At 51.0% G+C, this 57,671-nt stretch carries 45 protein-coding genes and 2 riboswitches (1 of these 47 cut by a window edge); of the genes, 32 read left to right on the top strand and 13 right to left on the bottom strand.

From position 1 onward, the window contains the following. The first annotated feature begins 105 nt into the window (after positions 1-105). The 7 genes from NST08_RS17130 (at position 106) to NST08_RS17100 (ending at position 10,367) form a co-directional block, all read left to right on the top strand. The gene (locus NST08_RS17130; protein WP_341342638.1) at positions 106-1,824 is read left to right on the top strand and encodes a hypothetical protein; all 1,719 of its coding nucleotides are present in this window, start codon (positions 106-108) and stop codon (positions 1,822-1,824) included. Between the two features lie 17 nt (positions 1,825-1,841). Beyond that, positions 1,842-3,104, top strand: a complete 1,263-nt coding sequence (locus NST08_RS17125) for a DegT/DnrJ/EryC1/StrS family aminotransferase (RefSeq protein WP_341342047.1) — start codon at positions 1,842-1,844, stop codon at positions 3,102-3,104. Next, on the top strand, positions 3,091-4,992 hold the full coding sequence (locus tag NST08_RS17120) for a hypothetical protein (protein ID WP_341342046.1): 1,902 nt from the start codon (positions 3,091-3,093) through the stop codon (positions 4,990-4,992). The genes NST08_RS17125 and NST08_RS17120 overlap by 14 nt, the downstream gene beginning before the upstream one ends. Positions 4,993-4,998: 6 nt before the next feature. After that, positions 4,999-6,054 carry an alpha/beta hydrolase family protein gene (locus tag NST08_RS17115; protein ID WP_341342045.1) on the top strand — a complete coding sequence of 352 codons (1,056 nt, stop codon included), beginning with the start codon at positions 4,999-5,001 and terminating at the stop codon, positions 6,052-6,054. A 90-nt stretch (positions 6,055-6,144) separates the two neighbouring features. Further along, a complete protein-coding gene (locus NST08_RS17110) occupies positions 6,145-7,584 on the top strand; it encodes an extracellular solute-binding protein (RefSeq protein WP_341342044.1) in 1,440 nt (479 codons plus the stop codon). Between the two features lie 465 nt (positions 7,585-8,049). After that, a complete protein-coding gene (locus NST08_RS17105) occupies positions 8,050-9,450 on the top strand; it encodes a protoporphyrinogen oxidase (RefSeq protein ID WP_341342043.1) in 1,401 nt (466 codons plus the stop codon). Between the two features lie 344 nt (positions 9,451-9,794). Further along, a complete protein-coding gene (locus NST08_RS17100) occupies positions 9,795-10,367 on the top strand; it encodes a DUF1697 domain-containing protein (RefSeq protein ID WP_341033155.1) in 573 nt (190 codons plus the stop codon). Between the two features lie 373 nt (positions 10,368-10,740). On the opposite strand, the gene NST08_RS17095 is transcribed toward NST08_RS17100, so the two are convergent. Beyond that, positions 10,741-11,907, bottom strand: a complete 1,167-nt coding sequence (locus tag NST08_RS17095) for a hypothetical protein (RefSeq protein ID WP_144868818.1) — start codon at positions 11,905-11,907, stop codon at positions 10,741-10,743. Positions 11,908-12,484: 577 nt separating this feature from the next. Here NST08_RS17095 and NST08_RS17090 point away from each other — a divergent pair. Then, a complete protein-coding gene (locus tag NST08_RS17090) occupies positions 12,485-16,405 on the top strand; it encodes a fibronectin type III domain-containing protein (RefSeq protein WP_341342042.1) in 3,921 nt (1,306 codons plus the stop codon). Positions 16,406-16,685: 280 nt separating this feature from the next. Here the strand turns inward: NST08_RS17090 and NST08_RS17085 are convergent, their stop codons facing one another. Beyond that, entirely contained in the window at positions 16,686-17,915 is a 1,230-nt protein-coding gene (locus NST08_RS17085; RefSeq protein ID WP_341342041.1) for an aminopeptidase, read from the bottom strand. Between the two features lie 180 nt (positions 17,916-18,095). Here NST08_RS17085 and NST08_RS17080 point away from each other — a divergent pair, with 180 nt between their 5' ends. Then, on the top strand, positions 18,096-19,697 hold the full coding sequence (locus NST08_RS17080) for an MDR family MFS transporter (RefSeq protein WP_341342040.1): 1,602 nt from the start codon (positions 18,096-18,098) through the stop codon (positions 19,695-19,697). A gap of 145 nt (positions 19,698-19,842) precedes the next feature. Here NST08_RS17080 and NST08_RS17075 read toward each other — a convergent pair whose 3' ends face one another. The 3 genes from NST08_RS17075 to NST08_RS17065 form a co-directional block, all read right to left on the bottom strand. Further along, the gene (locus NST08_RS17075) at positions 19,843-20,664 is read right to left on the bottom strand and encodes a carbohydrate ABC transporter permease (protein WP_040738704.1); all 822 of its coding nucleotides are present in this window, start codon (positions 20,662-20,664) and stop codon (positions 19,843-19,845) included. A gap of 17 nt (positions 20,665-20,681) precedes the next feature. After that, the gene (locus NST08_RS17070) at positions 20,682-21,644 is read right to left on the bottom strand and encodes a carbohydrate ABC transporter permease (protein ID WP_251537564.1); all 963 of its coding nucleotides are present in this window, start codon (positions 21,642-21,644) and stop codon (positions 20,682-20,684) included. Positions 21,645-21,723: 79 nt separating this feature from the next. After that, on the bottom strand, positions 21,724-22,980 hold the full coding sequence (locus NST08_RS17065) for an extracellular solute-binding protein (RefSeq protein ID WP_028407151.1): 1,257 nt from the start codon (positions 22,978-22,980) through the stop codon (positions 21,724-21,726). Positions 22,981-23,360: 380 nt separating this feature from the next. On the opposite strand from NST08_RS17065, the gene NST08_RS17060 reads away from it, so the two are divergent. After that, the gene (locus NST08_RS17060) at positions 23,361-24,092 is read left to right on the top strand and encodes a metallophosphoesterase family protein (RefSeq protein ID WP_007130276.1); all 732 of its coding nucleotides are present in this window, start codon (positions 23,361-23,363) and stop codon (positions 24,090-24,092) included. A gap of 89 nt (positions 24,093-24,181) precedes the next feature. Here NST08_RS17060 and NST08_RS17055 read toward each other — a convergent pair whose 3' ends face one another. Continuing rightward, positions 24,182-24,361, bottom strand: a complete 180-nt coding sequence (locus tag NST08_RS17055) for a hypothetical protein (RefSeq protein ID WP_341342039.1) — start codon at positions 24,359-24,361, stop codon at positions 24,182-24,184. A 318-nt stretch (positions 24,362-24,679) separates the two neighbouring features. Here NST08_RS17055 and pxpB point away from each other — a divergent pair, with 318 nt between their 5' ends. From pxpB to NST08_RS17030, 5 genes are all read left to right on the top strand, one after another. Next, positions 24,680-25,384: a 5-oxoprolinase subunit PxpB gene (gene pxpB / locus NST08_RS17050; RefSeq protein ID WP_210095205.1), complete on the top strand. Its 705-nt coding sequence runs from the start codon at positions 24,680-24,682 to the stop codon at positions 25,382-25,384. Between the two features lie 13 nt (positions 25,385-25,397). Next, positions 25,398-26,402, top strand: coding sequence for a 5-oxoprolinase subunit C family protein (locus NST08_RS17045; protein ID WP_341342038.1), 1,005 nt, complete (start codon positions 25,398-25,400; stop codon positions 26,400-26,402). Continuing rightward, a complete protein-coding gene (locus NST08_RS17040) occupies positions 26,399-27,157 on the top strand; it encodes a LamB/YcsF family protein (RefSeq protein WP_007130272.1) in 759 nt (252 codons plus the stop codon). The genes NST08_RS17045 and NST08_RS17040 overlap by 4 nt, the downstream gene beginning before the upstream one ends. Before the next feature lie 107 nt (positions 27,158-27,264). Next, on the top strand, positions 27,265-27,897 hold the full coding sequence (gene pcp, locus NST08_RS17035; RefSeq protein ID WP_341342037.1) for a pyroglutamyl-peptidase I: 633 nt from the start codon (positions 27,265-27,267) through the stop codon (positions 27,895-27,897). Positions 27,898-28,004: 107 nt separating this feature from the next. Continuing rightward, positions 28,005-28,367 (top strand): NIPSNAP family protein, encoded by a 363-nt coding sequence (locus NST08_RS17030; RefSeq protein WP_341342036.1) that lies wholly within the window; start codon positions 28,005-28,007, stop codon positions 28,365-28,367. Between the two features lie 196 nt (positions 28,368-28,563). Here NST08_RS17030 and NST08_RS17025 read toward each other — a convergent pair whose 3' ends face one another. Continuing rightward, positions 28,564-28,965, bottom strand: coding sequence for an Imm7 family immunity protein (locus NST08_RS17025; protein ID WP_028407147.1), 402 nt, complete (start codon positions 28,963-28,965; stop codon positions 28,564-28,566). Positions 28,966-29,226: 261 nt separating this feature from the next. Continuing rightward, positions 29,227-30,366 (bottom strand): phosphodiester glycosidase family protein, encoded by a 1,140-nt coding sequence (locus NST08_RS17020; RefSeq protein ID WP_007130268.1) that lies wholly within the window; start codon positions 30,364-30,366, stop codon positions 29,227-29,229. 246 nt (positions 30,367-30,612) lie between these two features. Between NST08_RS17020 and NST08_RS17015 the strand changes: the two genes are divergently transcribed. Genes NST08_RS17015 through NST08_RS17005 form a run of 3 tightly spaced genes read left to right on the top strand, consistent with a single transcriptional unit; the run spans position 30,613 to position 32,551 of the window. Continuing rightward, positions 30,613-30,981: a GntR family transcriptional regulator gene (locus tag NST08_RS17015; RefSeq protein ID WP_028407145.1), complete on the top strand. Its 369-nt coding sequence runs from the start codon at positions 30,613-30,615 to the stop codon at positions 30,979-30,981. After that, the gene (locus tag NST08_RS17010) at positions 30,981-31,868 is read left to right on the top strand and encodes an ABC transporter ATP-binding protein (protein ID WP_341033161.1); all 888 of its coding nucleotides are present in this window, start codon (positions 30,981-30,983) and stop codon (positions 31,866-31,868) included. The genes NST08_RS17015 and NST08_RS17010 overlap by 1 nt, the downstream gene beginning before the upstream one ends. After that, on the top strand, positions 31,868-32,551 hold the full coding sequence (locus NST08_RS17005; RefSeq protein ID WP_007130265.1) for a hypothetical protein: 684 nt from the start codon (positions 31,868-31,870) through the stop codon (positions 32,549-32,551). Before NST08_RS17010 ends, NST08_RS17005 begins: the two co-directional genes overlap by 1 nt. A gap of 207 nt (positions 32,552-32,758) precedes the next feature. On the opposite strand, the gene NST08_RS17000 is transcribed toward NST08_RS17005, so the two are convergent. After that, complete coding sequence (locus NST08_RS17000) at positions 32,759-34,084, bottom strand: voltage-gated chloride channel family protein (RefSeq protein WP_007130264.1); 1,326 nt, start codon at positions 34,082-34,084, stop codon at positions 32,759-32,761. A 76-nt stretch (positions 34,085-34,160) separates the two neighbouring features. After that, positions 34,161-34,222: riboswitch (Fluoride riboswitch) on the bottom strand. 227 nt (positions 34,223-34,449) lie between these two features. Here NST08_RS17000 and NST08_RS16995 point away from each other — a divergent pair. The 4 genes from NST08_RS16995 to NST08_RS16980 all read left to right on the top strand — a co-directional run bounded on the left by NST08_RS16995 (position 34,450) and on the right by NST08_RS16980 (position 39,565). Next, complete coding sequence (locus NST08_RS16995; protein ID WP_341035024.1) at positions 34,450-35,505, top strand: FecCD family ABC transporter permease; 1,056 nt, start codon at positions 34,450-34,452, stop codon at positions 35,503-35,505. Further along, complete coding sequence (locus NST08_RS16990; RefSeq protein ID WP_341033162.1) at positions 35,506-36,540, top strand: FecCD family ABC transporter permease; 1,035 nt, start codon at positions 35,506-35,508, stop codon at positions 36,538-36,540. Between the two features lie 155 nt (positions 36,541-36,695). Continuing rightward, positions 36,696-37,697 carry an ABC transporter substrate-binding protein gene (locus tag NST08_RS16985; RefSeq protein ID WP_341033163.1) on the top strand — a complete coding sequence of 334 codons (1,002 nt, stop codon included), beginning with the start codon at positions 36,696-36,698 and terminating at the stop codon, positions 37,695-37,697. A gap of 401 nt (positions 37,698-38,098) precedes the next feature. Continuing rightward, positions 38,099-39,565, top strand: a complete 1,467-nt coding sequence (locus NST08_RS16980; RefSeq protein ID WP_341033164.1) for a chitinase — start codon at positions 38,099-38,101, stop codon at positions 39,563-39,565. Between the two features lie 271 nt (positions 39,566-39,836). Here the strand turns inward: NST08_RS16980 and NST08_RS16975 are convergent, their stop codons facing one another. Continuing rightward, a complete protein-coding gene (locus tag NST08_RS16975) occupies positions 39,837-40,196 on the bottom strand; it encodes a DUF3221 domain-containing protein (RefSeq protein WP_341033165.1) in 360 nt (119 codons plus the stop codon). A gap of 121 nt (positions 40,197-40,317) precedes the next feature. Continuing rightward, on the bottom strand, positions 40,318-40,728 hold the full coding sequence (locus NST08_RS16970) for a winged helix-turn-helix transcriptional regulator (protein WP_007130258.1): 411 nt from the start codon (positions 40,726-40,728) through the stop codon (positions 40,318-40,320). Positions 40,729-40,917: 189 nt separating this feature from the next. Between NST08_RS16970 and NST08_RS16965 the strand changes: the two genes are divergently transcribed. The 3 genes from NST08_RS16965 (at position 40,918) to NST08_RS16955 (ending at position 43,999) form a co-directional block, all read left to right on the top strand. After that, complete coding sequence (locus tag NST08_RS16965; protein WP_007130257.1) at positions 40,918-42,132, top strand: MFS transporter; 1,215 nt, start codon at positions 40,918-40,920, stop codon at positions 42,130-42,132. Between the two features lie 106 nt (positions 42,133-42,238). Beyond that, a complete protein-coding gene (locus tag NST08_RS16960; RefSeq protein WP_007130256.1) occupies positions 42,239-43,084 on the top strand; it encodes an aldo/keto reductase in 846 nt (281 codons plus the stop codon). A gap of 120 nt (positions 43,085-43,204) precedes the next feature. Beyond that, positions 43,205-43,999, top strand: a complete 795-nt coding sequence (locus NST08_RS16955) for an SDR family NAD(P)-dependent oxidoreductase (protein WP_007130255.1) — start codon at positions 43,205-43,207, stop codon at positions 43,997-43,999. 27 nt (positions 44,000-44,026) lie between these two features. Here the strand turns inward: NST08_RS16955 and NST08_RS16950 are convergent, their stop codons facing one another. Next, entirely contained in the window at positions 44,027-44,887 is an 861-nt protein-coding gene (locus NST08_RS16950; protein ID WP_007130254.1) for a helix-turn-helix transcriptional regulator, read from the bottom strand. A 190-nt stretch (positions 44,888-45,077) separates the two neighbouring features. Here NST08_RS16950 and NST08_RS16945 point away from each other — a divergent pair, with 190 nt between their 5' ends. The 7 genes from NST08_RS16945 (at position 45,078) to NST08_RS16915 (ending at position 56,670) form a co-directional block, all read left to right on the top strand. Continuing rightward, a complete protein-coding gene (locus NST08_RS16945) occupies positions 45,078-46,958 on the top strand; it encodes a beta-L-arabinofuranosidase domain-containing protein (RefSeq protein ID WP_007130253.1) in 1,881 nt (626 codons plus the stop codon). A 251-nt stretch (positions 46,959-47,209) separates the two neighbouring features. Further along, the gene (locus NST08_RS16940; protein WP_341342035.1) at positions 47,210-48,064 is read left to right on the top strand and encodes an aminoglycoside phosphotransferase family protein; all 855 of its coding nucleotides are present in this window, start codon (positions 47,210-47,212) and stop codon (positions 48,062-48,064) included. 464 nt (positions 48,065-48,528) lie between these two features. Further along, the gene (locus NST08_RS16935; RefSeq protein WP_007130251.1) at positions 48,529-49,536 is read left to right on the top strand and encodes a LacI family DNA-binding transcriptional regulator; all 1,008 of its coding nucleotides are present in this window, start codon (positions 48,529-48,531) and stop codon (positions 49,534-49,536) included. Positions 49,537-49,560: 24 nt separating this feature from the next. After that, entirely contained in the window at positions 49,561-51,228 is a 1,668-nt protein-coding gene (locus NST08_RS16930) for a ribulokinase (protein ID WP_341342034.1), read from the top strand. Between the two features lie 25 nt (positions 51,229-51,253). After that, positions 51,254-53,299 (top strand): hypothetical protein, encoded by a 2,046-nt coding sequence (locus tag NST08_RS16925; protein ID WP_341342033.1) that lies wholly within the window; start codon positions 51,254-51,256, stop codon positions 53,297-53,299. Positions 53,300-54,007: 708 nt separating this feature from the next. Next, positions 54,008-54,102: riboswitch (cyclic di-GMP riboswitch) on the top strand. Between the two features lie 209 nt (positions 54,103-54,311). Further along, complete coding sequence (locus NST08_RS16920) at positions 54,312-56,471, top strand: non-ribosomal peptide synthetase (protein WP_341342032.1); 2,160 nt, start codon at positions 54,312-54,314, stop codon at positions 56,469-56,471. A gap of 13 nt (positions 56,472-56,484) precedes the next feature. Then, on the top strand, positions 56,485-56,670 hold the full coding sequence (locus tag NST08_RS16915) for a hypothetical protein (protein WP_040739976.1): 186 nt from the start codon (positions 56,485-56,487) through the stop codon (positions 56,668-56,670). A gap of 128 nt (positions 56,671-56,798) precedes the next feature. Here the strand turns inward: NST08_RS16915 and NST08_RS16910 are convergent, their stop codons facing one another. Beyond that, positions 56,799-57,671 carry the 3' portion of a carbohydrate ABC transporter permease gene (locus tag NST08_RS16910; protein WP_210094938.1) on the bottom strand. Its footprint extends 18 nt past the window's final position, so only the last 873 of its 891 coding nucleotides appear in the window; its start codon lies off the right edge, out of view; the stop codon is at positions 56,799-56,801.

Raw genomic sequence — 57,671 nt, 5'->3', positions numbered from 1 at the left:
GAGTTTGTCCCTGCAGAATACGTCTGTCCTCACGCGAAGAAGGCTGGCGAGAGCAGACGTATTCAATCGCCAGGGCGGCTGAGAAGGGAGTAGGCAGCATTGAGCATGCAGGCAGTAAAAATCGGGCTGTGGTGTAACCGTAATGCAGCAAAATATCATTGGAAGCATGGTCAAAATATATTTCAGCTCTATATCGAAGAAATTCTGTCACATGCCGGCATACCGTATCGGTTATTCCATCAAGCCGAGCAATTGAGCGCATACCGCCCTGATATTATCGTGAACGTGCTTGCTGGCGAGCAAGAAGAGGATTTGGACCGTCTGCTGAAGTGGGCGGAAGAGGGAGCCGTCGTGATCGCCTACGGGGGCTTGAACCGTTTGGCTTCGAGGATGGGGTGCGTCGAAGTCAGCTGCCGCGAAGCGGTGTATGCGGAGGTCGAAGGGATGGAAGCGGTCCTTCAAGGAAAGCTCCTGCGGGCACTATGCAGCCAGCCTTGGAAGCCGTTAGCCGGGCATGAGCAGACTGCATCGCCTCTTGCAGAAGCTCAAGGAAAACTCCGCTTGGGGAAAGCCGGGAGCGAGCTGGGTGCAGCCTGTTTGGCCTTTCGGGTCGGTACCGGCAAGCTCATTCGCTGGAATGTGGATATCCCGAGCACGATCGTTTATCTTCAGCAAGGAAGAGGGCCTGTGTATCAAGACGGCATTCCTGCCGAGGATGGAACCGGGGGCATAGACGAGGGAATCTTGAAGGCGGATGACGGCATGGAAGTCGACTGGAAGGAGGATCGGGTCAAGACCGATTCGAATATTCCTTACTTTCCGATTCCTTATGGAGACCTATGGCGCGAGGTGATCGTTCACGAGCTGATGAGGGAAGCAGCGGGTCTCGGGCTCACCCTGCCGTTTCTAGATTATTGGCCGCGCGGGATCGAGCAGGTTGCGATGATCTCCCATGACAGCGACTTCAATTCCGAAGAGGCTGCAAGAACGACGCTGGAGCTTTTGAGGGAATGCGGCGTCCGTTCCACTTGGTGCATGATCGAACCCGGATATTCCAGGGAAATGTACGACATGATCGCCGTTGCTGGGCATGAGCTGGCATTTCACTTCAATGCCCTTGAAGCGGAGGGCGGCATATGGTCCCAGGAGGAATTCTCCCGTCAGCTTCAGCATTTGCGACAGGCAAGCGGAGCGGATATCGTATCGAATAAGAACCATTACACCCGCTTTGAGGGCTGGGGAGAATTGTTCCGTTGGTGCGAGGCCGAGGGGATTCAGGCCGATCAAACCCGGGGTCCTAGCAAAAAAGGAAATGTCGGCTTTCCGTTCGGCACGGCGCAGCCGTACTATCCGATCGCATGGGCGGATGAACGCAACCGGCTGTATGATGTGCTGCAAATCGGATTTTTGACGCAGGACTTGGAGCATCCAATGCTTCCGGACATGTCGGTTATTGAGCCGTTCCTTCAAGCTGTCAAGGGCGTGCGCGGCGTTGCGCACTTTCTGTTTCACCAGCAGCATATTCATCGCATCGAGGGTGTGCGGGAAGCCTTTCGGGCGGTTGTCGGTCAAGCGAAGAGCCTGGGATACACGTTCTGGACCTGTGCCGAAATAACAAGCTGGGAGCAAGCCAGACGGAACGCGAGATTTTCCGTGGATGCAAGCGGAGCCTTGGAGGCCGGCAATCTGCCGGAAGGAGCGGTCATCCGATATTACCGACATTCATATGCGGATGTAGAAGAAGATTCGAAGCGCGATCGCTATGGGCTCCCTTGCCCGGAATGGAGCGGAATGATCAAGGGCGCTGCCGAGCGGACGCGGTAAAAGGAGGGATGGACAGCATGGAACCACTGGCGCTGGACGGGGGGCCGAAAACCAAATCTACGCCGTTTGCCTCGGGCAAGCGGTTCGGTGCGGAGGAAGCAGAGCAGCTGCTTGAGGCTCTTGAGCAAAATACGTTATTTTATCATTTCGGCCAAAAGGTCAAACAGTTTCTGGCGGATTTCAATCAATTGTATGGAGTCAAGTACAGCGTTGCGACTTCATCCGGAACGGCGGCACTGCATGTTGCGCTTGGAGCGGCCGGCATCTCGGTAGGCGATGAAGTGATCACAAGCCCGATCACGGATCAAGGCAGCTTGATCGGCATCCTGTATCAGAACGCGATCCCGGTGTTTGCCGATTTGGAGCCGCACACCTACAATCTGGATCCGAAATCGGTGGAGTCGCGGATCACGCCGAGGACGAAGGCGATCCTTGTCGTTCATCTAGCGGGCAATCCGTGCGATATGGACCCGATCATGGAGATTGCCGAGCGATACGGTCTGAAGGTGATTGAAGACTGCGCCCAAGCCTATTTGACAAAATATAAAGGACGGCTAACGGGAACCATCGGCGATTACGGCTGTTTCAGCACCAATGACTTCAAGCATATTTCAACCGGCGATGGAGGCATTGTGGTTGTAAATTCAGGGAATGAAGCGGATTATGAGACCACGCATGCCTTTGCGGACAAGAACTATCGCCGACTCGGCACTCAGCTTGACCGGGGAACGAAGTACATTGCACCGAATTACCGGATGACCGAGCTTCAAGGGGCTGTCGGGATCGCCCAAGTCCGCAAGCTTCCGTGGATTTGCGAAAGGCGGAAGGTGATTGGAGACCGCTTGAATCAAATGCTGGCCACCGCGCCGGGAATACGTATTCCCGAGGTTCGGCCGGATGACGAATGCACGTATTGGTTTTATATGTTTCGACTGGAGCTGAACGAGCTGTCTTGCACGAGAGAGCAATTTTGCAAGGCGCTGGAAGCGGAAGGCATTCCGAACCGGGCAGGCTATATTCCGCAGGTGTGCTATATGCAGCCGCTCTTTCAGAATCGGCAAGCTTATCTGGGGAGCAGCTTCCCGTTTAATCTAACGGAAACTTCCTATGAACAGGGCCTGTGCCCCGTTGCGGAGAGCATTCTGGGGACAGCGGTGCAAATTCCGATCAGCGAGTTTTATTCGGATGAGGATATCCGCGACATCGGGATGGGCGTCTTAAAGGTCGCGAGCGCATACAGCACGCAGAGTAAGGGGCGGGTCAGCCATGTTGAAGAGTAGTGAGCATTCGGATACGAAGCCCTTTGAGTCCCTAGGCTATCCGGTCCGTGCCGACGAAACACGGTCGGCGGCGGTATGCCGAAACGAAAACGGGGAAGAGCGCGTCGTCATTGCCGCAAGAGGTTATTTGCTCATCGTGGATCCGGATAACGGCAGCTGCCGCCAGCTGCCGTTTCCGGATTTGTGCCGGGAGTATCCTTTTGCGGCAATAAGCACGAGGAGCGGCTTGTTTTGTACGGGAGCCGGAATGTGCTTGTATGTGCTTGACCCCTTCAAATCTGAATACATAGCCCGGTTTGAAGCGCCGTCAGGTGAGGAACACGCGGGTTTTGCATTCGCGGAAGATGAGCGCGGGACGGTCTACGCCACGACGTATCCGGGCAGCTATTTGCTGGGCATGGATGCTGCAATGCAAGAATGCCGGGTCATTGCCCGGCTTGATTCCGACCGGACATATGCGATGACGCTGGCTGCCGGAAGCGATGGATGGATCTATGCGGGACTGGGCACATCCTCTCCAGCGGTTGCCGCCGTTCATGCGGACAGCGGCGAAGTGAAGACGATTACGGTGAACGGGAACGCGGCCCCGGGCAGTGCACAGGTACACCGGGGGCAAGACGGAAGGGTGTATGCCCGGATTCCGAATTCTTCACATCCGTCGGCTGCCGCCGCAGAGAATTGGTACATCATCGAGGACGGCCAAGAACGTCCAATTCCTAAAGCTTCGGTATCTCCTTCGCTGTATCGCGGGGAAGGTTACCGAAAGGTGCATCAGGACCTGAGAAATGGCCGGAGCCTGCTGTCCTGGGAGCTGTCTGAGATGCGAATCTCCATTCAGCACGCGGATGGCACGCGATCGGAGATCCCGCTGCATCATGAAGGCAATGCCGCGGAGCTGTCGCCGATCTTCGCCGGGCCGGATGGCAATCTGTACGGCACCTCCAATCATCCGCTGCATTTCTATCGATTTGAACCGGGCCGCCGCCGAATCATGAACTTTGGCCCGGACATGATTCAAAAGGGGGGCGGAGGCAATATTGCCGCTTACGCTTCCCAAGGCTCCAAAATCATCGGAGCCGCTTATGCCGGCGGGCTGATCCATGTAATAGACACGTCCCGCGATTGGGAGGGGGTTAGACAGCCAGCTTCACCAGGAACCGATATGGTTTCGCCAGGCTTGAGAAATCCTAGACTGATCTATGCTGACAACCGAGTTCATCGTCCGCGCTGCGCGGTTTCCTTGAACGATGGCATTCACGTCTTGTACGGCGGGTTTCCTGGTTATGGAGCGGTCGGCGGGGGTCTGGGCATCGTGAACGTGGAGGAAGAAAGCGTCACGATGCTGGGGCATGAGCAAGTGATCCCCGAGCAGAGCACGGTGTCGCTAACGGTACTCCCTCGAGGGGGCGTCATCGGGGGGACCAGCATCGAGACACCGGGCGGGGGGCAGACCTCGGCCAAGGAAGCGGTCCTGTATGCCTGGGACTGGGCGTCCCGTTCCGTTACCGGAACCTGGGTGCCGATAGCCGGCGCCCGAGAAATTTCGGGATTGTGCTCCGGTCAGGGAGGAGATGTGTACGGGATCACCTCGGACAGTATCTTGTTCCGTTTCGATGTTAAGCAAGGTAAGGTTGTAAGCCTGTATGATCTATCCCCGTGGGGGTCCGTCGTCCGAAACGGCATGATGGAGTCTTCCCGCAACGGCATGCCGATTGTTATAGGACTGCTTAGCCGCACCCTATTCATGATTACGGCCGGATCCGACGAGCCTGTTCGGATTGCGGCTTTGCCCGAGCCGGCAACCTGTGGGCTTGCCCATATCAGAAACGATATTTATTACGGCGCAGGAGCCGAGCTGTGGCGATTCCATTGGAAGGAGGAGGTGTAAGCCCCCATGAATGAGATACAGCGATTATCAAATAAAGGGCTTCATGAGGTAAGCCAGGTCGCTCCACTGCTGGACGGCGCAGCGACGAGATCGGATTGGGAGGTTAAGCGGAAGCAAATTCAGTCCGTCTGGATGCGCACGCTCGGCGATGCGCCGCTTGAGAATATGTATGATAGCGAAGTGTTAGGTGAGGGCGCATATACGGTACTAAGCGAGAAGGAAGAAGAGGATCATTATTGTCAGTATATCCGGTATGAAACCAAGGACCGGGATCTGGTGCATGCGTACCTTCTGCTACCCCGCAGCGTGACCGCTTCCGCCCCGCGGCCGGCTGTGCTGGCGCTGCATCCGACGACCGAAGTCGGGAAGTCGGATGTTGCCCTTGCGTCGGGAAGGGACAATCGCAGGTACGGATTGGAGCTTGCGTCTCGAGGCTATATCGTGCTAGCTCCCGATTCCATAACATTCGGCGAGAGAATCTACGAGGGCGAAGGACCTTTTCAAACGGCTCCGTTCTATAAACGGTTTCCATCGTGGTCGGTTGTCGGCAAAATGCTGGCCGATCATATCCGGGGCGTGGATGTGCTCGCATCCATGAAGCTTGTTCGTCCCGACCGGATCGGTGTTATTGGCCATTCCCTCGGCGGATATAACGGCTGGTTTCTGGCAGGCATGGATTCGCGGATCCGGGCGGTTGCCTCCAGCTGCGGCTTCTCCATGTTTCAAGGAGATCCGGAACCGAACCGATGGGGGCAGCGGGATTGGTTCTCGCATTTTGCCGGCCTCACCGAGGTGATGAAGCAAGGGGACCCGCCGTTTGAATGGCATGAGATCGCAGCACTGGCTGCTCCTGTGCCGATGTTTATGTGGTGCGGCATGAGAGATGCCATTTTCCCGCATTGGCTGGACAACACGCTCGGGCTTGCCGAGCTCATGAAGCTATACCGCGGTTTGGGCCGCGAGGCTGATTTCGAATGCTGGCTGGGGACGGAAGGACATGATTTCCCGCCGGATCTACGTGAAAGAGCATACCGTTTTCTTGACGCTCATTTGCTGATTTAAGGAGCTGCAAGTCTGAAATGACAATGATTGGAATCCTTATGTCATGCATGTTATACTGATATTCATAGACATGTATAGGAGCGGTATATATTGTTACGTAGAAGAAATGAATTTCATGAACGCTATGAGCGTTTCTTGCAGGATCTCAGGAATGAGATCGTAAGCGGGACACTTGCGCCGGGAGAGTTTATTTTACCGGAGAACACATTGAGCCAGAAATACGAAATGAGCAGGGTCTCCATCCGTAAGGCGCTTGATGAGCTTGTCCATGAGGGGCTAATCGAGAAGATTGCCGGCAAGGGCAATCGCGTCAAGCTTCCGGACGAGGACCGAACGCCGGTCGTTATTAAGCTGGCCTGGTTCTCCACTTCCTATGAGATTGAAATCGTGAAACGAATCATTGCATCCTTCGAGAAGAAATACCCGTTCGTTAAGGTGGAGCTGATGCTGTATTCGGAGGAGAACTATACCCGCACGCTTATTCATTCGATGGATGAGGAGCAGGGACCGGACGTATTCGTCATGTCCGAAATGCACTCCAGAGAATGGGTAGAGAGCCGCCGTACCGACCTTCTGACCGGCTATATTCCCCCTCATCTGCTTGAGGAAGGAGTCAGCTATCCGGAAGTTTTCCCGCTGTTCCAGCAAGGGGAGCAGATGCTGGCGGCGCCATTCATCTTCTCGCCTGTCGTCATCTGCTTTAACCGGTCGATTTTCGAGAAATACGGGATCAAGGAATACCAGCCGCTCGAGAGCTGGGACGACCTGCTCCGCGTGGCGAAGCTGTGCACGAAGGCACCGGATGAGGACGGGATGGTGGAGCATTACGGCTTCTGCTTCTCCGCCTCGTCCAACCGCTGGCCCGTCTTCCTGCTCCAGAATAATGGACAAATCATGAAGAGCGACCGCAGCCGCAGCACGATGGCGAATGAGAATAACATTCAAGCATTGGAGTATTGCCTGTCCCTGATGTATAAGGAGCATGTTTCGCCGATCTACGCGCATGGCAGCAGTCATTTGGCGGAGGGACTCTTCATGAAGGAACGGGTGGCCATGATCATGTCGACGTATTACTTCATGAACGAGTTCCGCGATCATTCCATCGCTTGGGACGTGATGGAGCTTCCGCGAGGCAAGCAACCGGCTACGCTTCTGCTCGGCGGGGGGCTTGCGATCAATGCGCGCAGCAGCCATCGGCAGGTAGCCGAGAAGCTGGTCGATTATATGACAGGCGATGAGGGGCAGCGGCTGATCAAGCAATACGGATGCACGATTCCGGTCCTTCGGTCTGCTGCGGAGGACGATGCACTGCTTGACCCGGCCATTCATCCCGAGCATTACAACTGCTACCTGGATGTGCTGCCACATGCCTATCCGCTGCATACGCTCAATTTGACGCAGTCCGAAATCGAATTGCTATTTGATGAGCTGAATCTGCTGTGGGCGGGAATGGAGACACCTGCGGATACCTGCAGCCGAATGGAGTCCCTGTTTAATGAGCGGCTTGAGGCCTCCACCGTTAAACCATAAATACCTAAACGGGCATACTATGAATTCGCTGTGAATGTTTCATTATAGATCGCGCGGGTATATATATCCTAAGTGGGGAGTGGAATTGATCATCACCAGACGGATAACATGACGTATTGTCAGCTAACCGAAAGGATGTTGATACCCATGGACAACAGAGTAGGGAATGAGGAAGGCCACGCCTGAATCGTTCCCAAGGAACACCTTGAGTAGCAATTTTAATATTGCGTGAGATGGAAAACCGCTTCCCGCTTTACAAAGCTCTGCGAGAGACCTCGCGGAGTTTTTGTATTTTTCTGGGATAAGGGGCATGGGACCGGCAAACTGTTCACACAATTGAGGGAATACGCGAGGTCCGTCCGGTATTTCCTATGATATACTAGTGAATTGGATACAATGGGAAAGTGGAAGCAAAGCGAGACAGGGGTAACGATTTCAACTTTACATATTTCGAGGTGTATTTCAGTGACAACTACCGTAGTTATAGGCGGAGGTATTACCGGTCTGTCCACATTATATTATTTGAAGAAAAAGCTGCAGCATGCCGGCCGTGACATGAAGCTGGTGCTGGTCGAGGCCGGCGATACGCTGGGGGGCAAAATCCGTACGGTCCATGACGGTGAATTTATTATGGAGACCGGCGCGGATTCCATCGTAGCCCGCAAAACCAACGTAGCTCCGCTCCTCGAAGAGCTCGGCTTGACGGATCGAGTGGTATACAATGCCACGGGAACGTCGTTTATTTATACGAATAAGGGATTGAAGAAGATCCCGGATGAAAGTGTGTTCGGTATACCGCTTAGCCTGAAGTCCTTGGCCGAGAGCGAGCTTGTGTCCGCCGAGGGAAAGGTAGAGGCTCTTAAGGACTATTATATGCCGAACGAGACCTTCAGCAAGGACGATTCGCTCGGACAGTTTTTGGAGGCGTTTCTTGGCAAGGAGCTTGTTCGTAACCAGATTGCTCCCGTGATATCGGGTGTGTACTCCGGGGAGCTGCATGACTTGACGATCGCTTCAACCTTCCCGTATTTGCTGGAATACAAAAATACCTATGGAAGCATCATGGGAGGACTGGCTGAAAATCGCCACAAATACTTAGGCTCCGGCAAGAAGTTCCTTTCCTTTAAGAATGGAGCTTCCGAAATCATAGATGCACTGGAAACGCATCTTTCCGATGCGCAAATCCTTAAAGGCGTTCAGGCATCGAAGCTGGAGAAGAAAGGGAGCGCCTATACCATTTCTCTGGCGGACGGTCAGAGTCTGGAGGCGGATTACGTTGTACTTGCCACGCTGGGCTCGTCGGCAAAAGAACTGCTGCCGGAGCCGAAGCTGGCTGAAGAATTTGATCAGCTGCTTACCAAGTCGCTGATTAGCGTTTATCTCGGATTTGATATTGAAGACAATGAGCTTCCTTATGACGGGACGGGTTTTATTACGGCTAAGGATACGGATCTGAAATGCGATGCCTGCACGTGGACGAGCCGGAAATGGGAGCATACCTCAAGCCAAAAGCGCCTGCTGATGCGGCTGTTCTACAAGAGCTCCAGTCTCCATTACGACGAACTGATCCGCATGTCCGAGGACGAGTTGAAGCAGGTCGCGTTAGACGATATCAAGCGGAGCTTAGAGATTGATGCGAGCCCGGTTACATGCGAGGTCACCAAATGGCAGGATAATATGCCGAACTATCACTTGAAGCACCGCCATGTGGTTAAGTCGCTGGAGGAAGCAATGGCAAGGCATTACCCTAACGTGCTGCTGGCCGGATGTTCGTACTACGGCGTCGGCATCCCGGATTGCATTGCGAACGGGGAGCGCACGGCTGGTCTAATTATGGAACGGGTGGAGGATTCGTTTCGAGGTTAATCGTTTTAGACCCAAGCATCATGCTCTTACACCCCAGTGAGAAATCGTTCGCTGGGGCTTTTTTTATGTAAGTACAGGTTGAGCTTGGTTAGTAAGAAGGCTTGAGCATCAACTTCAAATTTATCGTCAGACTAATTTTCCCCTCATAGCTAACCTTTTGGCTGCTAGATACGTTTATCACCATAATCAGTGAATTGGCTCGGTCGGACATCACATTAGCAGATCCCGAAAAGCGTGTACATCGAGCGGATAAAATTTATAATATGGTTAAACCAAATTGAAGTCTGGAAAATAGCATCGATACGAACTAGTTTTGCAGCCTTGCACGAAAGGAAGTGCTTCAAGTGACCATCTATATTGCACTGCTGAGGGGTATTAACGTCGGCGGACACCATAAAATCAAAATGGCCGATTTAAAAACGCTGCTCGAGGGTCTCGGTCTGTCCCGTGTCCAGACGTATATACAGAGTGGTAATGTATTGTTTGAATCGCCCAAATCTAAGACCGAGCTGAAGGAATTATTTGAGAATGGAATCCGCGAGGCCTTCGGTTACTCCATTTCGGTCATATTTCGAACAGGGGAGGAAATGGAGGACATCATTCGGAGCTGTCCTTTCTCGGAAGCGATGATACAGGAAGCGGATGAAGTTTCGGCTTTCGTCAGCTTTTATGTAGGAATGCTGCCGGATGCCCCTTCGCAGGAAGAAGTGGACAAGCTCGTTGCAGCTGCGAACGAGGAAGAAACGATCCGTTGTATAGGCAGCAATATTTATTTGCTGCTTAAGAAAAGCGCCAGAGATTCGAAGCTGACCAATCAGCTGCAGAAGCTGAGCGTGCCGGTTACGATGCGCAATTGGAAGACAACGAACAAGCTGGCACAGCTGGCGGCAGAAATGGATGTCCGGAGTTTGAGATGATCGCTTTGCGTGACCAGATGCACTGAATATCTCTTATTTACGCATGTCGCATTGACAAAAAAATTGAATAGACCTGATTCATTCCTGGTAGAGCGGGTACATTTATAACAAGTGGGAAGTGGAAATGTCAATCGACGGACGGAAGAACAGAAATGTCATTCCGAAAGGAAGTTGATTCGCCATGAACACTCGTAAAAGGAGAAGAAGAGCGAGATTTCTTCGTTACTTCTCAGGCAAGGCACCCTAGCAGTTGGAAAGTAGCTGCATAGTAATTAAGGAATATTGACCGCTTCCCACATAAAGATCCTGCACATTTGTCGCAGGATCTTTTTTTGTGTATATACGAGGCGGGAAATGGATGGCCGGTAGTTCACTATTGATACTCTTGAATTTGTTTGAGCACATTCATTAGATCATCAAGATCTCCAATAGTAGCTGAGACATTGAACAGATGATCGTTCATCAATAAATGTGCGGCTTTTCTATGTTCACCATCCACATATACAACGGTATGACCATTGATATCGGTAACCTCTGTCGGTTCTTTATAGAAGCCCTGTATGGTTTCAATGGTATTTCCCTTGATAGGCACCTGATTTACAACAATCTCAGCACCATTTAACGATTGGTATCTTGCGAAGAAATGAAACTCGCCAGGACCAACTTCATGAGCAGTGATAGGAGTAAGTTGTTTCATATCAGGAGTGTCACTGGTCTGTGCAGAACTTATATCTGCAGGAGCAGTGTCTTTAATCGATTCAGGAATACGCACTTCAACACCTTCTGGTAGCTGAGAAAGGTCAACCCTGTTGTCTTGCACGTCCGGATCTGGCGGAACAACTGTTTCTTGGCCGTTTGCCGCGGTAATTTCTTTATTTTGATGTATCGTATCGTCTTCTGTGACCTTAATTTCTTTCGCTACTTCAATCAAGTACTCCAGAGACACATCCTCGTAAACGGAAACTACGATATATACGTGTTCATTCGTTACAAGGTGGACTGTTTTTCTTGGGCTTCCATCCTCAATGACAGCTTGGAAACCATGGATATCAATGACGGACAGTTCGGCTGGATCGTAAATGCTCAAATTTTTAAAATAGTCAATAGATACATTTGGAGAAAGATCTGCTTGAAATAACTGAACTTCCGACCCACTTTCAAGCGCATAGATTACTTGAATTTCATTATTTGTGCCCCAATCCGTTGCATGAGCCAATACCAATTCCTTAATAGGATTGCTCGAGGTGATTCGATTGGTGTGAAACATTGCTCGATCTGCCAAATCTAAAGGGATATGCAGGTCTTCATAAGAGCTATGCTCAATATTCACAGTAATCGGCGTAAGCGGTGCAGGAAGTTCGTTTGCAGTGGAAGTATTTTCTATAACGTTACTCTCCATTTCAGCCGGTATCGTCTCAGATATGCTGCTATCCTGTACCTTGGTTTCAAGCGATTGCTCTACGGCGCTATAAGCATAAATGGAAGTGCTTGCTCCCAGAGCAGCTGCTATTCCTATGGAAAGCAGAATGGATTTTTTCATGGATTCACCCTCCTAGTATTTATTGAACGGGGCTTATTCCAAAAAAATAAGTAGTTTTGGAATTAAGTTATAAATATAAACACCTAAACCAGACCAAAAGTTAGGCAGCGTTGGGAAATTTATGAATTTAGCATGAGACAATTTCGATATAACGCGAAAAATACTTTAACACTCCCTTAACAGTAGTCGGAATAACTATAAATGTAATAATACGAAAGCAAATACGCTACGCACATCAAGTAGACTTTTATACACGGAATCACCGGGAGATATCCGAAGATGTCCTGTTCAAAAGAACTAGTATTTTCGTTGGTTACTGAGACTTTCTGATCATTTATCAAAATTTACATAAAGTTGTTTAAATAGATGCTGAAATATGCAATTATGAATCTGGGAGGTGATGAATTTCAGATATGCCTAAGATTTGGTAAGCGGGCGAACAACCGGTCAAATCCAATCCACGTGATAAGCGAGGGAATCATTGTGTAAGCGCCTTAAAAACTTGGAGATCCCATGGAGACCTGGAGAATTGGGAAACTGAATTGATTGTTCACTACATCATTTTAGGAGGTTTTCCATGTCAAAGATCGTTAGGAATCGTTGGTTGTCATGTCTCTTGATCGTAAGTTTGGTGATGTCAGGATGGTTTGCTTCAGGCTACGGACAAGCTTCGGCCAGACCGGGCCAACCATCAAGCGGGATGCCGGTGCTGTTAATCACGGAGCTCGTGCCGGATTCGACGAATGTAGGAACGGCGGACGGCTACGAGTTTATCGAAGTATACAACAACACGGATCAAGTGATCGATTTCAGTCATTACAAGCTTCGGTACCGCTACTTAGAGAGTGATACCCTTTGGGCCCATGTTCCCGATGAGGTAATGATTGAGCCTGGAGGCACGCTCGTCTTCTGGATCATCAACGGTCAGAACAATCAAGCAACGGTCGACGATTTTAATCGAAATTACGGCACAAATCTGACGGAAAATACCGATATCGTTAAAATATTCTCCGGAGGCATGTCCAACTCCCGTATGAGGGAGCTGGTCGTTGTCACGAACACCGGCCGTCCGGTGGTGTCTGCATTCTATAATGACGGAGAAGTTCAGAATGAAGAGGACCTCGGCATCTTTTATAAATACCCCGAGGACGGCAGCATCAAGATGCAGCGCATCTCCTATCGTGAGCACAAAGCGACGCCAGGCAGTCTGCAGCACTCCATCGTTCCTTCGGAGCCGGTGCATGTTCAAAATTCCAAGCTTCCTTCCGTCGTGAATCGTACGGAGACAAGCGTCGTTTCGCCGGGGGAAGACGTGGACATTGCCGCGGAGCTTAGCAGTGATTACCCGATAACTACATTAGCGCTTTCGTATCGGGTAGACGGGGAAGAGGAAGTCAAGGTCGTGCAGCTTCAAGAAAGCGAACAAGGTTACCGGTATACCATTCCGTTCCTTGAGCTGCTGGGACATCACAAGCTGGAGTATTTCTTTACGGTGTCCGACTCGTATAAAGAACAGAACAGCAGGATGTATAAGGTTGATCTGACAGGCAGCTCTGCAAAAGAGCGACTGAACGTAAAAGATAATGAGTTGCTTGGCGGAACGGCCTATATCCGCGGATCGTCGGATCGGGTGCCGGCACAAGAGCTCGAGCTCTATATCGACGGGAAGCTGGTGCAGGGCGCACCGGCTATGGAGTTCCCCGCATATTTTGTCTTTGAGGGCGACGGTATCGACGATGGCGTCAACACGGTAACGATCGGCAAGGATGTGCTGCACCGGACCGATCCCGATATGGATGGCTACCAGACGATCGTTGTACCGATTGAGCCGGAGCGGCTGTCCAGCGGCCTCCAAACCATCACCCTCAGAGCGGGGGATAATGACAAGACATATTTCGAGGACGATAAGCCGACAGGCAACATGGACGATTTTAACGCCCGCAATGTCCGGCTCCTGCTGAGCGATGGAACGGAGCTTCGTGACCCGAACTACAGCGACCCGGCTCTTGTGCATGATCTGGGTGATGACGGCCGGTTTCTGCCTTATGTCGATTTCACCTTCGATATTCCGGCAGACCGATTAACCGCAGTATCGTATGCTTGGGATACGACACAGGCAGCGGACGGACCCCACAACGTCATGCTGAAAGCCAAAAAGAAAACCGCAACAGCAACAGTGCTGGTGGACAATGCAGGGCCAAGCATTCTTCCGAGTGTTGAAGAAGGCAAGGAGTACAAAGGAAGCTTCACCATCGATGTGACCGCGAGTGACAGTGTATCCGGCATTGATACGCTGCAGGCCAAGCTGGACGGTCAACCGATTGATGTTCCTTATGCTACCTCTTCCGCAGCATTACAACCGGGAGCACATCAGCTGGTCGTTGCTGCAGCCGATAAGGCCGGCAATCGTTCGGAACAGACCGTCACCTTCCATACGCCGCAGGAGCACCCTAACGCGCCTGTTCCCGTGTCTCCTGCAGATGGGGAGACTGTTGACGGATTACAGCCGGAGTTAAAGGTTCAGGTAAGTGACCCGACAGATGATGAGCTCAAAGTATCTTTCCACCAGGCTTACCGTTACGACTCGCTCAGTGAAGGACGGGTTACCGTATCCAAGCATGCCAGCGATGAGGAGCCGCCGAAGGTTCGGCATCCGGAAGGCGAGGAAGCGCTAAGCCAGGAAGAGCTTGAGCGGATTTCGAAATCCAATGACGAGTATGTCACGTTGGATTCGACGTCCAAGTTTCCATACTTAAGATTTAATGTAGAGCTGGAGCATGCGGTTGAACCTGGCGATCAGGTAGAGGTGGTGTGGGAAGGGCATACGGTTGCCGGCCGGAAGGTGACGATGTATGCCTGGAACCATGCTGCCGGCAAGTGGACGGAAATTACGAAGCATATCGCGGCTTCGGAGGATGACTTTACCCTTCGCGGGGAACTGGCGGCCTCGGAATACATTAGGGATAATAAGGCGGACATTATCGTTCAGGACGAAATCCCATCCCGCGGCGATTATGACTATACCTTCGTCTGGGTGTCCGACACGCAATTCCTGACCGAGCTGTATCCGCATATTCAGCAGCAGCAGTTCGATTGGATCGTAAATAATATCGATGAGATGAATATGAAATATTTGTTCCACACCGGCGATATCGTGAATGATCCGGCTGCCCAGTATCAATGGGAGCGTGCCGACGGATACATGAGCATGCTGGAACAGGCGGATCTGCCGCACGGCGTCCTGGCTGGTAATCATGATGTCGGCAGCTATGATTGGGATTATACGACATACAGCCGATATTTCGGAGAGAACCGCTATAAGGATCAGCCATACTATGGCGGCTCCTATAAGGACAACCGCGGTCATTATGATCTTATCTCCGTTGAAGGCAACGACTTCATCATGATGTATATGGGCTGGGGCATCGAAGATGAGGATATTGCATGGATGAATGAGGTGCTGGCCGAGTATCCGGATCGCATCGCATTCCTCAACTTCCACGATTACCTGCTGTCGAACGGTACACGCTCGGCCGTAGGCAACAAGCTGTATGAAGAAGTCGTTGTACCAAACCCGAATGTCGTTGCCGTCTTGAGCGGACACTACACGGGCGCGAATATGCTCAAAAGCGAATTGGACGATAATGGCGACGGCACGCCGGATCGTACAGTCTATCAAATGCTTGCGGATTATCAAGGACACGCCGAGGGCGGAATGGGTTACTTGCGATTGCTGCACTTTGATACCGAAGGCGATCGAATCATCGTGAACACGTATTCGCCATACCTGGATAAGTATAACTACTATACGAAGCCGGGCATTGACGAATTCACGATTGATCTGGATCTTGAGCCGAAACTGAAGCGTGTAGCTACGGACTCCATTCAAGTGAATCATTTGAAGGGGACTGCGATCGGCACGCCTCAAAAGGCTGCAAGCGGTGCGGAAGTCGCACAGAGCTGGGAAGGGCTTGAAGCGAATGGAACGTACTCTTGGTATGTCGTGGCCGAAGACGAGTTTGGCGGCAGAGCCGTTTCCGACGTCTGGACGTTTACAACTACCGGTGAGTCGTCCAAGCTTGCCGCTCCATCCAAGCTTAAAGCGCAGAAGGTGACCACTTCCTCGGTTCAGCTTGAATGGGAGCCGGTAAAAGGCGCGGAAGATGAGACCATCCGATATCATGTATACATGGACGGCGAACGAAAGGCTACTGTTACCGACAGCGTATATGAGATAACCGGACTTGCTCCGGAAACGGCGTATAAGTTTACCGTCACGGCAGTGAATGCCGAGGATATCGAATCACAGCCGAGTGAGCCGTTAACCGTTAAGACAGCAGCTGAAGCAGGTGCCGAGGCTGAAAAGGGAGCTGAAGCGGGGGCAGGAGCCGAGGCTGAAGAGGGAACGGAAGCGGAAGCGGAAACCGGGCTTGAGGAGGGAACCGAAACTCACTTGGAAGAGGGAGCAGTTGTTGGAGAAGGAAGTTCGTCTATTTAATAAAAAGATGTCTTCCCCGGCAGGTGCAACCGATTCTAGGGATCGTACAGCACTAAATGCGATTCATGCGCTGTTCGGCACAGCATAGCGCCGGAACCCCCAATACCCGATAATCCGGGTGCGGATTGTAAAACGTGGCATAAATCAAGGCCCTGTAATATTAAAATTACAGGGCCTTATTTTTGTTCATGCATTCGAACGAATTCATAACATATAATGCTAACTGTGCGAAGTACTGAGATTCGCTTCAAACATGTTGTCGATTTCTGGTTATTGCAGTTTACACCCAGCGGCCGCCGCGGAAGACCGGCTCAATCGTGCCGTCTTCGAGCACGCCGTCAATATCGAGCTCCGCGGATCCGACCATGAAGTCCACATGGGTTAGGCTGACATTGGCTCCGCGCGCAACAAGCTCCTCCTTGCTCAGCTTGGTTCCGCCTTCAATGTTAACCGGATAGGCGCTGCCCAGCGCAAAGTGGCAGGAAGCATTCTCATCGATTCCGGTGTTGTAGAACACGCGGTTCAGCTTAGAGATCGGAGAATCATGCGGGACGAGCGCCATTTCGCCTAAATAGGAGGCCCCGTCATCCGTTTCGAGCAAGGTGGTCAGATGTTCGCGGCCAACTTCAGCATCATACTCGACCACTTTGCCGTCCTTGAAGGTCAGCTTCAAGCCTTCCACCAGACGGCCGTTCAGATTGAGCGGCATGGTGCTGGTGACCGTTCCATTGACCCCCGTGCGATGGGGCATCGTATAGATCTCTTCGGTCGGCATGTTGGCAACGAAATAGACGCCGGACTCATTCTCGTCGCCGCCGCCGAGCCAGCGATAGCCTTCCGGCATATCGATATGAAGATCCGTGCCCGGAGCGCGGTAGTGGAAGCTCTTATAGCGCTTGGCATTCATGTGGTTTTGCTTCTCCTTCAGCTGGGCGATATGCTCGCGCCATGCGGCAACCGGATTGTCGCTGTATACCCGGTTCATCCGGAATACGGCATCCCACATCGCCGGGATGCGCTCTTCCTCCGGCAGATCGGCATATACCTTATCGGCCCAGGCGCGGGTCGGCGCTTTAATCAGGGACCAGCTGATTTTGTTATTCCGGACGTAGGCCTGGTATTTCTCGTTCGCCACCGCTGCGGCTTTGACGGCAGTGGATACTTTGACGGAGTCGATGCCCCGGAACAGCTCAGGATCCGGCACCTTGATACGAAGAATCGCGCCGCCGCCTGCTGCGAGCTGCTCCATCGCATCAGCCTGCCACTGCGGATAGTACCCGAAGGAATCGGCCGGTGCATGCTCGTACCGGATTCGGGTGACCCTCTCGTCGTCCCAGTCGACCTGCACGTACTTGGCGCCGGCATCATAGGCCTTGGCAACGATAAGCCGGGTCAAGTCTGCCGTTTCAATCGGTGCGTTGACGATCAGAACCTGGCCGGGCTGTATGTTAACGCCGACCTTCACGACCAGTTCCGCGTACTTCTCCAAATTTTTCTCGAAATTGTCCATATGTAGAAGCCTCCATTTCTGATGTGCACTCTTATTCTACCACGATGCGGCGAACGCTAGCACCGTTCACATCGCAACTTATAATCATCTTGATAAAGTGTGACACTCACCTGTCATATATCCCCCTGTACACTGTCCTTAGTAAAAGTTGAAGCTTATTCGAGAAGGAGTGTATGAGAAGTGAAAAAAGAACAAACCAGCCGGCTATCCGTGGTGCTTGCCGGTCTTCTCCTCAGTATTTTGATGGCGTCGATGGACAATACGATCGTGGCTACAGCGATGGGCAATATCGTCGGTGAGCTGGGCGGGCTGGATCATTTTGTATGGGTCACCTCGGCTTACATGGTGGCAGAACTGGCCGGCATGCCGATCTTCGGCAAGCTGTCGGATATGTATGGACGCAAAAGGTTTTTTATCTTCGGGATGATCGTGTTCATGCTGGGCTCGGTCCTTTGCGGCACGGCGGGTTCGATCACGGAGCTGGCGATTTACCGGGCCGTTCAAGGCATTGGCGGCGGTGCGCTAGTGCCGATTACGTTCGCGATCATGTATGATACGGTTCCGCTTGAGAAGCGGGGCAAGCTGATGGGGCTGTTCGGTACGGTGTTTGGTTTATCCAGCATTTTCGGACCGCTTGCAGGCGCTTATATCACGGATCACATCGCTTGGCAGTGGGTCTTTTATATTAATCTGCCCCTGGGCGTTCTTGCGTTCCTCATGGTCACCGGGTTCTACCGGGAATCGCATGCCCGTTCCAAGCAGCCGATTGATTGGGCTGGCGCTGTTACCCTGCTGACGGGTGTCATCTGTTTCATGCTTGCGCTGGAGCTGGGAGGCAAGCAGCTGGCGTGGGATTCGTGGATGCTGCTAGGCTTGTTTGCGGCAGCGGCGGTAATGCTCGTGCTCTTCATATTGGCGGAGAGAAGGGCGAAGGAACCGATCATTTCATTCGGCTTGTTCAAAAATAAACTGTATTCGACCAGCGTACTATGCGGATTGTTCAGCGGGGGCTCATTTATCGTGGCATCGGTTTATATCCCGATATTTGTGCAAGGCGTGCTCGGCGGAAGCGCCACGAGCTCCGGACTCGTTCTGCTTCCGATGATGCTCGGCTCCGTCATTACCGCGACCGTTAGCGGTTTTCTGATGACCAAGGTATCTTATCGCAATATTATGATTCCGACCCTTGTACTGTTTGCGGGCGGGATGGTGCTGGCTTCCACGTTGACGGCGGAATCCGACAGATTCATCGTTACCTTGTATATGATCCTGATCGGTCTTGGCATCGGCGGCTCATTCTCGGTGCTTAGTACGGCCGTGATGCACGGTTTGTCTTATACCAAGCGCGGGATGGCAAGCTCAACCTTTAATTTTACGCGCTCCGTCGGAATGACGATTGGCATTACGGTATTTGGCCTGATCCAGAGCAGGACGTTTCAGCAGTCGCTGACAACCGGGGAAGGAACCAAGGATCTGGTGAAGGAAGGGTTATCGCTCTCGGACCCGCATGTCCTCCTTTCGCCGGATACCCGCACCCTCATCCCGACGGATCTGCTGAAGCCCATTTCGGAACAGCTCGCTTCCTCCATCGCCGCAACATTCGCCTGGGCGATCATTCCTGCCGTGCTGGCGCTGACTGCAGCGATGCTGATGGGACCGAAAAAGCTGGATGCAACAGCCGAGGTTAAAGATGAGACGGAGGTTTACCCTGGAAAGGAGAAGGGGGCTGCCGAGGATTCCGATCGAATGTTAGGAGGCCCCGTGCCTGAAGCCACACATTAACGGAACAAATATATGAGTTGACATCCATCCATTTGTTCAACTTATATATTTAACGAATACAGCTGAATGTAAACGTCTTTCAGTTATAACGAAGACTGCCCGCCGGATCTGTGATCCTGCCGGGCAGTCTTTTTTTAATATAGGGTCAGCTCTTAATTGCCCCGGCGGCAATATCGGATATAAACTGCTTGCTGATGAACAGGAACATCACGATGAGCGGGATGACCGCGAGCAGCGTACCGGCGATCACCATGGAATAGTCGGTGGTATAGATGCCGTTCAAGGAAGAGAGCGCCACCTGAAGCGTGAACTTGTTCTCATCGTTCAGGATGATGAGCGGCCACAGATAGTCGTTCCAAACCCCGATGAACGTAAAGGCAGCCAAGAATGACAATGCCGGTCTTAATATCGGGAGCGAAATATTCCAGTAGAGGCGGAAAAAGCCGCAGCCGTCGATTTTTCCGGCGTCCAGCAGCTCGGACGGCACGGACTCCTGGGCATACTGCCGAATCCAGAAAATCCCGAACGCATTGACCATGCCCGGGATGATCAGCGCTTTATAAGTTCCCACCCAGCCGAATTCCGCCATGATGACAAAGGACGGCACGAGCGACAGCTGAGCCGGAACCATCATGGTTGCGAGGAGCAGGACGAACAGCCATTTTTTGCCGGGAAAATTAAATTTTGCGAAGGTAAAGCCGGCGAGTGAATCAAAGAACAGCACCAGCAGCGTGCAAGCGGAAGCGACGAACAAGGTATTCCAGAAGGCTCCGAAAAAGTCGATGCTGCTCAGAACTCTCGCGATATTATCGTAAAGATGAGGGCCGAACCACAGTTTCGGCGGAAAGCTGTAGATTTCCGAAGTGGTGCGTGTCGCCATGACGAGAAGCCAATAGAAGGGGAAGATCGACATGATCAAACCGGCGATTAACCCGAGATGCAGCAATATGGATTTCCATTTCAGCATGAGATTCACCCCTATCATCAGTCATTGGAAGGCTTGCCTTGAACCATTCGCCAGTTCAGTATCGAGAAGAGCGCAATCAGCACGAACATTCCCCAGCCGACAGCAGCGCCATACCCGAAGTAGTTGTGCACGAATGCCTCCCGGTACAAATACAGGACGATGGTGAGCCCGCCGCCGCTGACACCGCCGTCATTGCCTACAAGCACCTGCGGTTCGGTAAAGACCTGCATGCCGCCGATCGTCGAAGTGATAACCGTAAACAGAATGATCGGCCTGAGGTTCGGGATGGTAATTTTGAAGAAGGCCTGGATTCCCGAAGCGCCGTCGATTTTTGCGGCTTCGTACAGCACGGACGGGATGCTCTGCAGCCCTGCCAAATAGATGATGGCGTTGTAGCCTACCCATCTCCAGATCACCATAACGGAGACGGCAAGCTGGATTCCCCATGTTTTGTTCAGCCACTCGACGGAAGGAATGCCAAACAGGGATAGCACGTAGTTAAGCAGACCATAATTGTTGGAGAACAGCGTTCCGAAGACGATGGCGACGGCTACGAGCGAGGTGACATTGGGAAGAAAATAGCCGATTCGAAAAAAAGTCCGAAAGCGCACAAACGCCGCGTTCAGCAGGAAAGCGATGATAAGCGCGAAGAATAGCATCGGGATCGTCGAGTAGACCCAGATCAACAGGGTGTTTCCGACTGCTTTCCAGAACTCGGGATCGGTCAGCATGAATTGATAGTTATTCAGGCCGTTAAAGGACATCTCTCCGATGCCGTCCCATTTCTGAAACGACAGGAACATCGAGAAGGCGATCGGGAACAGACCGAAGATGGCAAATACGATGAAAAAGGGCGAGATGGCCAAGTACTCCTTACGATGCTTCCATATCTCAGACGTCAACCGATGCTTGGGCCGGGGATGACTAGGAACAGCTTTTTGTTCCGGAGGAGCAGGGTGATTCAGCATGGAATTCTTCATCTTGTGTTTACCTCCCGTAATCCGATGGGATATGCGTGTCCGCGGTGCAGCCGTGGCGATTCTTTACGTATCGGAGCCATCAGCGCAGAAGCTCCTTCTTGACCCGCGCGAGCGCGTCGTTCCAGGCTTTATCCGGGTTCTTGCCTTCCAAGGCGACGGAGGAAAGCTCCCGGCTGACAATGCCGTTCAGATTGCCGTGTTTACCGCCGAAATAGGCTGGCTTGACGTTCATCGCCGAGGCGGAGAAGATTTCACCCGTCGCCTGGTTCCCGAAAAACGCCTCCGGCTTGCTCATCACAGGGGCGTCCAGCGCCTTCGTAGCGGAAGGGAACAGATTCATCTTATCGAAGGATTGAATCTGGTTCTCCGGATTTTGAATCCAGCGGATGACATCAAACGCTTCCTGCGGATATTTGCTCGTCTTCATGATCGCCAGGAAGGAGCCCCCGTTGTTGCCGTCGCCGCCCGGCGCCCGGGCAACTCTCCATTTGCCCGACGTATCCGGAGCAGCCTGCATCAGGATTTCTTTCATCCATACCGCCCCGACAAAGGAAGCGATCCGCCCGTTATTCATCGCGGCATTCCATTCGGAGGACTGGGTGCTGGCATTGGCGCTCAGCTTCATCTCAGCCGCTTTCACCGCCAAATCCCATGCCGTTTTCATGGAGGAATCGGCTGTATCCCCGATAAACGTATCATCAGGATTAAAATAGATCCGGTCCGACTGGGCGTTTACTTGGTTATAGATGTTATTGATGTTATCCAGCATTTTTACTTTATTATCAAAATGCTCCTGCAGCTTCTGCCCGGCCTCGAAATACTGATCCCAGGTCGCCAGCTGCTCATGGACCTCATCCGGATCGGATGGAAGGCCTGCCTCCTCGAACAGATCCGCACGATAGAATAGCGCTGTCGGCCCCGTGTCAATCGGAAGCGCTATCATTTCTCCTCCTGGAGTTACGCCGAGCCTCCACTTCCATTCCAGGAAGTCCTGCTCGATTTGCTGCGCTCCCAGATCATACAAGTCATAGAAGCGGTCGGAGCTTGTAAACAGCTCGGCAACCCAGTCATTAAAGGCGACAATATCCGGTCCTCCCGAACCGGCAGCGAGCGTTGTTTTGAGCTTGGATTTGAAATCGCCTCCGATTTTTTGGGCATCGATTCGGATGCCGGGAAATTGCTGCTCTGCTGCTTTGATCAGGTCGTCGTCCAGGCTTCGGTTCCAGTACCAGAGCGTAAGCGTTTTCGTTTTCTCCGTCGGTGTCGTACCGGCGCAACCGCTGATCACCATGATCAGCATGAGTAGTCCTAAGCATACCGTCCTGCGAATGTTCACGATCGTCGGCCTCCTAACGCGGTGAAGTCGTTGATGATTAAATAGTATTCAGCTACCTCGCTCATGTGAGCAAAAGTAAGGTTATTACTTATATAAATAGTAGACGAACCCTTGAAACATTCCATATGGAGACATAAATCGAATTGATTTAGAGAAGATAAAGGAGTCCATGAAGCAGGTGAAACGTTATGCTAATCCGCAAGACGCAGCAACCCTTAAACGTTTGATTATAGGGTGAGCTGCTGCGGCGAAGGTTCATTAGACTGCATTTCTATTGCTCCTGCTTGGCAAGTTTGTTATATTCCTTCTACATAGAGCAACAGCGCATGAGCGATTGCTGGTTGTGTGTTTCGAGTTACTTTTTCTAGGGGGCTAGAACTATGGCGACTATTGCGGTTATATCCGACATTCATGGCAACATTCCTGCACTTCGGGCCGTTCTGAACGATATGGACCGGCGGGGAGTGGACCGGATCTTCTGTCTCGGCGACCTCGTCGGCAAAGGCCCGGACGGGGATATAGCGGTCGATCTGATACGGAGCCGTTGCGATCGGGTGATTAAGGGCAACTGGGACGACTTTATCGGGAATGAAACGGACAATCCGGTGCTGCAATGGCATCAGAACAAGCTGGGGGCCGAGCGGCTCGAGTACTTAAGCAGACTTGCGTGCACCATTGAATTCAAAATGAGCGGCAAACGGATCCGGCTGTTTCATGCCTCCCCTCGAAGTGTATATGAGCGGATACAACCCTGGGACGATAAGGGGAAGCAGTTATCGATGTTTGAGGCCTCGGATTTGTGTGAAACCCGGGAAGAGTCCGACGTCGCCGGTTATGGTGACATCCACAACGCGTTTATTCACCACCTGGATGGGAAGATCCTGTTTAATACCGGCAGCGTCGGCAACCCACTTGAGCTATGCGAAGCCTCCTATTGTATTATGGAAGGAGAGCTTGGGAGCGAAGACCGTGCTCCGTTAAACATTCAGTTCATACGTGTTCCGTATGATATAGAACAGGCAGTGCAGGATGCGCTGCAATCGGGCATGCCTTCCCCGGAAGGGTATATTATTGAGCTTCGAACCGGTCGTTATCAGGGCCGCAAATCTTAAGGCGAGCGAATCGAAAAAATACAAGCAGCCCCGCACCGATTTTCGCGATGATGCAAAAATCCGGTGCGGGGCTGTTTCAGGCTTTTCTATTATGATTGATTGTCGGATTGCTGACTGGCGCTTGGCTGTTGCTGCTGATTGAATGCTTCGGTAACTTCCTCTTCGGAAATCCCGGTTTCAAAATCACCCGGAACCGGCATTTTGTTCAGCTCCGTACGCTGTACTTCGGCTTTAGTCGGCTGATTGCCATTGTGGTTTGTTTCGCTCATTGTGGCACCTCCTTTATCGTGGACAAATGTAGGATTCCAATGCTGGGATGAAATTATACCAAAATTACCACATGTTTCTTACCCTTACCGAATCACGACCCGGGGACATTAACGAAAAATGTACTTGGGGTAGGTTGAAACCGCTTTGATCATCATTTCAGGCGCTGTTCTTTTCGTAAGTAGCGAAGAACATTCGTAATTTCATATTGGATGCAGAATTCAAGCTCAACGGGCAGCGGTTTATCTGCTATCATAGGAGTATTCTTAGCTTTTGCAGGCGTACGTAAGGCAGTACATATGGAATGGAGTAATGAGAAGATGAGCAAGTCCTACTCGATGCACCCGCTCGGGGATGCTGCCGTTCTTGTCCAGTTAGGCGATGGGATCACCGATGCGGTCCATCAGCGGGTCGTTGACTTTACGCAGCGGGTGGAACGGAATCCTTTTCGGGGGTTTATAGAGTGCGTGCCTTCCTTTACCACCTTAAGCATTTATTACGACCCCTTGACGGTTCAGAAACCGGATGATTCGAGTTCCACATTCGACTATGTGTGCTCCTTGCTGCAAGAACGATTTAAAGCGGATGAAGAAAATGGGAAGCAACGTTCCATCCAGGAGGTAGTGGATATTCCAGTCTGTTATGGCGGTGATTATGGACCGGATCTGGAGATCGTGGCGGAGCATAACGGAATAACGGCCGATGAGGTCATCCGTCTGCATTCGGGGCAGGATTACTTGGTTTATGTGATCGGGTTCGCGCCCGGTTTTCCTTATATCGGCGGTGTTCCAGAGCGTATTGCCGCTCCCCGAAAACAGACGCCCAGACCGCGTATCCCGGCTGGCTCTGTTGGGATCGCGGGCACGCAAACGGGCATTTACCCGATCGAAACGCCGGGAGGCTGGCAAATTATCGGCCGTACCCCGCTCGCCCTGTTTAGGCCAGACCGGCAGCCTCCGACTTTGCTGCAGTGCGGGCAGTACATTCGTTTTCGGCCGATTGACCGGCGGAATATGATCGACTAAGGGAAGTGATGCTATGCGATTAACCGTCTTGAAGCCGGGGCTGCTGGTTACCGTTCAAGATCTTGGAAGGTTTGGCTATGGCAAGTACGGAGTCATTACGTCCGGTGCTATGGACAAGGAGTCCCATCGTGTCGCCAACTGGCTCGTAGGCAATCCGGACGAAGCGGCTGCGCTCGAAATCACGTGGTCCGGATTCTCGCTGCGGATGGAGGAGGACGGATGGATTGCCGTTACGGGCGGGGATTTGTCGCCGCGGATCGAGGATACGCCTGTACCGATGTGGCGACCGGTTTATGTCCGGAGGGATAGTGTCCTCACGTTTCAACAAGTCCGTTTCGGATGCCGCGCATATCTCGCCGTGTCGGGAGGGCTTAACGTCCCGAAGGTTATGGACAGCCGCAGCACCTATTTGCGGGCCGGCATCGGCGGATGGGAGGGACGACCGCTTCATGCAGGCGACCGTTTGTCCACATACCCGTCACGGCTTTCGCACCGATCGGTTGACCGTTCTACAATAACAGGCGCATTCTATGCGCCGCGATGGTTTGCGCTGCCGGGGAAGATTCCGGCAACCGGGCAGGAGGTAACTGTCCGGGCCATGCCGGGGCGCCAATATGAGGATTTTGACGAAGTCAGCCGGCATGGCTTCTTCCATCAACCGTTCCGGATCCGTCCCGAATCCGACCGGATGGGGTACCGATTGAAAGGCCCCGATCTGCGGCTGACTAAGGCTAAGGAATATGTGTCGGAAGCCGTTGCTTTGGGCACGATTCAGGTGCCTGCAGACGGCCAGCCGATTATCCTCATGGCGGACCGGCAGACGCTCGGAGGCTATCCGAAAATCGCGCAGATCGCTTCGGTCGATATCCCGCTGGTCGCGCAGCTCCAGCCAGGAGGAACCTTGCGCTTCAGGGAGATTACGCTCCGTGAGGCAGAACGTCTGCGGGACGAACGGGAGCGCGAGCTAGCCATCGTCCGTGAGATGATCAAGCGAAAAATAGAGGGAGTGGTTCCATGATCCAAGTGGATCTTAACTGCGATATGGGAGAAAGCTTCGGCACCTACCGGCTTGGATCGGATAGCGAGCTGCTGAAATGCATCACCTCGGCCAATATCGCCTGCGGATTTCATGCCGGCGATCCTTCGGTCATGCGTCTTACCGTACGCCAAGCGATCGCGCACGGAACGTCGATCGGTGCGCATCCGGGCCTGCCAGATCTGGTCGGCTTCGGAAGAAGAAGAATGGACATTACGCCGGATGAGGCATACGATATGGTTTCGTATCAGATGGGGGCCTTGATGGCTATCACGCTTCAAGAGGGTGGAAAGCTTCATCATGTGAAGCCCCATGGTGCTTTGTATAATATGGCGGCTGTTTCACGCCCCCTGGCCGAGGCTATAGCTTGCGCCGTCCATCGAATCGATCCGGGGCTAATCCTATACGGGCTCGCCGGCAGCGAGCTGGTGGATGCCGGCAAGCGGACGGGGCTTCGAACGGCAAGCGAAGTATTTGCCGACCGCACCTATCAGGATGACGGAACATTGACGCCGCGGAGCCTTCCCGGCGCCCTCATTACGGATGAGGAGCAATCGGTCCGGCAAGTCCTCCGGATGGTCAAGGAGGGCGTGGTCATGTCGCAGTCCGGCAAGATCATTCCGATCGTCGCCGATACGATATGCATTCACGGCGACAGTCCGCATGCGCCGGTATTCGCACGTACCCTGCGTACCCGGCTTGAATCGGAAGGGGTGCGAGTGCAGTCGATCCTTTAAATAAGGCTTCCAACACCTCAATACAGGTATACCGTAGATCATACGCCATTCAATCATGAAGAACTCGTGAGATAATATACATTATGGATTACAGGAGTATATGACCAATGAAAAAAATACTGATTTCAGGCTTCGAGCCCTTTGGCGGAAGCGCCATTAACCCGACGGAAAGATTGATTAACGATATCAAAAACGAAAGTTTCGCGGATGCGGAAATCCGAACGGTCCTGCTGCCGGTTCATTATGACGAGTGCGCCGAGCTCCTGCTGAAGGAGGTCCGTACATTTGAACCGGACGCAGTTATCGCTTGCGGGGTGGCGGGAGGAAGAACCGCGGTTACCCCTGAACGGATCGCGATAAATACCAAGGATGTGCCGCCCGAATCCGTGATCGCGGACAACCGGGGGGCGAGGCCGCAGGATGAGCCGATCGATCCGGAGGGCCCGGACGGTCTGTTTGCGACCCTTCCGATCCGTGCAATGGTGAATCGGATGAAGGAAGCTGGAATTCCAGCAGCCGTATCCAATACGGCAGGCACTTATATTTGTAATAACACCATGTATGCGGTGCTGAACGAGATCCGGAAGCGGCGGCTGCCAATCCTCGCCGGCTTCGTTCATTTTCCGGCATCGACGGAGATGGCCTTGGAGAAGCCGGGGCTGCCGACGCTGTCCCATGATACGATGCTTCGAGCGCTTAAAGTCATTGTTCGAACGACGATCGATGAGCTGACGGAATAACCGTAAGCTTTTCTGAACCGGCTTGGGTTGTTGTCTTGGGGGGATGGAAATGGATGCATTAAATTTGCCTGGTGTGTAAAATTAATTAAAGCGGAGGCTATAAACTTATGATTTACCGAAGAAAAAAGTACATGGTTGACGCAAGTATCGCAGCGGCGTTTAATGAGCATTTTAACAGCACTCTATTACCGACGCAATTAAAGTATGGCGCAAGATTAGTTGGAAGATGGATGGCCCCGAATAAGGAAGGAAATGTGGAGATTTTTGCTATATGGCAATATGACAGTCTCGAAGCTTACGAAGAAATAGAGAATAATGTTAGAAGTGATAACGAGCACGTTGAACGTGTACAGAAGTGGTTTGAAGAAATGGGAGGCAGAGAGAATCTAAAAAAGGCGTTTTATTTCATTGACGAAGATTTTATCGAATCAACGGTTCCAGTCGAAAATACAATCCTTTCAGCAAAATAAAGAGATTGCTCAGCTCATAAAAACTGTATTAGTCAATAAAGGACCATCCTTTAATCGGCATTGTTTGATGGTCCTTTTTTACGTTCAAACTTAATTCGAAGGCTCCCGGATCATCGGCTTAGGAAGTTTACAATGAATGAAAGTTTGTTTGGTTAAGATGGAAGGAGGGGATGCTGCGCTCGTACTACCCTGCCGGTTAACTTAATGCGTCTTCAATAACAGGGATGCAAGGAGAGAGGAAAGGATCGCGCTGCTCCTTCAGCTGCCCGCGCGCAAGCACCAACACCCGAAATTCGTTGTCCTCACCTTCCTGATTCTCGTCATCCCTGGAATACAGCAGTCCGTATGATCCAGGGGCAATCTCCCCGATATAACGGTACAATGACAAGATTTCATCGGCTTCTGGACCTTTCCCCTTCGTAAACCCTCCAACATGCAGATAGTAACATCCGCATGCGGCATTGAGAGACAGCAGGCCGCTTCCCCAAGCATATTCCGTAATCTTTAATTGTATTTTCGGAATGATCGCTTCCAGTTGTTCCTGCTCGGCTTTCGAAGCTGTCACTTGAATGGTAATCCAGCCATGAAATTCATACATTGCTTCTCACCTCGCATCGTTTTCCTATATATTTACACCCACCTTCTTAATGTCGAAACATATTTCTCGCGGTACGCATGAGGGAAAGCAGATCGGCTCAAATAGGCAGGAAGGGATACAAATCCTACAGGAATAGAAAAGGCTCCTTCGAAGGTCCGGTAACGTGATCCGGTTATTCGAGGAGCCTTGTTCAATGCTCTAGGTGCGGGCATTGCCCGATCAAGCACTTGTCCTAATGAAGCGTAATAGCCCTATGGGGCGTTATTTCAACCTTACGATAAGGGCGTTGCTGATCTGACGGCCGGGTGCGGTAAGATAAGAGCCGTTGTAATACAGCCCGCTGGATGCGCCGCCATCCAGATTCATCGCCTGGTAGGCTCCGGCCTGCCTCATGATTTCCGCCAATTGGGGAATGGTTGCCCCTCCTGTTGTCAGCAAAATAAGCTTATGATCCTTCGTGATCCCAAGTGCGCTTCGTGCGCCTCCACCCGTTAGAATCTTCGGATCTTTAAAGCCTTCCTTCTTGACGTTCAGCGAAACTTTGCCGTCCTTCACCAGCCGGGGGCCCGCTTGAAGAGCCCCTTTCATTTGTCCTTGCTCATATTCCGATTTGAAGTCCAGACCCGGAATCATCTGGGTCAGATTATTACGGTCGTAGGTAAAGATCGTCCGGTTATCGCCTGGTGCCTTGTGCAGAATGGCGCCGTTATGTACGAGATAGCCGTAAGGCGCTTTATAAGCACCGGCGGTATAGGCATCGAAGTAGGTTCCGTTGATGGCGGCAACCGCTTGATTCCGTTTCGCAAGGCTGCGCAAATCCTCGACTTTGCCGGGTTTATTGCCGGCAAGGGCTACGCCAAGCTCCACCTTCGGATGCAGAAGGGAGACGGTTACCACCTGGGCGCTGAAGCTTCGGGAACCAACCTTGAATGTTTTCTTCGCCGAAGTGACCGGCTTCAATGTATTCGAAACGAGCTTGCCCGACATCACCGGCAGTGTATTCGAAGCAGATGTTGCTCCGTCTTTGATCTGCAAGGCTGTACGGTTAGGCTCCCACTTCAACGCAAGGCCTAATTGCTGAGCGGTAAACTGAAGCGGTACATATGTGATGCCGTTCTCGGAGAACGGGGCTGCCTTGATCTGCGTTTTTTTGCCGTCAATGTACGCGGTCCTGCTCCCCAAGTAAAGGGTAAGCTGCTTATTGTCTTTTGTTATGCGAAGCTTCTTTTCGGCAGCTGTGTAGGACACTTGAATGCCCTCAAAGGTCTTAAGGAGGGACACTGGGATAAAGGACTGGTTGTTCTTGTCAACATAGGCAAGCATTTTCGGAGCGGAAGCCGCGTTCAATGGGGTCACCACCATAAGCATGGCGAGGATGACGAGTAAGAGGATTCTTTTCATGGTTCTTTCTAAACTCCTTTTCTCTATGTCTGTTTCGGTTGGCTTGAGCTCAACTCGGCTGCATGTGTGCCAATACTATATCGGCTTACCGGGATGAAACCATTAGGACCATAAACGGGTTCCTTCGCCCGATTTGTAAAAAATGGCCAATAAAATGTTGACACGGAACCACATCTCTTGTATGGTTAATTACATGAGTAACTAACCGAAGATGTAATGAAGTCTGAACACGAAAGCGGTGAGGTAATGGCGTTTCAAATTGATGACAGCAGACCGATATTCATGCAAATTGCGGACAAAATTGAAGATGACATCATAGAGGAACGATTGCCTGAGGAGACGCAGGTTCCATCTACGAATCAGTTTGCGGCCTTTTACCAGATCAATCCGGCCACAGCGGCCAAGGGCGTCAATCTGCTGGTCGATCAAGGGATTTTGTATAAGAAACGGGGGATTGGCATGTTTGTAGCAGCGGGAGCACGTGAACAGCTCATCGAGAAGCGCAAGACGGAGTTTTATGAGCAGTACGTTGTGGCTATGGTGAAGGAAGCCGAGAAGCTTGGGATTACGAAAGATCAATTATCGGAAATGATCCGCAGAGGGGAGCAAGACTGATGAGCCAAACCGTCATCGAAGTCAACAATTTGAGCAAGGTATACAAGGATTTTACGGCCGTCGATAATGTCAGCTTTAGGATCGAGGCGAATAAGATCTACGGATTGCTGGGGAGAAACGGCGCCGGGAAAACAACCATCATGCAGATGATTACGGCACAGCAGTTCTCAACCAAAGGGGAGATCCGCGTATTTGGCGAGCATCCTTATGAAAATAACAAGGTGATTCAGCAGATATGCTTTATCAGGGAGAGTCAGAAATATCCGGATTTAGTTACCGTCCGGGATGTCATGGGGATTGCCTCCGACGTATACCCGAACTGGGACGCGGAATACGCCAAAGCGCTGATCGAAATTTTCCGTCTGCCGATGAAGCGCCTTGTGAAGAGATTGTCGCGCGGCATGCTGTCAGCGGTCGGGATCATCGTAGGACTCGCCAGCCGAGCGCCCATTACGGTGTTCGACGAGCCTTATCTTGGCCTCGACGCCGTTGCAAGAGAGCTTTTCTATGATCAGCTGATCGAAGATTACACCAGCCATCCGCGTACCATTATTCTGTCCACACATTTGATAGATGAAGTCAGCAGGCTGCTGGAGCATATCATTCTTATCGATGAAGGAAAAATATTGCTGGATTCGGATACCGATGAACTCCGCGGACGGACCTGCAATGTGATTGGGCATCAATCTACGGTTGAATCCTTTATTCAAGGCAGAAAAGTCATTCATACGGAATCGCTCGGATCAACGGTTTCGGCTACGGTGATGGGCAAGACCGAAGCAGAGGTGAAGCAAGAAGCAGCACAAGCAGGACTGGAAACGGTACCCGTATCCTTGCAGCAATTAATCGTTCATTTAACGAGAAACGGAAAGGTGGCGAGCCGCTAATGAGAGGGATATCCAGCGTTATTAACATTCATTTAAGACATAAACTTACGTGGTTTTATTTGCCTTGGATGATCATGGCCTTCAGTTTCTTGGTCAATTTGCTGATCGGTGTATTGATTAATGGAGAGACGTTGTATACGGGCGGTTTGGGTACCATCTATATATTCATGTTCGTTACCTCATTGACCACAGCGATTCAGTTGTTCCCCTTCACCACGGGGTTTAGCATACGCAGAACGGACTTTTTCATAGGGACCCTTACCTTTATAACCTTGATCAGTATCTTCAACTCGGCACTTCTTGTGGTGCTATCCCATATTGAAGTATGGACCGGGGCATGGGGAGATCATATGCGCTTCTTCAATTTACCGTATCTGAATGATGGATCATGGCTTATCCAATTCGTTGTGAATGTCATCTTAATGTTATGGTTTTCCATGTTGGGGCTGGGCATCGGAGCGTTTTTCTTAAGATTCAGAGGGATCCGAACGTTTATCATGCTTGCAGCCGTTACGATCATCATCTCGGGTCTCAGCTTGATTGCGATGCGATACGAATGGTGGGGGCCGATCTTTAAATGGTTTGCTAGTCATTCTGCTCTCGACTTGACGCTATGGATGATTCCGATTGTGCTTATCCTTGCACTGTGCTCTCGCCAGTGTCTGCGCAGATCAACGGTGTAATTGCCAGAAGATGCAACAGGGAGGTGCACCAAGATCATTGGATCTTGGGGGTGCCTCTCTTTTTTTTGTGTGAAAAAGCGTTCTTCGTACAAATGACCTGCCTTGGTTCGTCGTCCGGGCTTCGGGTTATAGCAGCGTACAGCATCCATCATTACGCCGCTCACAGAGTGAGGCAGGGCTGCCTGCGGCAAATGAAAAGACGCCCGATCACTCGGACGTCTTTTGCTTGCGCTTTGCTTTGTGCAGTTCTTTTGCTCCCGCAAGCGTTGTTCCCGGTGGAAACGAGAGGAGCGGGTGCTTGGACGCGCCGATGTGCTGGGAGGTGTAGATGCCGGAGTGCCCGGAGAACAAGTAGCTTATGACGCAGGCCAAGAGCATATACACGGCGCCTTCTCCTCCAAACAGCTCGATTCCCATGATAAAACAAGCAATCGGGGTGTTGGTTGCCCCGCAGAATACAGCAATAAAACCTAATGCGGCCAGGAAAGGGGCGTACAATCCGAGCCATCCCGATAACGCATTGCCCAGCGTTGCCCCAATGGCAAACAGCGGCGTTACCTCGCCACCCTGAAACCCTGCTCCAAGCGTCAGCGAGGTAAAGAGGATTTTACCAAGAAAGGCGAATGGCGAAACTTCCCCAGCGAAGGATTCTTCGATCAGGGGGAGGCCAAGTCCCAAGTAATCGCGTGTGCCAAGCAGATAAACCAGCCCAATGAGGATGACGCCTCCCATTGCGCTTTTGACCATAGGATTGCGGAAAACGTGGCTGTACCATTTTTTCAGAGCATGGGTAAGCTCGCTGAATAGCCGGCTTACGAGTCCGAAGAGGATCGAAGCTGCAACGACTTTCATCAGGACGATAAAGCTCAGAGGGGGAATCTCCCCGATCAGATAATGCGCATGGCCGACACCCCAGAGGGAAGTGGCGGTTAAGTTGCCGACCAGGCTGGCGATGAAGGCAGGAATTAACGCCTGGTGCGAGATGAGGCCAATGGCTAGGACTTCGAGACCAAACAGCGTTCCGGCGAGCGGTGTGCCGAAGATGGAGCCGAAGCCGCCGCTAATTCCGCAGATAAGCAGGATCTTTCGATCAAGCGATGTCACGCGAATGAGCTTGCCGAACCACTCCGATAAGCTTCCCCCCATTTGGACGGCTGTGCCTTCACGTCCGGCGGAGCCTCCGAACAGATGCGTAACCAGCGTCCCGAAGAGGACCAGCGGCGCCATCCGCAGCGGGATGGATTCTGTGCCGCCATGGATCTGTTCCAGGATAAGATTATTTCCCTTCGCACTGCTCTTGCCGAACCTTTCGTAGAGGAAGCTGACCACAACGCCTCCCAGGGGAAGGAGGAACAGCAGCCAAGGGTTTCCTATTCGAAGGTTCGTTACATAGTCAAGGCTATAAAGAAAGAAGGCAGAGGCACTGCCTGTCATCATGCCGACGATGCTGCCAAGCACGATCCATTTGATCAAATAACCTGTCAGCAGGGCGTATGGCGGCCAATTCTCGTTAGGTTCAACCCATTTCTTCATCAAATCCGTTCACCCGTTTCTGTTTATTCGCCGCTAACCCCTGGATACACAAAACAGACTCCTACCAGGAAAGCGACCTCTGGTAGGAGTCATTAGCCTCGAAAAGCGGTTATGGCGAACTCCATCGCCTCATTCAATTTGCATTCATTGTAATGGAACAGAGGTTTGCGTGTCAATAGGACAACCCGCTATGAAGCAGGTATACGATACTTGAGATTACTCAGCATGGTTTGGAGCATCGATGGATTGGGGCATGGATTTTTTTCAGGAGGAGAAATTCAACATGTCCATGGACGAAGAATATGCCATATTTTATCATTGTAAATGATAATGAGAATCAATATCACAGGATCGAGGAGAGAATGATGTCATCAAACACGTCCAAGCCAAGACTTTCAGATGCTGAGATTCATGTCCACGTCAAAGGGCGTCCATGGGCTGCGACCCTGATTATCACGGGAGGCGCGGCTGCACTGATGCTTGGCATAGCGTTATCCATATCGCTTGGAGCGGCCGAGATTGATCTGCGAAGTGTATGGGAAGCTGTGTTCTTCTTTGATCCCAGCTTGACGGAGCATCAGATTATCCAGGAGCTGCGCATGCCGAGAGTTCTCGGCGGGGCCATGGTGGGCGCTTGTTTCGCCGTATCGGGAGCCATTATGCAAGGGATGACCCGGAATCCGCTCGCCGATTCGGGCCTGCTTGGATTAAATGCGGGGGCGGGGTTCGTGATCGCGATTTGCTTTGCGTTTTTTCCGGGGCTGCCGTATATGTATCTGATTCTGCTCTCATTCGTTGGGGCTGCCTTGGGTGCGATGCTCGTGTATGGAGTCAGTTCCATGTCCAAAGGAGGGCTGACACCGGTTCGGCTCGTTCTGGCCGGTGCTGCGCTTAGCGCGCTCTTAAGTGCTCTTAGCGAAGGCATCGCATTGTATTTTCGGGTCGGGCAGGATATGGCGTTTTGGTATGCCGGCGGTACGGCAGGGATTCAGTGGAATCATCTGAAGATCATGCTGCCTTGGATAGCCGCTGCTATATTGGGTGCGATTGCCTTATCGCGCTCAATTACGATGCTTAGCCTTGGGGATGATGTAGCACGTGGACTGGGTCAGCGAACGGGGCTCGTCAAGCTGGGCGGGACGGCGATCGTGTTAGTGCTGGCAGGGGCCGCCGTCTCGGTTGTCGGCGCGGTGGGCTTTGTCGGTCTCTTGATTCCGCATGTCACGCGCAAGCTGGTCGGCGTGGATTACCGGCTCATCATTCCCTGCTCGGCCGTGCTGGGAAGCCTGCTGGTCGTCATTGCCGATCTCGCCGCCAGAATGGTGAACCCTCCTTATGAAACGCCAGTTGGCGCGATCATTGCCTTGATCGGGGTCCCTTTCTTCCTCTATCTGGCACGCAAAGAAAGGAGGGAGCTGTAGATGGAAGCCGTCACAAATGCCATCCAAACGCAAAAAAGCAGGAGACGGAACATCATCACCTTGTCTGTTCTGGGTGCATTGATTGTCCTGGTGTTTCTAATCAGCATGAACACCGGCGTGATTCGGCTATCCCCCGTTGAGGTCGTAACGACATTGTTTGGCGGCGGAACCGATAAGCAGAATTTGGTGCTGTTTGATTTCCGGTTGCCTCGCATCGTCATTTCACTGCTTATTGGCGCGGGTTTAGCGGTATCCGGCTGCGTGATGCAGGGAATATCCCGCAACGCGCTTGCCGATCCGGGTATCCTGGGGATCAATGCGGGAGCCGGGTTGATGGTCATGCTGTTCATCTCATTTTTTCCGAACACGACAGCGGCTCCGATTTATCTGCTGCCGGTTTTAGCTTTGATTGGAGCCGGCTTGACCGCGGCCTTGATCTGCGTGCTTGCTTATAAGAAAAACCAGGGCTTTAAGCCGACAGGCCTTCTATTGACGGGAATTGCCGTCGCAGCCGGCATAAGTGCGGCAATGATCGTGCTTACACTGCGATTGAGTCCGGAGAAATACCAGTTTGTTGCCGTCTGGCTTGCGGGCAGTATCTGGGGGTCGAGCTGGAAGTTCGTGCTGGCCTTGCTCCCATGGATCCTTGTGCTTCTGCCCTTCGTGATGTACAAAGCGCAGGTGATGAACGTTCTTAATCTTGGAGAATCGATGGCGGCCGGACTGGGTGCATCCGTAACGAAGGAGCAATTGAAGCTGCTGGCAGCGGCGGTCGGCTTGGCGGCCTCCTGCGTCGCGGTGAGCGGAGGGATTGGGTTCGTCGGGCTTATTGCTCCCCACCTGGGCAGACGCTTGGTCGGTGCGAAGCATCAAATGCTGCTGCCGGTAACAGCGATGATCGGTGCATTGCTGGTCATCACAGCCGACACGCTGAGCCGCTCGATCCTTCAACCGTCTGAGATCCCGACAGGGATCGTGGTTGCGGTGATCGGTGCGCCATATTTCCTGTACCTGTTATCCAGGACGAGAGCTTAGCAGCCCGGATGCAAGGGATCTTTAGGAGTTCTTGTGAAGGGAGAGGGTCTTGCCACGAGGATCTGATCGCATCGCATGGAATATACAGCCGATTGCATCGAGCTCAATTCGGTGCATGCCCCAGCCATACACTACTAAATCAGGAGGAGACAAATATGCTCACATCGAAGTATCGGGTCATACTCACAATGCTCATCTTATGTTCGTTCTTGATCTCCGCATGCGGCGGAAAGGGAAATCCGACCGGCAACGCGGGTACTACGGGTGAAATAGCCGCAAGCGGGGACAAGCCCCAGACGAAAGTCTCAGTGCAGCCTGCGACTAGAAAGGTGGATACCATACACGGGGAAATCAAATATCCGGCAGAACCGAAGCGAATTGTTGTCGATGCCTATCTGCCAACCCTGCTGCTGCTCGGAGAGAAGCCGGTAGGCGCGACGGCCAAGGATCTGGAGAATGTCCATATCCAAGACATGATCGATGGTATCGAGAGTACCGGCGAAAACGCAACGGAAAAAATCCTGGAACTGAACCCCGACCTGATCATCAGCGCCAATTCCGATCCGGAGGTGTTCGAGAAGCTGTCCAAAATTGCGCCCACAATCATTCTTCCTTATGAAACCTATCGAAGCGTGCACGAAGAAGTGGAGGGGCTGGGTGCAATCCTGGGCAAGGAAGAGGAGGCAAAGGAATGGCTGGCTGAGTTTGACGAGAAAATAGAAGCGCTGCGAGCGAAGGTGAACGGCGTAGTGGAGGAAGGAGAAACCTTTTCGATCTTTGGCGCTTTCGGCAAGACCTTCTACCTTTATGGCGACGGCATTTATCGCGGAGGATTGGCGATTTACAAGGAGCTCAAGCTTACCCCTCCGGAACGAATCCAACAAGAACTGATTGCCACTGGTGAGACCTACAAAGAAGTGTCCATGGAGGTTCTGAAAGATTATGCAGGAGATTATATCTTTTTTGACGAGTCCAATGGTGCCGAGATGGATAAGAGCAATAGGGTATGGACTTCGATCGAAGCCGTAAGCCATGGGCGCGTGTTTTATCTGGATGCCAAACGATTCTGGCCGTATGATCCGATGGCCGTCTTGGCACAGGCCGAAGAAGTGACGAATATGATCGTCAGCCAAAAAGAGAAGGAGAACGCGAAATAATCGATCGTTCACGAGTGGCAAGAGCAGATTCGTATCGAATTAGCCATGACCTGTGTGCTATAAAGCTTCAGCCGCAATGTGGCAGGCCCTGTATAACAGCGTCTGCCATGTTTTTGTTTTCATAGAGACATCGATTCATGATGATAGGGAGCTTAAAACGTTAGGGATCATCTTACACCATGAAATTGATCCTCCAGAGCTATTGATAATAATTAACATATAAAGTAAATTTTGAATATAGAATCAACTTCCTATATATGTAAATAAAACAATAAACAGCAATTAAAAGGTTTGTTTGGATGTGGAAGATTTCATGAGATTTTCGTATCTTTGCAAAGGAGGTGATGCTGTTTTGCAAGGCAGGCTGTAAAGCTTAACGATCCATTATTGAGGAGGGATTAATGATGAGAGCGGGTTTATGCAGAATTCCGGACAAATCGAGAGTGATGCTATTGCCTTTAATGGTCGTCGTGTCTATGATCATGAGCTTTTTCCCCCTTGAGGTTTCTGCAGCAGATCGGGGTTCCTGGGCAGCCTATGTGTCTTATGCCGTAAACGACAACGTGACGTACGATGGGAAATCGTATAAAGCTATTCAATCTCATACTTCACTACCCGGATGGGAACCGCCCAATGTTCCTGCATTATGGCAGCATGTTCAAGGTGGCGGAGGAAATGATACTGCAGCTCCGACAGCACCTGCGAATGTAACTGTAAGATCAGTCACCTCTTCAAGCGTTACTTTATCCTGGCAAGCCTCTACGGACAATGTTGGCGTGACAGGATATGATGTCTACCAGGGCACAGCCCTTGCGGCTTCGGTTACCGGTACGAGCGCGACCATAGCGGGTCTTTCACCGAACACGACCTATTCATTTAAGGTCATAGCTAAGGATGCTGCCGGGAATCTTTCACCTGCCAGTGCGAGTGTGACTGCAACAACGGCAGAAGAGACAGGCGGAGGTCCCCAGCCGACCAAGCATATATTGACAGGGTACTGGCAGAATTTTGTCAATGGTGCCAGCAAATTGAAGGTGAGAGATATACCGGATCAATATGACATCATTGTGTTAGCGTTTGCTGAGATGGACCCTGTTAACCCTGGCGGTGTCGTTTTCAATGTAGATTCTGCGCTATCCGCAGCTCTGGGCGGGTATACCAATGCCGAGCTGATCGCGGATATTCAAACTAAACGAGCTCAAGGCAAGAAGGTCATCATATCCATTGGAGGGGAATTAGGGAACATTGATTTGAATACTGCCTCGCCGAATATAACGAACTTTGTGAACAGCATGTACGGGATCATCACGCAATTTGGACTTGATGGGATAGACATTGACCTGGAGCATGGCATGAATGTGCCTAACTTAACCACCGCGATTCGCCAACTGAAGCAAAAAGCAGGAAATGATTTTATTCTGACAATGGCTCCTCAAACGATAGACATGCAGAGTCCAAACACCTCCTATATGCAGCTTTATAACAATCTGAAGGATATCACAACCGTAATGAACGTCCAGTACTATAACTCTGGATGCATGTTAGGTCGTGACGGTAAATGCTACTCCCAGGGCACGGTTGATTTCCTTACGGCGCTGTCGGACTTAACGCTGCAGTGGGTATCACCTTCCCAATTGGGACTTGGAGTACCTGCTGCCTCTTCAGCAGCCGGAGGCGGATATGTTTCTCCAACGGTCGTGAATAATGCCCTGAATTGTCTAGCAACTGGAAACAACTGTGGAAGTTATAAGCCTGTGGCTAAATACCCTGATGTACGGGGAGCAATGACGTGGTCCATTAACTGGGATGCGACTACGAATTACGCGCTTGCTAAAACGGTGAGACCATTCTTAGACACACTGCCTTAATGTTCATGATATCGTGTAACTTTAGTAGATAGTTATCATAAAATAGAGAAACCTCTCTTTGATATGTGGTGAATCCACCCATCATTATCATAGAGAGGTTTTGTTTTATTTTAGATGGTCGAAAGGATCTGTCCTTGGATACCCATGTTGGAACCATATCCCGCACTCTATTAGGTTTTATCTCTTTGATTAGTTAAGGTGTATCCGATTCGGTCAGGCCGAAATCTAATGGGGACAAATCTTTTTCAAAGACCTAAATATAATGGGACTGTCACTCTGCTAGGTCATGTCTTACGACTTCAATCGCCATTGCTTGCAGTGGGCTGCTAAGTAAAATATGGGGGGCTGTGACGGTAACTCTCTCACCAATTTCTAAATCTTCGTATAAATCGGCATCTGTTATATGATAGTAAATCACATCATTTGGGTCATCATTATTTAAATAGTCTGATAACGAATGGTTGGAGGCATCATTCCTTGAGATATTCTGAACCACCACGATCATGGGAGTTTTATCTTGGTTGATTTGCTTATCAAAAATAAAATCACCGGTCTCCATCTTTACTTGATTGCAACCAGCCATAAAACTGCTAAGAAGCAATAGGGCAATAGCTGAATGTATTTTTCTCACTATAATTATTCTTCTCCTCATGTAATATTCCATGGGCTCTTCGTATGCTTCATGTTATTTTAAATGATACCATATTTTGTAAGGGATGATTATAGTGATTTCAGCGATTACCCAAATAGATTCAGGTCGTACGTGCATCCGATGTGGCAGGCTCGTCCACGGCTTTCAGTTTATCGTTCAGAATGCTGTCCTCAAGCACGCTGAACTTATCCCCGTATACCTTCGTTATATGCTTCTCTCCCCACGCGCAGAGCATATCCAGAATGCCGGTCAAGCTCTTGCCGTAATCACTCAGCTCATACTCCACTTTGGGCGGGACTTGATTATGAATAATGCGATTGATTACGCCATCGTCCTCCAGCTCCCGCAGCTGCTGTGTCAGCATTTTTTGCGTGATATTCGGCATGAGGCGCTTCAGCTCGCTGGTTCGTTTACGGCCATGGGTCAGGTGGCAAAGGATTACGCATTTCCACTTGCCTCCGATCACTTCCAATGTCGCTTCGACGGCAATATTGTATTTCTTCGCTTGCATATTCATCCTCCTATTGGATAGGCACTGAAAAGTAACTAGGGTACTGCGAAGTGCCTACATTACAAAAAAGTACGTTCTTCACATAAAATTCGATATGGATCATAATAGCATTTGCCAGCTGGATTACACCATACTCAATTTTTTTACAATATACAAGCAAGCGAATTGGATAGGGGGAATTTCAACACCATGATCATAGATAAAAAAAGAAGTTTCTTTGCGCTGCTGGCGCTTGCCGTCAGTGCCTTTGCGATCGGAACAACGGAGTTCATCAGCGTAGGGCTGCTGCCGTTGATCTCGGAGGATATGAATATATCCGTTACGACCGCCGGATTAACCGTATCGATGTACGCCTTGGGCGTCACCTTCGGTGCGCCCATCCTAACGTCGCTTACCTCGAGGATGTCCAGGAAGACCCTGCTGCTATGGATCATGATCATTTTTATTATCGGAAACAGCTTGGCGGCTGGCGCGGCTTCCATCGGCATTCTGCTTGCGGCTCGCGTGCTTTCGGCCTTTTCCCATGGGGTATTTATGTCGATCGGTTCGGTCATCGCCGCCAGCGTGGTGCCAGAGAACCGCAGAGCCTCCGCGATCTCCATTATGTTTACAGGACTTACCGTCGCTACGGTGACCGGTGTTCCGATCGGAACGTTTATCGGTCAGCAGTGGGGCTGGAGACTGGCTTTTGTCGCCATTGCTCTGGTCGGTGTCGCTGCTTTCATCGCGAACAGCATTCTGATCCCGTCGGACATGCCGAAAGGAGAGCGGACCTCATTCCGCGATCAGGCTAAGCTGCTGACCAATCGCCGTTTGCTGCTGATGCTCCTGATTACCGCGCTCGGTTACGGCGGCACCTTTGTTGTCTTTACTTATTTATCCCCACTGCTTCAGGATATAACAGGCTTCAAGGAAAATACGGTAGCCGTCATTCTGCTCGTTTACGGGATTGCCATAGCGCTAGGTAATATCATCGGCGGGAAAGCAGCAAATCGCAGTCCGCTCAAAGCACTGCTCTATATGTTCAGCGTTCAAGCGGTGGTGCTGTTCTCGCTTACGTTTACCGCGCCGTTTAAAGTTGCCGGATTCATTACGATTATTCTCATGGGATTTCTGGCTTTCATGAATGTTCCGGGGCTGCAGGTTTATGTTGTTGAGCTGGCTGAGCGGTTTGCGCCAAGCGCTGTGAATATGGCCTCGGCACTGAACATTGCGGCATTCAATGCAGGCATCGCCATCGGCTCCTTTTTGGGCGGCTTGATTACGAAATCGATGGGCTTGATTCACACGGCTTGGATTGGAGCGTTGATGGTATTCGCGGCGGTCGCGCTTACGGGATTGAGCTTGAAGCTGGCAAGAAAGGATTCGGAGAATCCGGATCGTCCATATACGAAAGCGGCTTGAATGGAAAATTTAGGATGAAGGGAGGTGATGTTTAAGCGTTTCATCGGAAATACTGCAACTAGGCTCCATTTCTTCACAAACATAAAACTTTCGGAGGTTCATCAACATGACAGCAAAACACTTACAAGATACAACCACTTTATATAATGGCGTCAGCATGCCTTGGTTTGGACTTGGCGTATTTAAAGTAGAGGAAGGACCGGAGCTGGTAAACGCCGTCCGCACGGCAATTCGGCATGGCTATCGCTCCATAGATACGGCCGCCATATACGGAAATGAAGAAGGGGTCGGACAGGGCATCCGCGAGGGCTTGGAAGCTGCCGGGATCAAGCGGGAGGATCTGTTTGTCACATCCAAAGTATGGAATGCCGATCTGGGGTATGAGTCCACCTTGAAGGCTTACGAGGAAAGTCTCCGGAAGCTGGGTCTTGAATACTTGGATTTATACCTTATACACTGGCCGGTTGAAGGGAAATATACAGAGGCGTGGAAGGCATTAGAAATGCTGTACAAGCAAGGGCGTGTCAAAGCTATTGGCGTCAGCAACTTCCAGATCCATCACCTCGAGCAGTTAATGAAGGAAACCGAAATCAAACCGATGGTGAACCAGGTGGAATATCATCCACGACTAACGCAAAAGGAACTGCAGGCGTACTGCCAGGAGAATGGAATTCAGCTTGAGGCTTGGTCTCCATTAATGCAGGGACAGCTCCTGGATCAGGAGGATCTTCTGCGCATTGCTGAAAAGTATCAAAAATCCATCGCGCAGATCATTCTTCGTTGGGATATCCAAAACGGTGTGGTCACGATTCCGAAATCGACCAAGGAACATCGGATTATCGAGAACGCAGACATCTTTGATTTTGAATTGTCCGCCGAGGATATGCAGCGCATTGACAGCCTGAACCAAAATCACAGAGTGGGACCGGATCCGGACAATTTTGATTTCTGAGAAATTTGTGTTTACGCAAGGATAGAAGTGTAATAAATATTGCGGCTCTCCTCAATCCTCGGGCGGTACGACGGGGAATCAGGAGGGTCCATTCCTACATAATGGAAGGAGAGAGCGTTAATGAATTTGGAGCTACAAGGAAAAGTCGCTCTGGTAACAGGCTCAACGTCCGGCATTGGCAAAGCGATAGCCATGTCGCTTGCAGCGGAGGGCGCATCCGTCATTATTAATGGTAGGCATGAGGATAAGGTAAAACAGACGATCCATGACATTCATGCCGTCCATCCCGATGCCGAGCTGCGTTATGTCGTGGCGGATCTCGGAACGGAGGAGGGCTGTCACCAGGTCAGGGAAGCTGCTCCTGTCATTGACATTCTGATCAACAATATGGGGATTTTTGAGCCCGCTGAATTTTTCGATATCCCCGATTCGGAGTGGTTCAGGTTCTTCGAGACGAATATCATGAGCGGCGTCCGGTTAACCCGGCATTATTTGAAGAACATGATCATTCGGAATGAAGGTCGAATTATTTTTATCGCTAGTGAAGCAGCCATCATGCCTTCCCAAGAGATGGCACATTACAGCGCAACCAAGACGATGCAGCTGTCCCTTTCCCGGAGCTTGGCCGAGCTGACGACAGGAACCCGCGTTACGGTCAATACCGTCATGCCCGGCTCTACGCTTACGGAAGGCGTGGAGACGATGCTGAAAACCCTCTATCCCAATGAAGAGCTCACCATCGAAGAAGCGGAGCGGCGGTTTATGAAGGAGAATCGGCCGACTTCCATTATTCAGCGGCTGATTCGTCCAGAGGAGATTGCCGATTTTGTCACGTATCTCAGCAGTCCTAAATCCTCCGCGATTAACGGCTCGGCTCTCCGCATCGACGGGGGCTTGGTACGGAGCGTATTCTAAGCAACCGGATGCATCGTAGGCGCTCCGTTAGGATCGGAATTTCTGCCTGAAGGATTTGGGTTTGATGCCTGTATAGCGAATAAAACACCGTATGAAATACGGAAATGAGCCGAATCCGGATTCTTCGGCAATCCGTCCGATCGGATCGTTGGTGTGGATCAGCAATCGCTTGGCTTGTTCGATCCGATGCCGTGTCAAATATTCCAAGGGCGTGCAGCCGAACGTTTTTTTCATGCAAATGGACAGGTAGTTCTGATGAAAATGCATGGCCTCGGCTAATCGACGGTAGCTCACCGGCTCTTTGTAATGCTGTCTAAGATAGTTTGCGGTTCGTTCCGCAATGGCATAATGAGGATGGTGATGCTGGATCCCTTCCTCTTCAGTTTGGAGCAGCAGGAGCAGTTCTTGGAGAAGCTGCTGCTGCTTCCAGCGTGCCGTGGATGAAGGCGATTGCTGGAGCGTCTGCAGCTGTTCAAGGATGAGGACGGCTTGTTCTTTGGAAGGCAGCTCTCCGTATTTGGGGATATAAAAAGAGAATGTTTCGATTTGGACATAAGTCTGATCCGATTGCGATAAGGCAAACGGGGTTCGTTCCTCCGCTTCCGTCCAAGATCCTAGCGTCTGAAAATGAAGCCAATAAAAATGCGTCTCCTCCTGGCAGGGCTGAAATGTCCGGTGTGCCGCATCCGGTCTTAAAATCAAGTAGCTGCCGGCCTTTACCCTGTAACATACACCATTATCCTCCAGAAACAACGCTCCTCGGGTGACCAGAATCAGATCAAACACTCCGATGTTAAACCGATCCGCGTGTTTGTCTCCCTCCTGATAGGTATCTTCACCACTACTAATATAATGGGGCAGCGGCGGTGCCGTGAATTGAATCATCATGTACGTCCAAGCCTCCTCCTCTTGCTAACTTCTCTCTAGGATAATCGTTAACGCCTTCCGGATACAAGAATCAAGCATGTTGCAATCGGATAAAAAGAGGTTGTTTCTGTGTATAGGGCACCGCTCGGGTGAGATGGTATAGTTCTACCAGAGTGCACTTACAAGACAGAAACAAGGAGCGTGGACGTTCATGCTGCACGAGACTGCTTTTAACAGCTTGCCACTGGGCGCGATTAAGCCGGGCGGCTGGCTGAAAGATCAGCTGGAGATCCAAGCCAGCGGGTTTACCGGATGCTTGGAAGAGCATTGGAAGGACGTCGGAGATGACAATGGATGGCTGGGCGGCCATGGAGAGAGCTGGGAGCGAGGCCCGTATTATGTCGATGGCTTGCTACCGCTCGCCTATTTGCTTGAGGACGAAGCCTTGATTGGCAAGGCCAATCGCTGGATCGAGTGGTCGCTTGCAAGCCAGCGGGAGAACGGTATGTTCGGTCCGGAGCGTATTACCTCCGTGAACCAGGATATCGATAAGGAGCAGGACTGGTGGCATTACATGATCATGCTGAAAGTGATGATGCAGCATGAAGAAGCAACAGGCGATGAACGGATCATCCCATTTCTGACAAAGTTCTTTACTTATGTCCATTCGGTTATCGAGGAACAGCCGCTGCGGGGCTGGGCCAAAGCAAGGGGAGCGGAGATGCTCCTGTGCATCGTGTGGTTATATAGACGTACGAAGCAGCCTGTTCTGTTAGAGCTAGCCGATATCGTTGCCGGACAAACCACGGACTGGAGCGATATTTTTCATGATTTTCCGTTCTGGCGAAAAGTGGAAGAGTGGGATTGGACAACCCATGTCGTGAATGTAGCGATGGGCATTAAAACGCCGGGCGTATTATTTGAGTTGAATGGCAGTCCGATGGAGCGGGAAAGCGTGCACCGGGGCATCGATTCCCTGATGACGTATCACGGTCAAGCGCATGGCATGTTCTCCGGAGATGAATGGTTATCCGGCACCCATCCGAGTCAAGGCGTAGAATTATGTGCCGTCGTCGAGTATATGTTCTCGATGGAGCAGCTGACGAGAATACTCGGGGAAGGGCGCTTCGGGGACATTTTGGAAAAGGTTGCTTTTAATGCGCTGCCTGCCGCCATCTCTCCGGATTGGACCTCGCATCAGTATGATCAGCAAGTCAACCAGATCATCTGCAATGTCGCTCCGCGGGCATGGAGCAACGGACCCGACGCCAACGTGTTCGGTCTGGAGCCGAACTTTGGATGCTGCACGGCCAACATGCATCAAGGCTGGCCTAAGCTGGCCGCGCATCTGTGGATGAAGGATCAGGAGGAGGGGCTCGTTGCCGTGTCCTATGCCCCGTGCACGGTTATGACGACAGTCGGCCGCCATGACGTTGCGGCTGTGATCGAGGTAACCGGCGAATATCCGTTCAAGGACCGCATTCGAATCCACATGTCGTTAGAACGGGCGGAATCGTTCCCTTTATCGCTGCGGATCCCCGCCTGGTGCGACGATCCCGTCATAACGCTGAATGGGCGCGAATTGCCATTCCAAGTAGAGTCCGGTTATGCAAGGATCGTACAACATTGGCAGAACGGTGACCGATTGGAACTTCACTTGCCCATGGAAGTCAGGTTGGTATCCCGAAATATGTACGCCACCAGCATCGAGCGAGGGCCGCTCGTGTATGTGCTGCCCGTCAAGGAAAATTGGCAGATGATCCGGCAGCGCGACATGTTTCACGATTGGGAGCTATACCCTGCATCCCCATGGAAATACGGCCTGCTAGCCGATACGCCGTTCGAGATAATCGAACAGGACATGGTTCGCCAGCCGTTCCAAGCACAGGATGCGCCTGTCAGGGTGAAGGTTAGGGGCCAGCTGATCCGGGATTGGAAAATGGAAGGCAACAACGCCGGCAACCCTCCGCTGCATCCAGATACGGACGGACAGCCCATTACGGAATTGGAGCTGGTTCCGTATGGAAGCGCCAGGCTTCGGATTGGGGAATTTCCATTAATCGGGGAGCGGAGAAGGGCTGATAAGCGTTAAAGCAAGCCGGATTGAACCATCGAAAAAACCGCGTTGATCGCGGTTTTTTTGTTGTACAGTTGCGTTCAAGCTTAAGATAAGTGCTTACGAAGCTCAGAAACACACATAATATGGAGTTATTGGAAAAGATGATAGCGTGCCTTGGGGTTACGGTTTATCCAACGATATAATGAATGAGACCAATACCGAAGCAGTCTATTCACGTATTTTCACGACCATCGAGTCGTTGCACAATGACGGAGGGGCATAATTTGCGAGAAATCAATTGGGTAGAGAAAAGCGAGGCGCTCGAATTATTGCTGCAGCATGAAACTACATTTCAAGTTATCCCGTTAGACTCCGGTCTGGAAGCAGAGGTGGCGAAGATCGTCACGTCAACGGCAGACTGCGTGCTAAAGGTATGGAATAGAGCTTCCAAGCCCGATGTTCAAATGCAATATCAAATATTGAATGCATTGCATTCGCATGGAAGAGCAGTATCGAAGCCTTTGGGCTGGGGGACAGACCGGGAAGGCACTCCAGTAATGCTGACCAGTTACGACGGAAGGCCTGTTCAAAATATCGATCAGCTTAAACTATTGAAACTAGCGAAGATATTAATGGATATACATAAGCTGCCCTTGGAAAGGCTGAACGGATTCAATCTGCCGAGGTATGACTTTATCTCTTATTTTTATCCACGAATTGAGGAGTTCCCTGATATTCAACAACCTCTGATGGAGCTTGTTCTGCGCGCGAGCATGGAACAAGAATATGTCATCCATGGCGATTATCACCTAGGCAATATTCTGGAGAATGAAAACGAGCTGACCGTTATTGATTGGACGAATGTCCAAATGGGCGATCCTCGATATGATATCGGATGGTCGATTATCTTAATGTGGATATATGTAAGAGAAAAGCGAGCTTCCTTCTACCGTGCTGCATTTTGTGCCGAGAACCGATTCGAAGCGGATGAGCTTGAGCTGTTTGAAGCGATAGCCTGTCTGCGCTGGATCTTGCTCAACAGAGTGGACCACCCACCAGTTAGAAACGACACGATCGCCAGGGTCAGGTCAATATTGAACAGCAACAAGTATTTGCATTCCTTGCTTATCGAAGTTTGATCCTAAAGTAGCACAACCGGTCCTCCACTAGTTGGTGGACGATTTGAGGAATCTTGCAGCAGTATACTGAGCCTTGTACCATCTTACATGGATGGTGTGGGGCTTGTTCGGGTTAATTGAGCAGTGGATAGGTTTGTGTTAGGGGACGGTTTAGAAGTGGGAGTGATGAGCTTGATTCAGTTTATTGCCTGGACAAGTCCCAAAAGGGGACATGTGCGGGCAAAAAGGAGCTCCAGAGGTGCAGCAAGTCCCCAAAAGAGATTTGTCGCGGGCAAAAAGGAATTACAGTGGCGGAGGAAGTCCCAAAAAGGGGACTTTTGCAGGCCCAAAGGAGCTCCCGAGGCTGAGCAAGATGACTTTTAAAAGATAGAGTTGACATGCGCCTAGTTTTTACTATAACCTGTGAATGTAATCGTTTACGTAATCGATTACATGAAATCACTTAGGGTTGAGGTGAGCCATACTTGGCAAGAGCGACCATTAAACAAGTAGCGGAGGAAGCAGAGGTATCCACGGCGACCGTTTCAAGGGTACTGAACAATACCGATTTTGTAAGCGATGAGATTAAAGAGCGAGTGATGGCGGCGGTGAACAAGTTGAATTATCGTCCAAGCGCCATCGCCCGCAGTCTGAAGCAGGACCGGACCTATATGATCGGGGTCGTCGTTCCCGATATTTCCAACCCTTATTTTATGGGAATCTCCAAAGGTATTGAGGATGTTGTAGGGAAAGAAGGCTTTCAGCTTATTTTCTGCAGCTCGGATGAGAATCCGGACAAGGAAAAGCGACTTCTTAAGCTTATGCAGGAAAAGCGCGTGGATGCCGTTGTACTGGCGACTTCAGGCGGAAATGATCCGGCGATCAAGCAGCTGGCAGATTCCCGGATGCCGATCATTCTCGTAGACCGCAAGCCGGACTCGCCGGAAGCGGGGTTGATGCTCGATCTGGTAGCCGAGGACAATACGGAAGGCGCTTCCCGCCTGACTCGGAAGCTGCTGGAGGATGGTCATAAGGCAATTGGAGTCGTAAACGGTCCGACGCGATCCAGCACGGGCAGGGAACGACTGGACGGTGTTCGGAAAGCGATGAAGGAATACGCCCTGAACGAGGAACCTATCGTGTATAATGGCGACTTTTCAACGGAAGATGGAATCCAGGCCGTACGGCATTTTTTGGATGCGGACCATCGTCCAACCGCGATCATATCCCTGAATAACCGTATGAGCCTTGGTGTTTTGCTTGAAATTGTACGCAGCGGTCTAAGGATTCCGTCCGACATGGCTGTAGCTTCTTTCGGTGAAGTAGAGGCCGGACCACTCCTTAAAGAATCGGGAATTTATTATCTGGAACAGCGTCCCTATGACATGGGAATCAAAGCCGGAGAAATTCTTCTGCGCCGCATTCGTGAAGAAGCGCCGCTGTTGAAGCCGGCATTTGAGATATATGGCACTGAAGTGAAACAGTTGAATTGATCCTATACTTTGGAGGAGATGGATATGAAGCAGTTATACACGATCGGCGTGGATTTCGGAACGGAATCGGGCAGGGCTCTGTTGGTTGATATTACGACCGGGCAGGAGGTTGCCACCCATGTGACGCCATACAAGCATGGAGTCATGGACGAGGTGCTGGTCCACTCGGGTCTGAAGCTGGAGCAGGACTGGGCGCTGCAGCATCCGGGCGATTATCTGGAGGTGCTTCGGCAATCTATCCCGCATGTGCTGTCGGAGGCAGATGTATCCCCGGATCAAGTCATCGGGATTGGCATCGACTTCACGGCATGCACGATGATGCCGCTGGATGCCGGGGGAACTCCGCTGTGCATGCTGGATGAGTGGAGGGACAATCCGCATAGCTGGGTAAAGCTGTGGAAGCATCATGCGGCGCAGGACGAAGCGAACCTGATCAATGAAACCGCTAAGCGGCGAGGGGAGAAATTTCTGTCACGCTACGGAGGGAAGCTGTCCTCGGAGTGGATGCTTGCAAAGTCTTTACAGATTTTGCATGAAGCTCCTGAGTTGTACGAGCAAGCTGTATTGTTCATGGAGGCTGCCGATTGGGTGGTCATGCAATTGACCGGTCAGCTCGCACGGAGCAGCTGTACCGCCGGCTATAAAGCCAATTGGCATAAACGGGAGGGGTATCCGTCCAAGGAATTCCTGCAGTCGCTTGATCCGAGGTTTGGAGACCTTGTGGAGACGAAGCTGAGAGGTCCGATCAAGCCGCTGGGTTCGAAAGCTGGCGGATTAACCGAATCGATGGCAGCCCTGACAGGGCTTCTGCCGGGTACCGCGGTAGCCGTAGCTAACATCGATGCCCATGCCATGGTGCCGGCGGTCAGTGTCGTCACCCCGGGCAAGCTGGTGCTCGCCATGGGAACCTCGACTTGTCATTTGATATTAAGCGACAAGGAAATGACAGGGGAAGGCATTTGCGGTGTCGTCGAGGATGGAATCATTCCAGGTTATTACGGGTATGAAGCAGGACAATCGGCGGTTGGCGATATCTTCGCCTGGTATGTGGATGAGGCGGTGCCAGAATATGTCCGGCGCAAGGCTGCGGAGGAGCGCCTTGGCATTCATGAGTGGCTTGAGAGGGAAGCGGCCCAATATGCCCCTGGTCAAACCGGCCTGCTGGCGATCGATTGGTGGAACGGTAGCCGCTCCGTGCTGATGGATGCTGATCTGAGCGGCGTCATCCTTGGATTGACCCTGCAGACCAAGCCTGCGGAAATATACCGGGCACTGTTAGAGGCTACCGCATTTGGAACGCGGGCGATCATCGAAGCCTTTACGGAAAGCGGCGTAGAAGTTCAGGAGCTTTACGCTTGCGGCGGATTGCCTCAGCGTAACCGGCTGCTGATGCAAATCTATGCCGATGTTACCGGCAAGGAAATCAAAGTTGCGGATACCGTTCAGACCGCTGCTTTTGGGGCAGCTATGTTCGGCGCCGTGGCGGCAGGCAAGGAACAGGGAGGCTTTGGGAGCATCGTAGAAGCTGCAGAAGCCATTGCCCGTGTTCGGGAAGAAACCTTTAAGCCGATTGAGGCTAATGTGCGCGTGTATGATCAATTGTACAAGGAATACAAACGACTTCATGATTATTTGGGAAGAGGCGAAAACGGGGTGCTGAAACGCTTAAAGTCATTAAAGAGCGGCCGGTAGCAACGTATCGGCAGCTTGGGCGATTGTGACAGCATCCGACGGAAAGGTATACATCGGCAGTACACCGAACGGGACGTTGTTTCAATATGATCCTGCTGAGGACACAATGCGGGCGATCGGCAAACCGGTACCTACCGATACCGTAATCTGGACGCTTGTAGCCGGGGAAGATGGCAAAGTATATGGAGGAACGGGATATTCCCAAACGCTGTTTGAATATGATCCCGCTTCCGACCAGACTCGAATTCTTAAATCCTTCAAGTCATCATCGAAAGAGTCGCATATCCGCAGCCTTGCTTACGATTCCGATCACCAAGCGATCTATGTGGGGGGCGCCGATGTCGCCAAGCTTTATAAATACGATCTCGCAAGCGGAACATCCACCGCGCTTCATCCGCCTGAGTTTAATGGCATGACCTCGGTTTATGACCTTCAGTATGCAGGGGGCAAATTATTCGTACGCGTGGATCCGGGACCCGTTATGTTCGTCTATGATCCTGATGCTGCCAGCTGGATCGTAAATAAAAATACGGCCTACAACGCCAGAGGATTCTCACCGTTAGCGCCTGACGGCAAAACGGTATTCTACACCTATTACGAGACCCTTCCGGGAGGCGCGCAGCAGTGGTCCCTTTATTCATACGACGTGAATACGGGAGCTTACGGCTCGCTGGGTGTGGATGTCAAAGGAGCAGGCGTCGCTTTTGGTTATGTACAGCTGGATCAGTCTAAATATCCGGGCTGGACCTTGGTCGGGTTGGCCGGAAATAGCGGCAGGGCATTTTATTACAATCTGGAAACCGGTATGATTGAGACGCCTGAGCTCCCGTTCCCGCCACAATTCGTAGAATTGTTTAACATCGGGAAGAGCATAGACGGGCAGATCTTGTCTGCCGGCTTCATCTCCGGCGGGGGCATGGGGATCTACTCGCCGACCCGCAACGAAACCAAACACTATCCTCAAATCGGCCAAGTCGAGGGATTCGGCTCTTTGAACGAAAAAATGTATTTTGGCGTTTATCCTAGAGCGACCATCTTTGAATACGATCCGGCCAAACCTTGGAACCGGACGGATCCTTCGGAACCGAATAACCCGCTGCGGCTTGGTCAGTTGGGTTTGGAGCAAGACCGGCCTGTAGCAATGCTCGGGGTTGAGGAAGAAAACCTGCTATACATCGGTTCCTATCCAATTGCAGGCAAAACAGGCGGTGCTCTAACCGTGTACAACCCGGATACCGGGAAGTTTGATGTGAAACGGGACATCATTGCTGGCCATTCGATCAATTCGCTGCTTTACAAAAATGGAAAGCTCTTCATGGGCACAGGCGCCATGACCGGCGGAGAGGGAAAGCTTGCCATATACGATACAGCATCCGGCCGGGTAGAACTGGAACAGGTGCCTGTTCCGGGGAAAAAAGCAGTAACGTCTTTGATATGGGGGCCGGACGGTAACGTTTGGGGAATGGCATTAGGGGCTCTGTTCATTTATGATCCGGAGCGCCGAGAAGTTATTTACAGCAACGACCTGTTTCCAGCCGCAGATTATACGCACAGCAATCCTCGCTTGACCGTTGGAACCGACGGCAACGTGTATGGGACTATTTTCACGCGATATGTTGCCGACCGTACGTACACGAGCAAGCTCTTCAAAATCGATGCAGCAAGCAAAGCACTTTCCATCTTGTTGGAAAGCAATGCGGAAAAGCTGGCACAGGACGACTTTGGCAACTTGTATTTCAAATACGGCAGCGAGCTGATGAAGTACAGCGACCCTAATTTAGTCGTACAACTAGATAAAGTACAGCTTGATGCCGAATCGCTCCAGCTTCACCCGGGAGATGAAGTCCGTTATTCTTACGAAGTCTTCCTTGAGAGAGGAAGAAAGACTAAGGAGTTATCCGGTGCTCACATAGAGTATTTGAGCAGCCGAGCGGATAAGGCGGAGATCGATCCAAAAGGAAAGATTATTGCCAAGCAACCGGGGCAGGCCGAGTTGTCGATTCGAATTACATTAAACGGGGTAACCGTTGAATCTAATAAAATCAAGGTAAAAATAACCGGACCTTTTTAAAACTGTTCATGACAGATAGCAATATGAGGCCGTTGTCCTGGACAACGGCTCTTTGCTTTATTGTCCAGTGATCCCAGTGATCCATTAGACAGCGAACTTGAAGAATGGAATTACCAAATGAGTTGAAATTATGGAAGTTTTCGCGTCGGATGGGAGTTGTCCTTATTAGTTATAAAACGGTATTTTAGTCCCGGATGACAAGAGACAAAAGTTATTGGATTTAATGATTCTCGTTGTTGTAATTAGGTCAATGGATATAGGTGTGAGGTTGAAAAATAGAACGATTGTCTTGATTATCCTTCATCCAATATCCGAGTAATAACAGAAGAATACACAAGGATATAGGACAATTAATACCGATTCTATTAGGGTAATGGCGTAATTTGTGGAATTCTGCCGAGGGACAAAAAACGTGTGTATGTCTCTGCTCTTAATCGATTTTTATTAGTAAAAACGTATCCTGTCTTCTGTATAAAATAGCTTTAATACATAGTTAGGTGAAGTTGAGTGGAGCGGCGAACAGCAAAAATTTAGTAAAAATTAACTATCGCGACCTAGAGTTTTATGATGGTTACTTATATCATCTAAACCATTCTTGAAAGACAATATTGAACAAAAGACCTATCGATTTTCAATTGGAAACAAGATACAGTAAATGTAAATCGAATACATAATATAATCATGGTTTACAAATTAAATACTATTTTTGTACGACAATAGCAAACCCACCGAAAGGTGGCGACGCAAAGCTATAGGGGCTAATGCGGGACCTACTGCAACCGCAATGCCAGCCAGTTGCCGAATACAACGGGAAACCTCCGTTTTATTCATTATTTTGAATTGATGAAAGGGGTTTTTTTGACGTTCCAAAAAACAACGGCGGCTTCGCTATAACAAAAAAACTAGTCTGGTGTTGAAGGGGGACGCTATTTCATTACAGAATGCTAAGAGGATTTTTCAGTTCGTTAACAATCAGACATTAATGAATCGATAATCCGGGAGGTTGATGGTCATGGAACAAACGACAAGTGAAGTAACAATTGAGGAATTGCCAGGAGGGGGATGGACCAACGATGAAAGAAACCGGGTTAGTTTTTCCCTTGATTTTGCAACGACCCGAAAACTCCATGAACTGGCGTTCAATTTCGGAATAACTGTGGATATGGCACTTATGGCTTGTTATGCGATTCTGCTTGCCAAATATACCGGCGAGGATGATCCTGTAATCGGGTATCTGTTGGAAAGACAGATGTTTCCTATACGTTACTCTCCTACTGTACATAAGCCATTAGGTAAGTTTCTGTTAGAGGTCAAGCATACCACGATGCAAGCACTCGAAGATCGGAATATGCGAAAGAATCTGAACGGCAATCCGTTCATCAAAGCGGCCTTTACTTGGCAAAGTGCCAATACCACTCCTTATGAATCCGATCAGTTGGGGACGTTTGAGCTTGCTTTGACGGCTTTTAAGAAGGAATCTATCATGATGCACATTGAATATTCGGCCCGGTTGTACAGAAAAGAAACGATCGAGCAGATGGGCGGCCATTTGAGCCGAATTGTGCATGAAGTGTTTGATTTCCCCGAGAATGCGATTGCCGACATACGCATGATGTCGGAAGTAGAGGAGAGACAGATTCAGGCTTTCAGCAGAACTAAGACGGACTATCCTTCCGGCCAAACGGTCCATTACTTGTTTGAGGAGCAGGTGCGCTTAAACCCCGATCGCCCGGCGGTCATGACCGAGGAGCATCGGATGTCCTATCGGGAATTGAACGAACACGCGAATCAGCTTGCAAAAGCACTGCAGTATTACGGCGTTAGGCCGGAGAGCGTCGTTGGCATTATCGCGGACCGGTCTGTCAGCATGATTGTCGGGCTTACAGCCATATTGAAAGCGGGCGGCGCATATATGCTCATCGAAGCCGATTCTCCGCGTGAAAGAATCGAATATATGCTCGAGGACAGTCAGGCGGGATTTTTGCTGGCCCCTTCCAGTTGGAAGCCTGACATTGCATTTAAAGGAAAAGTAATTTATTGGGACAACGAGCAGCAAAACCTCGACAACTGTTCCCATACGATATCTGCTGTAACCTCGCAAAGTTTAGCGTATATCATCTATACTTCCGGATCAACGGGGACACCGACAGGGGTCATGATTGAACATCGCAACATCGTAAGCCTGGTCAAGAATACCGATTATTTCAACTTTTCCAAGGAGCATCGAATTTTGCAAACCGGTAAAATTGCATCCGATGCGTCGACCTTTGAAATTTGGGGATCCCTTTTGAACGGATCTACCTTGTATTTGATGAATGACACGGACTCATTTGACATTCACAAATTGAAGGAAACCATCATCGACCACTTTATTACGGCTTGGTTCCTGACTACGGCTCAGTTCCATAATCTGGCCGAACTGGATCCGGGCGTCTTTCGCACGGTAGACACCTTGCTAATCGGCGGAGAAGCGTTATCGCCGAAGTACGTAAATGCCGTAAGGAAGAGGTGCCCCGATCTGCGGATGATCAATATGTACGGTCCGACGGAAAACACGACGTTCTCCACTTATTTCCCGATCGAACGTGATTTCGAAACCGCCATTCCAATTGGCAGACCAATATGCAATTCCTCCGCTTATATTCTTGATAAACAGTTAAATCTTCAGCCGGTCGGAGTAGTGGGAGAGCTTTGGGTCGGAGGAGACGGTATCGCGCGGGGGTATGTGAACCGGCTGGAATTGACAGAAGCCAAGTTTGTGGAACATCCGCTCCTTGGGGAACGGTTATATCGAACGGGGGATTTGGCCATGTGGCTGCCGGATGGCAATATCGAAATGATCGGGCGAATCGACGATCAAGTGAAGATCCGAGGGTATCGAGTGGAACCGGGAGAAATCGAGACTCGGCTATTGGAACACAATGGAATCTCGAAAGCCGCGGTAGCCATCAAAGCCGACAGAAGTGGAAATCCGATAATATGCGCGTATTTTGTTGCGAAACAGGTGTTGTCCGAAACGGAAGTGATGGCGTATTTAGCCCGAAATTTACCTGAATATTTCCTGCCCTCTCTTGTAGTACAAGTGGAAAGCTTGCCGCTCACCCCTAACGGGAAAGTCGATAAAAAAGCTCTGCCGGACCCTGATTTTCTTCGTCCGATGCTCGTTAACTGACACGAAGCGATAAATGAATCGAAAGCAAATGCTTAATAAGATTTGGCTGGACAAGGATGCCGAGCAAATCGAGACCGCATATTTGACCAAATCCGTCGATCCTTTATATACAGACAGCACCATTGATGGATGGGAGGACACCGTTTCCAATAACCGAAGCGATCATACGGGAATGAATTGTCCACCCGGCGCATCATAGCCGCAAAAAGGGGCCGTTTCTCAAGATCTAAGATCATGTGGAACGGCCCCTATTTTCAGTATGTTTTACTATAAAACGTAAAGAGAATGGCATAGATCTCTATAATCTGTTGTCCTGGGTGGGTGATGCTACTCTTTAACCGAACCCAGTGTAATCCCGTGAATGAAGAAGCGCTGGAGGAACGGATAGACGATGAGGACGGGCAGCATCGCGATGAAGATCTTGGCGGCATCGAGTGTCCGGTTGGACAACTCCGACAAGCGGCGGTACTGGTCCTCAGACATCGTCGATGGATCGACCGAGACGACAAGCTGCTGGATATACGTCTGGAGTGGATAGAATTGTTCACGGGACATGAAGATCAGACCGTACAAAAATTCATTCCAGTGATACACGATACTGAACAGCGAGACGGTCGCCAGCACCGGCACGGCCAGCGGGATGTAGATCTTGAACAGGATGTACCATGGTCCCGCGCCGTCGACCAGGGCGGCTTCATCCAGCTCCTTGGGCAGGTTGCGAAAGAAGTTCATCGTGAGGATGACGTTGAAGACGAGGGTCTGCGCACCGCCGACCAGGACAAGTGCCCAGATGCTGTTCAGCATGTTGAGCTCTTTGACCGTCAGATAAAGCGGGATCAGGCCGCCGTTGAATAACATCGTGAAAATGAGAATCCACATGAACACATTGCGCCCCTTGAGCTCTTTCGCTGTCCGCGAGAGCGGATAAGACATGAGCACAACCATGATAAAGTTGAGCGTAACCCCCAGCAGCACTCGCTGGGTCGAGATCCAGAAGGACCGGAAGAACTGATTGTCATTGAGAATCTGGGCATATGCGTTAAGATTGAAATCGACCGGCCATAGCCAGACCTTGCCGGCCGCAGCGGCTGAGTTGGAGCTAAGCGAAAGGGAGAGCGTGTACCAGATCGGCAGGATGCATGACAAAGTTATGCCTATCAGGACAACAATCAGTATAATATCCGTCACGCGGTTGCCGAA

Source organism: Paenibacillus sp. FSL K6-1566 (genome assembly GCF_038050475.1).
In the GTDB taxonomy this organism is placed as follows: domain Bacteria; phylum Bacillota; class Bacilli; order Paenibacillales; family Paenibacillaceae; genus Paenibacillus_AQ; species Paenibacillus_AQ lactis.
Note: the sequence above shows the minus strand (reverse complement) of the source record. Positions and strands in the feature narration are given on the sequence as shown.

Bases quoted from the DNA above. Each gene is read 5' to 3' on its own strand.
- NST08_RS17125 (WP_341342047.1), top strand. From the start codon at position 1,842: ATGGAACCACTGGCGCTGGACGGGGGGCCGAAAACCAAATCTACGCCG.
- NST08_RS16955 (WP_007130255.1), top strand. From the start codon at position 43,205: ATGAATTTGGAGCTACAAGGAAAAGTCGCTCTGGTAACAGGCTCAACG.
- NST08_RS16950 (WP_007130254.1), bottom strand. From the start codon at position 44,887: ATGATGATTCAATTCACGGCACCGCCGCTGCCCCATTATATTAGTAGT.
- NST08_RS17095 (WP_144868818.1), bottom strand. From the start codon at position 11,907: ATGAAAAAATCCATTCTGCTTTCCATAGGAATAGCAGCTGCTCTGGGA.
- NST08_RS16990 (WP_341033162.1), top strand. From the start codon at position 35,506: ATGGAAGCCGTCACAAATGCCATCCAAACGCAAAAAAGCAGGAGACGG.
- pcp (WP_341342037.1), top strand. From the start codon at position 27,265: ATGAAAAAAATACTGATTTCAGGCTTCGAGCCCTTTGGCGGAAGCGCC.
- NST08_RS16965 (WP_007130257.1), top strand. From the start codon at position 40,918: ATGATCATAGATAAAAAAAGAAGTTTCTTTGCGCTGCTGGCGCTTGCC.
- NST08_RS17045 (WP_341342038.1), top strand. From the start codon at position 25,398: ATGCGATTAACCGTCTTGAAGCCGGGGCTGCTGGTTACCGTTCAAGAT.
- NST08_RS17070 (WP_251537564.1), bottom strand. From the start codon at position 21,644: ATGAAGAATTCCATGCTGAATCACCCTGCTCCTCCGGAACAAAAAGCT.
- NST08_RS16960 (WP_007130256.1), top strand. From the start codon at position 42,239: ATGACAGCAAAACACTTACAAGATACAACCACTTTATATAATGGCGTC.
- NST08_RS16930 (WP_341342034.1), top strand. From the start codon at position 49,561: ATGAAGCAGTTATACACGATCGGCGTGGATTTCGGAACGGAATCGGGC.
- NST08_RS16985 (WP_341033163.1), top strand. From the start codon at position 36,696: ATGCTCACATCGAAGTATCGGGTCATACTCACAATGCTCATCTTATGT.
- NST08_RS17120 (WP_341342046.1), top strand. From the start codon at position 3,091: ATGTTGAAGAGTAGTGAGCATTCGGATACGAAGCCCTTTGAGTCCCTA.
- NST08_RS17010 (WP_341033161.1), top strand. From the start codon at position 30,981: ATGAGCCAAACCGTCATCGAAGTCAACAATTTGAGCAAGGTATACAAG.
- NST08_RS16915 (WP_040739976.1), top strand. From the start codon at position 56,485: ATGAATCGAAAGCAAATGCTTAATAAGATTTGGCTGGACAAGGATGCC.
- NST08_RS17055 (WP_341342039.1), bottom strand. From the start codon at position 24,361: ATGAGCGAAACAAACCACAATGGCAATCAGCCGACTAAAGCCGAAGTA.
- NST08_RS16995 (WP_341035024.1), top strand. From the start codon at position 34,450: ATGTCATCAAACACGTCCAAGCCAAGACTTTCAGATGCTGAGATTCAT.
- pxpB (WP_210095205.1), top strand. From the start codon at position 24,680: ATGAGCAAGTCCTACTCGATGCACCCGCTCGGGGATGCTGCCGTTCTT.
- NST08_RS17130 (WP_341342638.1), top strand. From the start codon at position 106: ATGCAGGCAGTAAAAATCGGGCTGTGGTGTAACCGTAATGCAGCAAAA.
- NST08_RS16920 (WP_341342032.1), top strand. From the start codon at position 54,312: ATGGAACAAACGACAAGTGAAGTAACAATTGAGGAATTGCCAGGAGGG.
- NST08_RS17005 (WP_007130265.1), top strand. From the start codon at position 31,868: ATGAGAGGGATATCCAGCGTTATTAACATTCATTTAAGACATAAACTT.
- NST08_RS17060 (WP_007130276.1), top strand. From the start codon at position 23,361: ATGGCGACTATTGCGGTTATATCCGACATTCATGGCAACATTCCTGCA.
- NST08_RS17075 (WP_040738704.1), bottom strand. From the start codon at position 20,664: ATGCTGAAATGGAAATCCATATTGCTGCATCTCGGGTTAATCGCCGGT.
- NST08_RS17115 (WP_341342045.1), top strand. From the start codon at position 4,999: ATGAATGAGATACAGCGATTATCAAATAAAGGGCTTCATGAGGTAAGC.
- NST08_RS17000 (WP_007130264.1), bottom strand. From the start codon at position 34,084: ATGAAGAAATGGGTTGAACCTAACGAGAATTGGCCGCCATACGCCCTG.
- NST08_RS16980 (WP_341033164.1), top strand. From the start codon at position 38,099: ATGATGAGAGCGGGTTTATGCAGAATTCCGGACAAATCGAGAGTGATG.
- NST08_RS17030 (WP_341342036.1), top strand. From the start codon at position 28,005: ATGATTTACCGAAGAAAAAAGTACATGGTTGACGCAAGTATCGCAGCG.
- NST08_RS17015 (WP_028407145.1), top strand. From the start codon at position 30,613: ATGGCGTTTCAAATTGATGACAGCAGACCGATATTCATGCAAATTGCG.
- NST08_RS16945 (WP_007130253.1), top strand. From the start codon at position 45,078: ATGCTGCACGAGACTGCTTTTAACAGCTTGCCACTGGGCGCGATTAAG.
- NST08_RS17040 (WP_007130272.1), top strand. From the start codon at position 26,399: ATGATCCAAGTGGATCTTAACTGCGATATGGGAGAAAGCTTCGGCACC.
- NST08_RS17090 (WP_341342042.1), top strand. From the start codon at position 12,485: ATGTCAAAGATCGTTAGGAATCGTTGGTTGTCATGTCTCTTGATCGTA.
- NST08_RS17020 (WP_007130268.1), bottom strand. From the start codon at position 30,366: ATGAAAAGAATCCTCTTACTCGTCATCCTCGCCATGCTTATGGTGGTG.
- NST08_RS17085 (WP_341342041.1), bottom strand. From the start codon at position 17,915: ATGGACAATTTCGAGAAAAATTTGGAGAAGTACGCGGAACTGGTCGTG.
- NST08_RS17025 (WP_028407147.1), bottom strand. From the start codon at position 28,965: ATGTATGAATTTCATGGCTGGATTACCATTCAAGTGACAGCTTCGAAA.
- NST08_RS16970 (WP_007130258.1), bottom strand. From the start codon at position 40,728: ATGCAAGCGAAGAAATACAATATTGCCGTCGAAGCGACATTGGAAGTG.